This window comes from Bradyrhizobium sp. UFLA03-84 (genome assembly GCF_002289535.1).
In the GTDB taxonomy this organism is placed as follows: domain Bacteria; phylum Pseudomonadota; class Alphaproteobacteria; order Rhizobiales; family Xanthobacteraceae; genus Bradyrhizobium; species Bradyrhizobium viridifuturi.
In genome coordinates this window covers 114,112-171,782 of sequence record NZ_NSJY01000014.1, presented here as the reverse complement: position 1 = coordinate 171,782, position 57,671 = coordinate 114,112, and the positions used below count along the sequence as shown (strand labels likewise).

Below are 57,671 nucleotides of genomic sequence, written 5' to 3'. Positions count from 1 at the left end.
CGGCCGGCCCGGCGTCGGCGTGAACCCGTTGCGCGGCCAGAACAACGTGCAGGGCTCCTGCGACATGGGCTCGTTCCCGCACGAGCTGCCGGGCTACCGGCATATCGCGGGCGATGCGGTGCGCGAACAGTTCGAGGCGATGTGGAACGTCAAGCTCAACAACGAGCCCGGCCTGCGCATCCCCAACATGTTCGATGCCGCGATCGAGGGCTCCTTCATGGGGCTCTACGTGCAGGGGGAGGACATCCTGCAGTCCGACCCGAACACCAAGCACGTGGTGGCGGCGCTGTCGGCGATGGAATGCATCATCGTCCACGACCTGTTCCTGAACGAGACCGCGAACTACGCCCACGTGTTCCTGCCCGGCTCGACCTTCCTCGAGAAAGACGGTACCTTCACCAATGCCGAGCGCCGCATCCAGCGCGTCCGCAAGGTGATGACGCCGCTCAACGGCTATGCCGACTGGGAAGTGACGATCATGCTTGGCAAGGCGATGGGCTTTACGATGAACTACTCTCATCCGTCCGAGATCATGGACGAGATCGCCGCGTTGACGCCGACCTTCGCCGGCGTCTCCTACGCCAAGCTCGACGAGCTCGGCTCGGTGCAGTGGCCGTGCAACGAGAAGGCGCCGGAAGGCACGCCGGTGATGCATATCGGCGGCTTCGTGCGCGGCAGGGGCAAGTTCATCCTCACCGAATATATCGCGACCGACGAACGCACCGGCCCGCGCTATCCGCTGCTGCTCACGACGGGGCGTATCCTCAGCCAGTACAATGTCGGCGCACAGACCCGCCGCACCGAGAACGTGGTGTGGCACGCCGAGGACCGGCTCGAGATCCATCCGCACGACGCCGAGCAGCGCGGCGTGCGCGACGGCGACTGGGTGCGGCTGGCAAGCCGCGCCGGCGAGACCACGCTGCGCGCTGAAATCACCGACCGCGTGGCGCCGGGCGTGGTCTACACCACGTTCCATCATCCGGACACCCAGGCCAACGTCATCACGACCGACTTCTCGGACTGGGCGACCAACTGTCCGGAGTACAAGGTCACCGCCGTGCAGATCTCGCCGTCGAACGGTCCGTCCGACTGGCAGAAGGCCTACGACGAACAGGCACGCAACTCCCGCCGCATCGCGCCTGTCGTGGAAGCCGCGGAGTAGCGATGCGCGAGCCGGTCCACAAGGCGATCCGGAAGGTCTGGCGCGACGGCGTCTTCAGCGACGGCGCGCGCCTGATCCCGGAGGAGACGCCGCTCGCGCTGACCTATAATGGCGGCACCTATGCCGTGATGATGGGCTCGCCCGAGGATCTCGGCGACTTCGCCGTTGGATTCAGCCTGAGCGAAGGCATCGTGCAATCGGCCGAGGAGATCGAGACCCTCGACATCGTCGAGCTCGACGACGGCATCGAGCTGCGGATGTGGCTGAAGCCTGACAAGGCTGAGCGGATCGCCGAGCGGCGCCGCAACATCGCCGGCCCCACCGGCTGCGGCCTGTGTGGCCTCGATTCGATCAGCGAGGCGGTGCGACCGGCCGCGGTGGTGCCGGCGGACCGCGTGTTCTTGCCGCGCGAAATCATGGCCGCGGTGGCAGCGGTGGCGCCGCTGCAGGAGATCAACCACCAGACCCGCGCCGTGCACGCCGCCGCGTTCTGGACCGCGGCGCGCGGCATCGTCGCACTGCGCGAGGATGTCGGCCGCCACAACGCGGTCGACAAGCTCGCCGGCGCGCTGGCCCGCGACAAGGTCGTCGCGAGCGATGGCATCGTGCTGCTGACCAGCCGCGTCTCGGTCGAGATGGTGCAGAAAACCGCCGCGATCGGCGCGCCTCTGATTGCTGCCGTGTCGGCGCCGACAGCGCTCGCGGTGCGGATGGCGGATGCCGCCGGCATCACGCTCGCCGCGATCGCCCGCGCCGATGGATTTGAGATCTTTACCCATCCGGAACGCGTCACAGGCGCGGTGCCCGGCAAGGAGTCCGCCTATGTCGTCGTCGCCTGACAAACTGGTCTATATGGCGAACCAGATCGGAAAGTTCTTCCACAGCCAGGGGAACGAGCGCGCCGTGCAGGGTATCTCCGAGCACATCTGGAAGTTCTGGGACCCGCGGATGCGCAAGCAGATCTTCGCCCACCTCGATGCCGGCGGCGCCGGCCTCGAGCCTGATGTGCTCGACGCGCTGCTCAAGTTGAGGCAGCAGGCTTAGCGAATAGCGCGCGCGGCCTTCCCTCACCGTCACCCCCGCGCAAAGGCTCCGCCTTTGCGCTGGAGGAGGCTGCGACGCGGCCGTCTCGAAGGGTCGACGGCCCGGCTGGTGGCCGTGCATCCTTCGAGGCTCGCCCAGCGGCGCAATTGCGCCGCAAGGCTCGCACCAGCGACAAAGGCAAAGCCTTTGCGCGGGATGACGGGATTCAGGTCGGGGACTATCGCTAACCCACAATCGTGTTGAACACGCGGCGCACTTCGCTCTGGGTCTCGCGCAGGCGCGCCTCCAGCGCGGAGAAATCCGGCGCATCGCCGGCACGCGCCATGACGCGCCGCAGGTCTTCGCCCGCCGTCTCCGGATTGAACTTGCCGCTCACGCACAGCCGCAGGATCTGCGTCAGATCGTGATAAAGCCGTGCTGCCGAGCGCAGGATCTCGGCTTCGGACTGGCCGAGCAGGCCGAGCTTGGCAGCATTGTCGAGCACTTGGAGCGTCGAGACGCTGAGAATCTCCGGCTTCGCTGAAGCATGCGCGAGCTGGAGATATTGCGCGATGAAATCGATGTCGACGAGCCCGCCGGCGGCGAGCTTGAGGTCCCAGACATCGTCCTCGCCCTTCTCCAGCGCGATGGCGCGCCGCATGTCGGCAACGTCGGCCGCGGTCGACGCCGCATCGCGCGGCCGGGTCAGCACGCCGCGGATGATCGCCTCGATCCTCTGGCGGAATTCCGCCGACGACGAGATCACACGCGCGCGCGTCAGCGCCATGTGCTCCCAGGTCCAGGCCTCGCGCTCCTGATAGTCGGCGAACGCATCGATCCGTGAGGCGACCGGGCCGGCGCGGCCGGACGGGCGCAGCCGCATGTCGACCTCGTAGAGCACGCCGTAATTGGTCCGGGTCGTGAAGGCGCTGATCAGGCGCTGGGTGAAACGGGCAAAGTACTGCGCGCCGTGCAGCGAGCGCTCGCCGTCGGAATCCGGCGCCTCGCTGTCGAAATCGTAGAGCGTGATCAGATCGAGGTCGGAGGACGCCGTCATCTCGCGGCTGCCGAGCCGGCCCATCGCGATGATCGCGGTCTCCTGCCCCTTGATCCGGCCATATTGCGCGGCGAACTGGTCGGTGACGAGGCCGTGCACGGTGTGCACGATGCCCTCGGCGACGTCGGCAAAGGCGGTGCTGGCATGCTGCGCCGACACCGTGCCGGACAGGATCCGCGTGCCGATCAGGAACAGGCTCTCCTGGCCGAACAATCTCAGACGATCGAGGAAATCCTCGTAGGACGACGCATCCTGCAGCGTGGTCGCGAGCCGCGCGGACAGCTCCTTCTTGTCCGGCATCGCGCCGAAGAAGCGCGGATCGACCAGGCCGTCCATGATCTGCGGCTGCCGCGCCAGCATGTCGCCGAGCCGCGGCGCCGCGCCGAGGATCAAGGCGACCAGCGCCACGAAATCGCGGTTCTGGCTCAGCAGCGAGATCAGCCGTCCGCCCCGCTGCAGCGCGCCGAGGAAACGGTCGAATGCCGCCACCGCATCGTCCGGCTCCTCGGCATGGGCGAGGCCGTCGATCAGGCCGGGAATGAATTCGAGGAACGCCGCCCGCGTCGCCTCGACGCGCAGCGCGCGATAGTCGCCCGCGATCCATTGCTGCACGGTGCCGGCCACCGCGACGGGCTTCTTGAAGCCGAGTTGGGCGAGATGTTCGATCAGGCGGCCATCTTCGGGCCCGGCGCCATAGTCGACATCCGGCAGCTTCGCGGTGCCGGTCGGATCGTCGCCCTCGAACAGCTTGCTGTAGTGGTTCTGCACGATCTTGAGCTGACCGAGCAAGTCCTTGGCAAAGGCCTCGCGGTTCTCGTAGCCGAAGAAATGCGCGAAACGCTCGACATCCTCCGGCGCTTCCGGCAGCGAATGGGTTTGCTCGTCGGCGATCATCTGAAGCCGGTGCTCGACCCGGCGCAGGAATTCGTAGGCCGTCGTGAGCTCGTCGCGCGCCTCGAAGGTGATCCAGTTGCTGTTGGCGAGCACGTTGAGCGCCTCCAGCGTCGGCCGCACCCGCAGCTCGGGATGGCGGCCGCCGGCGATCAGCTGCTGGGTCTGGGCGAAGAACTCGATCTCGCGGATACCGCCGCGGCCGACCTTGACGTTGTGGCCCTCGACCGAGATCTCGCTCTGGCCGCGGTAGGTCTGCATCTGCCGCTTCATGTCGTGGACGTCGGCGAGCGCGGCAAAATCCAGATGCTTGCGCCAGACGAACGGCGCGAGCTCGCCGATCAGCGCCTCGCCGGCCCTGGGATCGCCGGCGCAGGGCCGCGCCTTGATCATCGCGGCGCGCTCCCAGGTCCGTCCCTCGCGCTCGTAATAGTGCAAGGCCGCGTCGGTCGAGATCGCGACCTGGGTCGAGGCCGGGTCCGGGCGCAGCCTGAGATCGACCCGGAACACATAGCCCTCGCCCGAGCGTTGCTGCAGCATCCGCGCCATCGCCTGGGTAACGCGCACGAAGAACGGCTGCGGCTCGATGTCCTCGGCGAGCGAGGTCGCCGTGCGATCGAAGAACACGATCAGGTCGATGTCGCTGGAATAGTTCAGCTCGCCCGCGCCCATCTTGCCCATCGCAAGCACGATCAGGCCCGAGCCGACTTCCGGATGCTCGGGATCGACGGCGGTCATCCGGCCGCGGGCGACTTCCTGCCGGAACAAATATCGAAGCGCCGACTGCACCGAATTCACCGCGATGTCGGTCAGCGCCGCCGTTACCCGCATCACCGGCCAGACGCCGCCGATGTCGCACAGCGCGATCATCAGCGCGGCCTCCGCCTTCATGCGGCGAAGCAGCACCATCACGTCGGCCTCGCTGCCGGCGGCGAGCACGTCGCGCGAGGTGGTCTCGATCAGGCCAGCCAGATGCGACTCCGGGTCGCATGACAGGATCCGGATCAGCCTCCCGGCATCGGCGCGCGCGAGCTCGAACAGATAGGGCGAGAACTCGGCGATGCCGCGCAGGATGTCCCGTGCGAACGGCTGCTCGAGCAAGGCTGCAAGCGCGGCCGATTGCGCCGGCTCGAGCTCGGCGAACCAGTCAGTCAGGCGCTGATCGGCGGATTCGGGCGCGGCGACACGCGGTCCATCCGCGAACCGCGCGGCCAGACAGTGTCGATCCGCGTTTCCCGGCGCGGCGGCATTCATGCCGCCTTCTGTGGCACATCCTGCGTTTGAGCCGCAAGCCTGTCACTGCCGCCCGCCCGCGCCGGCAGCACCAGGGTGGCCACCAGCCCGGGATGGGCATCGCCGAGCCTGAGCTCGCCGCCATGGAGCGTGGCGACCGCCGAAGCCAGGCTGAGGCCGAGACCGGAACCGGGTAAGGTGCGGCTCGCCTCGAGTCGGACGAAGCGCTCCACCGCGTGCTTGCGATCGCCCTCGGGGATGCCCGGGCCGTGGTCGGTGACGCTGAGCAGGACTTGGTCGCCCTCGCGCCGCGCCTCGATCAGGATCTCCCGTGCATCCGCCTTCATCGGCTCCACGCCGGCGTCGGGCTTGCCATATTTGATGGCGTTCTCGACCAGGTTGGCGACCGCCTGGCTGATCAATTCGCGGTTGCCGTGAACAGGCGAAGGCGCGGTCTTCACCTGCAGCGTCATGCCGTCGTCCTCGGCCAGTGGCTCGTACAATTCGTGGATACCGTTGGCGACGTCGGCCCCGTCGAAATCGTCCATGTTGCCGCGCGCCTGGCCGGACTCGGCGCGTGCGATCATCAGCAGCGCGTTGAAGGTGCGGATCAGCCCGTCGGATTCCTCGATCGTCCGCTCCAGCGCCGCGCGATAGTCGGCCTCGCTGCCCGACCGCGCCAGCGCCTCCTCGGCGCGGTTGCGCAGCCGCGTCAGCGGTGTCTTGAGGTCGTGGGCGATGTTGTCGGAGACCTCCTTCAGCCCCGTCATCAGCGCCTCGATGCGTTCCAGCATGGCGTTGAGATTTTCCGCGAGGCGGTCGAGCTCGTCGCCGCTGCGGCCGACCGGCAGCCGGCCGGACAGATCGCCCGCCATGATGCGCCTCGTGGTGCCGGTCATGGCGTCGATCCGGTGCAGCACGCGGCGGGCGACGAAGATGCCGCCGCCGATGCCGAGCACGACCACGACGAGGATCGACCATTGCGCGGCCTTGGCGACGATGCCGAACAACCGCCGCCGCTCCTCGAGGTCACGCCCGACCAGGAGGCGGAAGCCGTTGTCCATCTCGGCGACCCGCACCAGCGCGCGGTGATCGGTCTTGTCCTGGTCGTCGATCCGGCGATAGGCGGTCTCGCTCCAGCCCTGGACGCTCATCACGCCCGGCGCCAGCGAGCCGACATTGCCGGCCAGCGCCTGCCCGTTCGGCGCGGTCAGAAGATAGAGGTTAGCGCCCGGCCGCAGCGCGCGATTGCCCATGGTGGTCAGCAGGCCGTGCAGGCCGCGGCGGTTATAGATGGATGTGATCTCGCCGATCTCGACGTTGACGGTCGTCGTGATCTGCTCGGTGATCAGCCGCCGCGTATTCCAGGCGAAGTAAGCCAGCAGCGAGGCGGCAAACAGCGCGAACAGGAACAGATAGACCAGCGTCAGCCGAAACGCCGTGGTCCGGATCAGTTTACCGAATGCCGTCACGGATCATATACCCCGCGCCGCGGATGGTATGCAGCAGCGGCCGCTCAAAACCCTTGTCGATCTTGGAGCGCAGCCGCGAGATGTGCACGTCGATGACGTTGGTCTGCGGATCGAAATGATAGTCCCAGACATTCTCGAGCAGCATCGTGCGCGTCACCACCTGGCCCGCATGCTTCATCAGATATTCGAGCAGGCGGAATTCGCGCGGCTGCAGGGTCAGCTCATCCTTGCCGCGGGCGACGCGATGCGACAGCCGATCGAGCTCGAGATCGCCGACCTTGTAGGTGGTCTCCTCGGCCGGCCCGACATTGCGCCGCGACAGCACCTCGACGCGCGCAAGCAACTCGGCGAAGGAATAGGGTTTCGGCAGGTAGTCGTCGCCGCCAGCGCGCAGGCCCTTGATGCGGTCATCGACCTGGCCGAGCGCCGAGAGGATCAAGACCGGCGTCCGGTTGCCCTTGTCGCGCAGGCTGCCGATCAGCGACAGGCCGTCACGCTTCGGCAGCATGCGATCCACAACCAGCACGTCGTAATCGCCGGTTTCGGCCATCGACAGGCCTTCCTCGCCGTCGGAAGCGAGATCGGCGATGTAGCCGACTTCACGGAATGCCTTGACCAGATAGTCGGCTGACTCGCGGTCGTCTTCGATGATCAGGATGCGCATTTGCGGAGCAGTTGCGGTCACGGGAATGGGCCCTCTGTCAGCATGGCGCGGCCGGCCTGCACATGCAAGACGACCGCGCATATTCCGGAACTCTTGTGGGCGCATGATCTGACCGGAAAACCGGTATCCACTTTTCCGAATCATGCGCGGGAAAAAGTGGGCGGTGAAGCTGGGGGACTCCACCGCCCTGAGACCTTCCGACGGAGGGGGGCATATTCCATCGAAAGGCAACATAGGGAGCGAGCAAGGGGCCCGCCCCCCGGAACGCGCCGTCGGCGGGGGCGACTAATGCCGGCGACGCGTTCCAACTCATAGATAGTTATCCCTTGGCCAGCGGCACTGCCACGAAGCGCGACGAACCGCCGCTCTTCACGCGCATGAGAACGCTGTTCTTGTTGTCATTGCGCGCCGCGGTGATCGCATCACGCACCTCACCGGCGGTGCCGACGGACTTACCGGCGACCTCGAGGATCACGTCGCCTTCCTTGAAGCCCCGCTCAGCGGCAGCACTCTTGGGATCGACTTCGGTCACGACCACGCCTTCCTTGCCGGCGCCGGCCACGCTGTTGGCGGGAGCTACGGTGAGGCCGAGCTTCGGCACGTCGGTGCCACGGGACGAGTTGCCCTTGTCGCCGTCGTTGTTGGTGTCAGCCTTGGCTTCGAGGCTGTTCGGCAACTGGCCGAGCGTCAGGTTGACGGTCTTGTCCTGCCCCTTGTGCAGCACGTTCAGCTTCACGGCATTGCCGGGCGCGAGGCCGCCGATGGTGCGGGCGAGTTCGCGCGCATCCTTCACCGGCTCGCCATTGACGGCGGTGATGACGTCGCCGGACTCGATGCCGGCCTTGGCCGCGGGGCCGTTGGCCTGCGGTTCGGCAACCAGCGCGCCTTCGGCCTTCTTCATGCCGAGGCTGTCGGCGATGTCTGATGTCACCGGCTGAATCTGGACACCGATCCAGCCGCGGCTGACCGAACCCTTGTCCTTCAGCTGGGCGACGACGCTCTTGACGGTCTGGGCCGGGATCGAGAACGCGATGCCGACGCTGCCGCCGGACGGCGAGTAGATCGCGGTGTTGACGCCCATCACCTCGCCGGACACGTCGAACGCCGGGCCACCCGAATTGCCCTTGTTCACGGGCGCATCGATCTGGATGAAGTCGTCATACGGACCATTGCCGATGTCACGGCCGGAGGCCGAGACGATGCCCGCGGTCACGGTGCCGCCGAGGCCGAACGGATTGCCGACCGCCAGCACCCAGTCGCCGATGCGCGGCTTGCTGTCGGAGAGCTTGGCAAACTGGAAGTTGGAGCCGCCCTCGACCTTGATCAGCGCGAGGTCGGTGCGCGGATCGGTGCCGATCACCTTGGCGGAATAGGTCTTGCCGTCATCGGTCGTGACTTCGACCTTGTCGGCGCCGTCGACGACGTGATTGTTGGTCACGGCAAAGCCGTCAGCCGAGATGAAGAAGCCGGAGCCCTGGCCCGTCACCACGCCACCGCCACGCGGTCCACCGCGCAGCCCGGGGGGCAAGCCATCCGGACCGCCGAAGCGGCGGAAGAAGCGCTCCATCGGCGAACCCGGCTGGAACGGCGAATCGTCATTGTTGCCGTCATCCTTCGCGACCTTCTCGCGAATGTTGACCTTGACCGAGATCACCGACGGCTTCACGCGCTCGACGATGTCGGCAAATCCGACCGGCTGCTGGACCTTCTTGACCTCGTTATTGACCTGCGCATGCGCAGGCGTGGTGAACAGGTCGGCCGGGTTGTGGGTCGGGCTGAGGCCATAGGTGGCGGCACCGAGGCCGGCCACGACCGAGGCCATCAGCGCGAGTTTGCGGGCAGAGAACAGCGAGCGCCTCGGCGCCTTGTAGGACGGAAGGGACGAGAGGTCGGGACGGTCGGTCATGTGTTGAAATCTCCAAGGCCAGAATCACCGGTGCGGGGGCGGGCACCTGATGGATCTGAACATGGGGTCATCAGCCTTACGGCGCGCTGGCTGCGGAATTAAACTTTTGTAATCGAGCGAGCTCGCGCTGCGGCAGAATAGCGCAGCCGAATTAAGGGCTTAGAAAGGAACTAAAGTGGCCTGTCTGGCGCGGATTCCGTCGCCAGCAGCCGTTCGAGGCGGGCCTGCTCGTCGGACGTCAATCCGGGGCCGGAATCGTCCCCAGATGCAGTCGGATTGCCCTTGCGCCGGCCAAGGCGCCAGAGCGCAAAACCGCCCAGCAGAAGTGCCAGCGGCGGTGTCAGCCACAGCACCAGCGTGTGCTCGTTGAGGCGCGGCTTGAGCAGCACGAATTCGCCGTAGCGGGCGACCAGGAAATCGATCACCTGGCGGTCACTGTCTCCGGCCGAAATGCGTTCGCGCACCAGCAAACGGAGGTCGCGCGCCAGCGGCGCCTCCGAATCGTCGATCGACTGGTTCTGGCAGACCATGCAGCGCAGCTCTTTGGAGAGCTCGCGCGCCCTCGCCTCCTTGGCCGGGTCCGTCATGATCTCGTCGGGCAGCACCGCCCGGGCGGGCATCGCGCCGAGCGTCAGGCTCAGCGCGAGCACGGCAGCTGCAAGCGCGCGCGACCGCATCACTCGGCCGCCTGCAATGCGCGCGCGGCGGCCTTCGCCGGCTTCGGCGCGCCGACCCGCAAGCGGCGGTCGGAAAGCGACAGCAGGCCGCCGAACGCCATCAGCACCGGTCCCCACCAGATCATCAGCACCAGCGGCTTGTGATAAATACGCACCGCGATCGCGCCGTCGGCCGAGACATCACCCAACGATATGTAGAGCTGGCTTGCGCCGCGCGTCAGCAGTGCGGCCTCCGTCGTCGAGGCGCCGCGGGTGGTGAAGTTGCGCTTCGACGGCGTCATCACGCTGACCTTCTCACCGTCGCGCGTCACGGTGAATTGCGCGATCATCTCGCGGAAGTTCGGGCCCTGCCGCGGGTTCAGGCCGTCGAGCCGCAGCTCGTAGCCGGCGACGCGGGCGACGTCGTCCGGCTTCATGGAGCCGATATATTCGCTGTTCCAGGTGGTCTCGCAGACGATCCCGATCAGGGCGATGCCGAGACCAGCATGCGCGAAGGCGGTGCCCCAGGTCGCACGCGGCAGGCCACGCGCCCGGCGCAGCGAGAGCGACAACGGAATCCGGAACAGCGCGATGCGTTCGGCGAGGTCGCACAGCGCACCGACGATGACGAAGGCCGCAAGCCCGATCGCGAGCGGCGCCAGCGTCGCGCCGCCATAGGTCCACGCAAGCACCAGGGCCATCGCCACCAGCGCAGCGATGCCGGCGACCATCAGCCGCTGCGCTGCGCCGAGCAGGTCGCCGCGTTTCCAGGCCAGCAGCGGACCGAACGGCACCGCGAGCAACAGCGGCACGAACAGCGGCGCGAAGGTGAAGTTGAAGAACGGCGCGCCGACCGAGATCTTCTCGCCGGTCAGGACCTCGAGCGCCAGCGGATACAGCGTGCCGATGAACACGGTCGCGCAAGCGGTGGTGAGCAGGAGGTTGTTGAGCACCAGCGCGCCTTCGCGCGAGATCGGCGCGAACAGCCCGCCCTGCTTCAGCGCCGGCGCGCGCCAGGCGTAGAGCGACAGGCTGCCGCCGATGAAGACGAACAGGATCAGCAGGATGAACACGCCGCGGGTCGGATCGGTCGCGAAGGCGTGAACCGATGTCAGCACGCCGGAGCGGACCAGGAAGGTGCCGAGCAGCGACAGCGAGAAGGTCAGGATCGACAGCAGCACGGTCCAGACCTTCAGCGCGTTGCGCTTCTCCATCACCAGCGCCGAATGCAGCAGCGCGGTGCCGGCCAGCCACGGCATCAGCGAAGCGTTCTCGACCGGATCCCAGAACCACCAGCCGCCCCAGCCGAGCTCGTAATAGGCCCAGTAGGAGCCCATCGCGATGCCGAGCGTGAGGAAGATCCACGCCATCAGCGTCCACGGCCGCACCCAGCGCGCCCAGGCGGCGTCGATCCGCCCCTCCAGCAGCGCCGCCACCGCGAACGAGAACGAGATCGAGAAGCCGACATAGCCGAGATAGAGCATCGGCGGATGCACCGCGAGGCCGATGTCCTGCAGCACCGGATTGAGGTCGCGGCCCTCGAGCGGCGGATTGGCGATGCGCAGGAACGGGTTCGAGGTGATCAGGATGAACAAATAGAACGCGCTGGCGACCCAGGCCTGCACCGCCAGCACATGCGCGCGCAGCGACAGCGGCAGGTTGTTGCCGAAGGCCGCGACGAGACCACCGAACAGCGCGAGGATCGACACCCACAGCAGCATCGAGCCTTCATGGTTTCCCCACACGCCGGTGATCTTGTAGAGCAGCGGCTTCAGCGAATGCGAATTCTCGTAGACGTTGGCGACCGAGAAATCCGAGGTGACATGCAAGGTCACCAGCGCCGCGAACGATGCCGCGACGAACAGCAATTGGGCGAGCGCGGTCGAGCGCGCGACGTTCATCAGCGCCGCATCGCGCCAGCGTGCGCCGATGATCGGCACGATCGACTGGATCAGCGCGAGCCCAAGCGCGAGCACCAGGGCATAATGTCCACTTTCAGCGATCACCGCATGGCTCCCTGGGTCGGCGCCGCGGAGGCGCTCGGCATTGCACCCGGCTTGTTGTCCGGCTTGGCGCCGTAATCGTCCTTCCAGTGGCCCTGCTTCTTCAGGGCATCGGCGACGTCCTTCGGCATATAGGTCTCGTCATGCTTGGCGAGCACGGTGTCGGCGCGGAACACGCCCGACGCATCGAGCGCGCCTTCGGCAACGACGCCCTGCCCCTCGCGGAACAGGTCCGGCAGGATGCCCTTGTAGGCGACAGGCAGCGTCGCGCTGCCATCGGCGACGGTGAAAGTCACGGCAAGGTTATCGCCGCGCTGGAGCGAGCCAGGCTGCACCAGACCGCCAAGGCGGAACCGCTTGCCCGGGCCGAGATGCTTTTCGGCGACCATCGACGGCGTCGAGAAGAACACGATGGAATCGCGCAGCGCGTTGAGCACCAGCCCCGCGGCGATCGCGAGCACGACAAGTGCACAGCCGATCAGTGTCAAACGCCGTTGCTTCCTGGTCATGGTCCATCCTTGCGCTCGATGCCGTCCGAAAACCGCCGCGCATTGCTCCGCGTCATGGGTTATCCATCCAGCCCGAGATTCTTCAGTCCTTCATTGAGCTGACGCAACCGGTCGGCATCCTTGGCCACCGCCTGACGGGCATCCGCGAGCGCGCTCATCGCCTTGTCGCGCTCGCCCATCACGAGATAGGCGCGCACCAGCCGCAGCCAACCCTCGACGTCGTCGCCATTGGTCTTCAGCCGCGTCGCCAGCCGGTCGACCATGCCCTTGATCATGGCGCCGCGATCGGCCTCGCTCATGTCCTTGGCCGCCGCGACCGCACCGTCAGGCAGCGCGGGTGCGCTAACGCCACCGGGCGCGATGACACCCGGGGAAACGTCCGGCACGGTGCCGCCGACCCGCACCAGCGCCGCCTGCACCAGCGGCCGCCACGGCGCATCGGATGGCCCCTTCGCCAGCATCTTCTGCCAGAGCGCAGCCGCATCGGCCTTGCGGCCGTCCTGCTCGGCGGCGAGACCGAGGAAATAGTTCGCCTTGGCATCGTCGCCGTTCAGCGCGACCGCGCGCTCGAACTCCGCCTTGGCGTCCGCGGTGACGACGCCGCCGGCGCTTCCCAGCAACGCCTCGCCGAGATCGGCGCGGCGATCGGCGCTGTCGCCGGCATAGGTGATGGCGTTGCGGTAGGCGCGGACCGCGTCATCGTAGCGGCCAAGCCGCGACAGCACCGGCGCCAGTACCGTCCAGCCGCGGCCGTCGGTCGGGTTCTTCTCCAGATGGGCCTCGACCTGCGCGACCAGATTGGCGAGCGGCTGGTTGGCATCGGCCACCTTGCTGCGCTCGGCGAGCGGGAAGTCGCCGAGCCGCGGCGAGCCGAGTGCGAGATAGAAGCCCGAAGCGATCACCGGCAGCCCGACCAGGGCCACGAGTGCCGCCGCGCGCCGCAGCGTGAGGCTGCCCTGCACCGGCGTGTTCTGTCCGCTCTGGTCGGCGGCGGCCAGCAGCCGGCGGCTGATCTCGATCCGCGCGGCATCGGCCTCGGCGGCGCCGATGATGCCTGCGGCCATGTCGCGGTCGATTTCGGCGAGCTGGTCGCGGTAGACCACGACCTCGCTGCCGCCAGAGTCCGCCCGCCCGCGCCGGCTGAGCGGCCATAGCACGGCAAAGATCGCCGCGACCGTCATCAGCGCGAACACAAACCACAGCGTCATCAAGCGGTTCCCGGATGGAACGGCGGCTTCCGGCAAGCCACCTTAGAATCGCTTTACACCACCGGCGGCGAGCCCGGCAATTGACAATTGCTGGATCGACCGAAGGTCGAAATCAGGTGGTTTTCCGGTGCCGTTCCATCGGTCCAGCAACGGCGTTTTCGGGCCGAGGCACGCGCTGGCAAAAATATCGAAAACAACCCCATGCAAAGGTGCCGGCGGGCGGCTCCCGGCGCTCGAATGCCGACTTGACACGTCGGGCAAATCAGCGCCACACTTCCATTATTCCGAAATTTGAGCCGTCTGTCTTTCCGCCCTGGTGGGCTCGTCGGCATGCGCGCGAACGACGTGGTACCATTACCCCGCCCGCGTCGACTTCCGCTCGCCGGTCACCGCATTCTCAGCCGCGCGGTTCATCAGCGAGGCGTAGTCGTGGCCGAACAGCACTTCGCAGAAGCGGATCGCGGCCTTGACCTGCTGCTGGCGGAAGGACCGGACCCGGGCGTCGCCGCCGCGCAGCGACTGCACCAGTCCCTCGGTCGACTGCTCGACATAATGCTGCAGGTCGGAGAAGGTCCGCAGCGTCACCTCGTTGATCGCGAGCTCGCTGGCATAGGTGCGGCATACCGCCACGAAATCGATCAGGGCGGCGGCGTCCTCGACCTCGGACTGATCGATCTTGGCGCCGGCCGTGATGTCCTTGTCGGCGCGCTGGCGCAGGATGCGGCGGACCCGGCCCGGCACGCTGTCGATCTCCGATTGCAGCGCGTTGGAGGTATCGGCACGGACCGATGTGAGCTGACGGCCCCATGTGGAGTCGTTGCGCAGATCGAGCTCGGTGCGCAGGCCGCGGACGCCGTCATGCAGGGTCTTGAGCTGCTCGCTGACATATTCGAAATGCCCGCGCTTGATGTCGGTGCGCAGGCAGGCCGCGACGAATGACAGGTCATGCAGCGCGATGGTGACGGCGATGCCGTACGGCGTCGCCGCGACCCGCAGCTCGTCGTCGGAAGCCGCCATCTTGATGGCGAGCCGGACGATCTGCCACGGCGCGGCGAGCCGCTGCGCGATCAATGACAGCGCGAACGGCAGCAGCTGCGGCGTCTGCAGCGACGGCAGCTTCAGCGCGTCGGTCGCGGAGGCGATCTGGGAATCGGCAAACACGCGGATCTGGCTCGGCAGCCGGCTGCCGAGGGTTTCCAGCGCTTCGCGGGCCTGCAACACCAGGCCCATCGGCAGCAGGTCCTCGACCACGCTCGGCGGGCCGACGCGCGACAAGGCACGCTGGCGGTCTTCCTGGCTTGGCCCCGCGATCTTGATGATGGCCTCCGCAGCCGCCAGCTGGAACTTGCGCGCGGCAACTTCCATCGGACCGCTTTCGGTCGCCGCCGCCAGCGCCGCCTCGAATTCGCGGGCCGCCTCGGGGGCCCCCTCGCGGGCCAGCCACTGCCAGATCGGGAGCAGCGAGGCGCGCCGAAGCTGGCCGGGCCGGGTCGGGAAATTGGTCTCGGCGAGGAACGGCTCGAGCGGCCGGAACAAGAGCCGCGCCGGATCATCGCTGCGCGGCTCGATCCGCTCGTCCTCCTCGGCCCCGCGCACGATCTTGCGCAGCTGTTCCAGCACCAGATTGGCGACGGTGACGTCGTCGCCGCGTTCGACCGCGCGCTCCAGCTCCCGCATCAGCAGCGCCTGCGATTGCGGCGGAAGCTGCGCGAGATAATCCCTCAGCCGCTCGGTCGATTTCTGGCTCATGCGCCCGGTCGTGAAAGCTTGGTGCCCGGCAAACGCCGCAGCCCGTCCGCCCGGGATGATAGAGGTCGGCGCGTTAAGAAGCCGTTATCTGAAAAATACGACGGATCAATAGCTTAGAGTTCCTGACGCGTCGAAGGCCCAATTGAAATGATTGAGGAAAATCGCAAGCTGCCTCATGCGATCCGCCGCCGTCCGATCTCTGCGTCACTCCGGACATGGCTGTCCGGCGGCGCCCCACATAGCCATGTCCTTCACGTGATCCTCAAACGTCCCCGGCGGGGTCGTACGGCCTTGCCCGGGTGCCCATCCGCGCGGGATGAAGCCGTTGAGCGATGCATCGTGCCTCAAATGCTCCAGCAGGCCGACGGCGTCGCGGCCGCCGTTGCGTTTGGGGTCCCTGAGCTGCGCGCAGATCTCTGCGCCGCTCTTGCCGAACCAGATGAATTCGACGGGCGCGAGCTGCCAGTCGATGCCGGCGCGAGGCGGTGACGGCGCCGGCTCGTTGGCTTGCGTCGACGTCATGTGACAGGTCGAGCAGGTGAGCTTCTCGGCACCAATGCGGCTATCGCCGCCGTGGATGTTCATGCCATGGACGCGAGGCCTGGATTCACCTGCCGGCGTCCAGATCGGGATGGCCTTGGCATCGACGTGACAATTCGCGCATCGCGGATGCGTCACGACGGCCTCGATGCGCTTCCAGGCCTCCAGCCCCTCGGCGCGGCTGACACTGCCCGCCGGCAGGACGTCCTTGTTGGCTTCGTCCTTGGCTGCAACGAGTCCAGTCAGGACGGCCGTTGCCGAGGCGGCAAGAGCGAGCATCATCAGATATCTCTTCATGGCCCGCCTCAGACGAAATCGATGAACTTGTTGAACGGCATTTCGCGGATGCGCTGTCCGGTCGCCGCGAAGATCGCGTTCGCGAGCGCGGGTGCAGCCGGCGGGACCGGCGGTTCTCCGACCCCCCTCACCTTCGGATCGTTCTCGAGCCCGCGGACTTCGATCACCGGACACTGGTAGATGCGCATCGCTTCGTGGTGATTGTAATTGGTCTGCTGTACCGCGCCTTTTGCATAAGTGAGTTCGCAATTGATGGCATGGCCGAGCCCCCAGACGACGCCGCCCTGCACCTGGTTCTCGAAATTGACGGGATCGACGACCTTGCCGACATCGACGGCGACCCAGACCTTGTCGATCCTGATGCCCCTGTCCGTCTTCGTCACTTCGACGACTTCCGCAACCGGCGTGCCGAAAGCCTCGACGAAGGCGACGCCGCGGCCACGGCCGTTTCCGAGCGGTCCCTTCCAATCCGACATCTCCGCGACCGTCTCCAGCACCTTCCGGTAGGTCGGCACATTGCACATCGCGATGCGCGCCTTCATGGGATCGAGGCCCGCGGCGTGGATCAGTTCGTCGATGAAGCTCTCGGTGAAGAAGCCCGCGGTTGACGCACCGACCGATCGCCATGTGGTGCTCGGCGACAATCCCTGCGCCTCGTAGCTTGTGCCGCGGAAATTGGGGATGTCGTAGTAGACGTTCCACAGACCCGCGGCCAGTTGCCCGTCGGGATCCTTCGATGGGATGCCCGAGCGCTCGAGCAATCCCTTGAGCGGAGTCGTCGAGGCCAGTTGCAGATCGACGGCCACGATCTTGCCGTTGTCGACGCTGCCCTTGTGCCTGGCGATGGCAATCTGGCGCGGAATGTCCTGGAGGAAATCCTCTTCGCGCGAGAACACGAGCTTGATCGGCGTACCGCGCATCTGGTTTGCGATTTCCGCCAGGACGCGAACGTTCTCATATTCGAGACGGTGCCCGAAGCTTCCGCCCGTCCATTGATTGTGGAAGGTGACCTGTTCCGGCTTCAGGCCGATCGCCGCCGCCGCGATATTCTGCACGAATTGCGGGCTCTGATGGCCGACCCAGATCTCCATGCCCTTGTCGGTTACCAGTCCCATTCCGTTGAGAGGCTCAAGCGGCTGATGCGCCAGATAGGGCGCGCGATATTCGGCTTCGACGCGCGTGCCAACCTTCAACCCGGCCTCGATATCGCCGATCTTGCGCCACTCCTTGCCGAGGAATTCGGGCTTGAACGACGTTTCCAGCACCTTCCAGTGATCGGCCTGCTCGGCCGGATACACTGACGGCGCCCACTCGCAATCGATCGCGGCGACCGCCTTCATCGCATACCAGCTGTTGGTGGCAACCACCGCAACGCCATTCTTGATTTCGAGGATCTTCTTGACCCCCGGCATCGTGCGGGCCTTGCTCGCGTCATATGACTTCAGCGGCTGCCCCTTGCTGGGGTTCAGCTTGACGGAGGCATAGAGCATGCCGTCCATTTTCATATCGATGCCGAACTTCAATTCGCCCATCACCTTCGGGCGAATATCGAGACGCGTCATCGGCTTGCCCAGCAACCGCCATTGTGACGGATCGCGCGGCTTCGCATCGAGCACGGGCGCTATCTTGGCGGCATCTGCCGCGAGTTCGAGATAGGCAATCTTCTTCCCGTCCGGCAGGATCACATGGCCGGATTGCGTGCGGAGGTCGGCGACAGCAACTCCCGCACGCTTGGCCGCGACGGCCTTCAGCGTCTCGCGTGCGACCGCGCCGGCGACCCGCAGCTTCTGGTAGGTGTCCGGAATCGTGCTCGAGCCGCCGGTCATCTGCAGACCGGTCTTTCTGAGATATTCGAGCGAGGCGGCGCGCGCTTCTTCGGCGGCCGGGCTTTGGTCCGCGGCCACGAACGGCGCGAATTCATCCGCAAAACCAGTGTTGAAATAGGCGGGACTGGGGCCGGCGAACCTGATCTCGAACTGCCCGGGATCCAGATCCATCTCTTCGGCGATCAGGATCGGCTGCACCGAGCCGACGCCCTGGCCGATGTCGGCATGCTGCGCAATGAGCGTGATTTTCTCCGGGCTGATTTCGACCCAGGGGTTGAAGGTGACGGAATTCGGCCCGAGGCCGGCGCTCAACGGATTGTCACTTGCCGTCGCGGCCTGCACAGCATCGCCGTACAAGCCGAAGGCGATGCCGCCTGCTACCGCTGCGGAGCCAAAAACGAATGCGCGGCGCGAATAGGTCTGAGGTGCCATCTCACTTCTCCGCCATCTTCTTCGCGGCCGCCGCGTGGATAGCCGCCCGAATGCGCGGATAGGTGCCGCAACGACAGAGATTGCCGGACATCACCTCGTTGATGTCTTCGTCGGTCGGCTGCGCGATCAGATCGAGCAGCGAGATGGCCTGCATGATCTGGCCGGTCTGACAGTAACCGCATTGCGGGACCTGATGTTCGATCCAGGCCTGCAGAACCGGATGCTGGTCCCGCTTTTCCAACCCTTCGAGGGTGACGACCGATTTGCCGGCAATCTCGCCGATATGCGCCTGGCAGGATCGGACCGCCATTCCATCGATCTGCACGGTGCAGGCGCCGCATTGCGCAACTCCGCAGCCATATTTGGGGCTTGTGATTCCGAGTTCGTCGCGCAGCACCCACAGCAAAGGCATCTCGGGGACAACGTCGACTTGGTGCTTGGTCCCATTGACCGTGAGCTCAATCATGGAGTCCTCGCAGGTCTTGGCCTGACTTACGGTCAGGCGATGGCGAAACGGTAACCGACGCTTGTTACACTGCCAAGTACACTGATTAGGCAGGTGTGTGCGGTGACGTTGCGGCCAGCAACGCCATCGGCTCGCCACTGCGCGGGCACCAACGACTAGACCGCCGGCAACACCAGCTCGGCCCGCAGGCCGCCGATCGGCGCATCGCTCAGGATGAGCTTGCCGCCATAGAGGCCGGCGAGATCGGTCACGATCGACAGGCCGAGCCCCGAGCCGGGCTTCGACTCATCGAGCCGCTGGCCGCGGCGGGACACCTGGGCGCGCTCCGCTTCCGACAGGCCGCGTCCATCGTCGTCGACCACGATGCGCAGCCTGGGACCGGCGCCCGATGCTTCCGGCGGGACCACGGAGACCTCGATGAACACCTGCGAAGCCGCCCATTTGCAGGCGTTGTCGACGAGATTGCCGACCATCTCCTCCAGGTCCTGCCGCTCGCCGCGAAACCGCGCCGCCGGGTCGGCCTTCGCCTCGATCGAGAGGTCGCGGTCGCGATGGATCTTCTCCATGGTCCGGCGCAGCGCCTCGATGGCCGGCGCGACGTCGGTGATGGTCGAGACGATGGTGGCACGGGCGGCAATCCGGGCGCGCTCGAGATGGTGCGCGACCTGGTCACGCATCACATCGGCCTGCTCCAGCACCTTGCTGGCAAAGGGATCGGCGGCATGCGCGGCCGCCTCGTTCACGATCACCGACAGCGGCGTCTTGATCGCATGGGCGAGATTGCCGACATGGGTGCGCGAGCGCTCGACGATCTCCCGGTTGGCATCGATCAGCGCATTGGTCTCGCGCGCCAGCGGCGCGATCTCGACCGGGAACCGGCCCTCCAGCCGTTCGGCGCGGCCGGAGCGGATATCGGCGATCGCATCCGAGATGCGCTTGAGCGGCGCCAGGCCGTAACGCACCTGGAAGATCGTGGTCAGCAGCAGCACGATGCCCAGGGCCGCGAAGGTGCCGAACAGATAATAGTCGAAGCTGCGGGTCTCATCGAAGATCTCGGTGGCGTCGCCGGCGACGCTGACCAGGAACTTGCCGTCGGCGCCGAGATCGACCGGCCGCTCCACCACCCGCAGGCTCTGGCCCTCCGGTCCATCGACATAGCCGAGGCGGACGCCGGCGGCGGTCAGCTCGGCGCCGTGCTCCTCGAGCTTGGGCAGCTTCTTGTCCCACAGCGAGCGCGAGGCGCGGGTCTCACCCTTTTCGGTGTCGGTGCGGGTGATCTGCCAGTACCAGCCCGACAGCGGCAGGTCGAACAGCGGCTCGCCGAGCGACTGGAACTGGCGGTCGGCCGGCTCGTCCGGCGTCGCCACCTCGGCGATCAGGGTGCGCAGATAGAGATTGAGCCTTCGGTCGAAGGCGCGCTCGGTCGCGTCGCGATAGACCGACGACAGGATGACGCCCGTGATCGCCAGGATCACCACCACCCAGGCGGTCGCCGAGACGAACAGGCGGGTCGCGAGCGAACTGCCCCCCATCAGGGCACGCGCTCGAACAGCGTGTCAGTGGCAACAGACATCAGGGATTCAGACATCAGCGAATCCAGTCCTCCCGGCGCGGATCATGACAATGCCCGTGTACGCCGATCAAGCACTCTAAGAGCATGATCCGATTGTAAAGGATATGCCCTCATCCTTTTGTTTGATCGCGTTTTCTTCGCGCGAGCGACCGCGGTATCCGCGTCGCTCGAAAACGCTTTAAGTCGGCGCCGACAGCATGTAGCCGAGGCCGCGAACCGTCTGGATGATATCGACTTCCAGCTTCTTGCGGATGCGGCCGACGAACACCTCGATGGTGTTGGAGTCGCGGTCGAAGTCCTGGTCGTAGAGATGCTCGACCAGCTCAGTGCGCGAGACCACCCGCCCGGTGTGATGCATCAGATAGTCGAGCAGGTTGTACTCGTGCGAGGTCAGCTTGATCGGGTTGCCGTTGACGGTGACGCGTTTGGTGCGGGTGTTGAGCGCCACCGGCCCGCAGATCAGCTCGACCTGGGCATGCCCGGTCGCCCGGCGCAGCAGCGCACGGATCCGCGCCAGCACCTCCTCGAGGTGGAAGGGCTTGGCGACATAATCGTCGGCGCCGGCGTCGAAGCCCTGAACCTTGTCGCTCCAGCGGTCGCGCGCGGTGAGGATCAGCACCGGCATCACCCGCTTGTTCCGCCGCCAGGCCTCCAGCACCGAGATACCGTCCATCTTCGGCAGGCCGATATCCAGCACGACGGCGTCATAGGGCTCGCTGTCGCCGAGGAAATGCCCCTCCTCGCCGTCGAACGCGCGATCGACCACATAGCCGGCGTCCGTCAGCGCGGTGGTGAGCTGGCGGTTCAGATCCGGGTCATCCTCAACGACGAGCAGACGCACTTTGGCCTCCGAGAGTGAGCATTGCGATAGTTCGGCATCAAATGAGGCTTCGCGCCGTGAACGGCCTATGAATGGATCCGCGCCGCAAAGCTAATTTTTTCGTCAGGTGCACCATCCCGGGAACCCGCGCAAGCGCCCCCGGTTCCATTGATCAGATGCGGATGGAATCGCGGCGGGTTGCAGTTTATGGTACTTGGATACCAAATACTTGGATGCGCACCGGCTCACCCAATATCGTGTTGCCAACGTGCCGGCGCCGTGCGCCAAGTCACCGACGGCAGCGGGTTAACCTTCGGCGGGCATTTAATTGTCGCTGATATCGGCGATGCGCTAAGCCAGCCCGGCTAGGTGCAGGGATCGGGAATACTTTTTTGCTTGTTTCGAAGATCAGGACGTTTGCTGTGGTCGCCGGCTGGCTAGCGCTGGCCTTCATCGCATTTGTCACACTGTCGCCAATCCAGGACCGTCCGTCATTCCTGCATCCGCAGGCCGAGCGCTTCGCCGCCTATGCCGTGATGGGACTGGCCTTTGTGCTGGGCTACCCGCGGCGCACCGCGCTGATTGTGCTGTTTGTCGTCTTCAGCGCCTTCACGCTGGAAGCGATGCAATTGCTGACGCCGGACCGCCACGGCCGGCTGCTCGACGCGGTCGTGAAGGTCGCGGGAGGTTTTGCCGGCATCGGCGCGGGTCACTTCATCCTGTTGGTGCTGCGCAGCCAGTTCGGCCGGCTGAGGTCGCGGGCGGAGCATTCGCCGAGCTAATCGCGCTTCGGCGCTTCCGCTGACTTCGTGCCCTCCTGCGCCATGCATTGCTGAAAGAAATGCAGCCGGTCGCCGTTCATCGGCACGGCGCCCGGCCGCTTGTACGGATAGACCATATAGGCCGCGCGCAGGCACCGTTTCGCCGTCTCCGCATCGGGCGCGGCGATCGCGGCATTCGACGACATCAACAGCGCCAGCACCGCGCTGAGCCGAATGCGCGCACAGCTCACGGTTTCTCGCATTCCGAGTAGAACACGCCGTTCGCGGCCGCCAGCCGCTGCAGGCAATGCCGCTTGTCGGTCACTGCGCCCTCGACCGTGAAATCGTAGGCCTGGGCCTTCAGGATCAGCGCGTAGCGTCCCGGCGACAGCGGCGCGTCGTCGCGCGGCTGAATCTCGAACATCTGCGGATCCTCGCTGAGCGGCGCGGCGCGGAACGGGATCGAGATGTTGCGGATCACCCAGGTGTCGTCGCCCGGCGAGACCACCGGCTTGCCGGTCGCATCGAACGTGGTCTGCTGGGTCACGCGCGCGATCAGGCGCACGTCGATCGGATCGGAGGCACCGCCAGCGCCGTCGCGCCGGAACACGATGAAGCGCAGATGCCCGTCCGGCAGCGAGGTCTCGCTCGGCCTGGTGATGGCAGCCGAAATCGCAATGCGCGGATCCGGCGCGCGCCCTTGGATCAATTGCAGCTCGTACAGCTTGCCGCCGCTCTCGGCATAGACGCCATAAGCCGTCGGCAACGGCCGGTTCGGCAACGGCGGCGCGGCGGGCATGGCCGGCGGCGCGGGCACGGCGGCAATCACCGCCGGCCTCTGGGGTTGCGCCGGCGACGGTGCGAGCGACCCCGCGATGATCGCGCGCGCCGCGGCCAAAGACACGCCGTGTTGCTGCAGCAGGACGACGGCCGCGATCAATGCGAAGAAACCCAGCATCGCAACATAACGCAGCGGCGCCGACGACGACCATCGCGGATGGCGCGGCAGCCCGGCCGGCGCTGCCTGCTCGAGCGTCGTGACGAAGGCCTCCTCGGCATCAATCCGCGGCGGCCCCTCGATCCGGCGCGCGGCGCCCGCCGCCTCCAGGAACGCGGGCAGCGGCCGCGCCGGCGGCACCGAAAACCTTTCGAGCACATTGTTCGCGGTGTGCGCCTCGACGCCTTCGATCGCCGCTTCCAGCGCCTGCATCAGGCGCGCCTTTTCGCCGGCATCCTCATGCGCGAGCTGCCGCAGCTTCTGCCGCGCCAGCTCGTAGACCGCGCTGCGCAGCTGCTGCGGGTCGGAACGCACGGAGTCGATGGTCCGCGCCAGCACCAGCGCGAACTCCACCTCGGGGTGCGCAGGGCTGATGTCCCTGACCGTCCTCTGGGCCGGCGTCGACGTCATAAATGTTAGTCTGGTTCGTCCTTAATGTTACAACATTCTAGGCGGCTTTTAATGTTAACACAAATGGCGAAACACGCGGATCACGCCGCGGTTTGACCATACCGATCCGAGCAGCAGCAGGTTTCCTTGAGCCGTTTTCTGCACATCCTGGACGACCGGTTCTTCGCGCCGAAGCGGGACCGCCCGTCCTGGCCGGATCTCCTGCTGTTCGCGGGATGGATGGTGCTGGTCGGCTTCCAGGTCGCCCGTCACGTGATGTGGCGCGACGAAGTCCGCGCGCTCACCATCGCGCTGAACGGCGACGACCTTATCGCCATGCTGAAGGGCCTGCATGGCGAGGGCCACCCTGCCCTCTGGTACCTGCTGCTGCGCGGCGCGCATGCGGTGTTCGGCCGGGTCGAAGTGCTGCCCGGCGTCGCCTTCGTGGTCGGGCTCCTCACGGTCGCGCTGCTGATCTTCCGCTCGCCGTTCCCACGGCCGTTGGTGCTGCTGCTGATCACGAGCCATGCGCTGCTGTTCGAATATGTCGTGATGGCGCGGAACTACGGCATCTCGGCGCTGTTCCTGTTCGCGATCGCGGCCTGTTATCCGGCGCACCGTGGTCGCGGCGTCCTGCTCGGCGTGCTGCTGTTCCTGCTCGCCAACACCAATGTCGTCGGCTCGATCATGGTCGGCGCGTTCCTGCTGTTCTGGCTGCTCGACCTGCTCGAGACCCATGGCTGGCGCTGGTCGCCGCAACTCAGCAATTTCGCGATCAACGCGATCGTCGCGACGATCGGCGTCGTGATCTGCGCGGCGACGATGCTGCCGACCTATAATGACGCGGCGGCCCGCGACTGGTCGCAGGGTTCAGCGCTGACGGCTGCGATGCTTTCCCTGGTGAATCCCGGTGCGACATCGCTGGGCGCGCTGTTCGCCAATCTGCTGCCGGGGATCGCAGGCTCGGTGCTGCTGTTCGCCGCAACGCTCGGGCTGCTGCCGCGGCGGGCGGCCTTTCTCGCCGCCATCGCCGCATTGCTGCTGAGCTCGCTGTTCTTTGCCGTCGCCGCCAACGGTGCCTACCGCCACGCCGCGGTCTGGCTCTGCTTCCTGATCACGCTGTACTGGATCAGCTGGAACAATGTCGCTACCGCATCCGACGGACTGCTGCCGGCAATCGGACGCATATCGCTCCTGCTGTTGCTCGCCATCCAGACCGCCGCAGGCATCAACGATTTGCGCAACGCGGCAACCGGCGTCGTCGCGAGCCGCAGCGCCGATCTCGGCCGCCTGCTCGCCTCGCGCGCCGATCTCGCCAATGCTGCGATCCTCAGCGAGCCGGAATGGCTGGTCGAGGCGTTGCCCTACTATGTCAAGAACCCGCTGTATCTCGCACGCGACCACAAGTTCGGCAGCGTCGTGATCTTCACGCGCAAGGGCCGGATGGACAGCGATCTCGGCGAGACGCTGCGCCTCGCACGCGAGCTCCGCGAGACCTCGGGTGCCCCCGTCCTCATCCTGCTGGCCTACCGGCTCGATGAGATCACGCCCGACCGGATCTATGACGAGGGCAAGAACTGGCGGACGTTCCGCGCCTCGGCCGCCGAGATCAGCGACTTCCGCGCAGCGACCACGCTGATCCACCGCTTCGACCCCGCCAAGACCGACGAGAGCTTCGACGTCTATCTGCTCAGATAGGCGGTCGATCGAGGACACCAGGAAAGGACCGCGCGATGGCGCTGATGGACAGCAAGCTCGAAGCCCGCAAGCCGCCGGCCGCTCGTGTCCGGCAGTACCTCGCCATCCTGCGGCTCGATCACAGCACCAAGCACATCTTCATCGTTCCCGGGATCATCCTCGCCTGGCTGCTGCGCGGCGCGAGGAGCGAGCATCTCGCCGCCGACATCCTGCTTGGCCTCGTCGCCGCGATCTGCATCGCGTCGGCCAACTATGTGATCAACGAATGGTTCGATCGCGATTTCGACCGGCATCACCCGACCAAGTCGCAGCGTTCGGCGGTGCAGAGCGCAATGGACGGCAGGATCATCGGGCTGGAGTGGCTGGGGCTGCTGGCGCTTGGCCTGATCTGCGCGGCTGCCAGCAGCCGCCTGATGCTGCTCGCAAGCAGCATCTTCGCCTTGCAGGGCCTCGTCTACAACGTCCCGCCGCTGCGCAGCAAGGACAAGGCCTATTTCGACGTCATCTCGGAGTCCGTCAACAACCCGCTGCGGCTGTTGATCGGCTGGGCGATGATCGACCCGACCTCGCTGCCGCCGGGTTCGGTGATCCTGTGCTACTGGTTCGGCGGCGCGTTCCTGATGGCGGCCAAGCGGCTGTCCGAATATCGCGAGATTGCCGCGTCCCACGGCAAGGACCTGCTGACGCGCTACCGCGCGAGCTTCGCCGACTATACCGAGGTGTCGCTGACCGCCTCGTGCCTCAGCTACTCGCTGTTCTCGGTGTTCTTCCTCTCGGTGTTCCTGGTGAAGTACCGCATCGAGTACATCCTCGCGATGCCGCTGGTGGTGATGCTGTTCACCACCTATTTTTCGATGTCGACATCCCCTGGGTCGTCGGCGCAGAAGCCCGAGAAGCTCTATGGCGAGCGCGGCCTGATGCTGATCGTGCTGGCGCTGGTCGCCGTCTTCCTGGTGGCGAGCTTCGTCGACATGCCGTTCCTCGCCCGGCTGGCCGAGCAGCATTACATCACGCTGGACTGAAGCGGATGAGTTAACGCCGGCGCGGATGCGCCTTCTGGTGCCACGCCCAGGCCGAGCGAATGATATGGCTGAGATCGGACCGGCTGGCCTTGAAGCCGAGGCCGCTTTCGGACTTGGAGGGATCGGCGACCAGGATCGGCGGATCACCGGCCCGCCGCTCGCGCACCACGCTCGGCACCGCTTCGCCGGTCTCGGCGCGGATCGCGTCCAGCACCTCGCGCACCGAATAGCCGGTGCCGGTGCCGAGGTTGAACACGCCGCCGGCGTCGCCCTTCAGCAGCAGTTCGAGCGCGGCGATATGGGCGCTGGCGAGATCGTCGACATGGATATAGTCGCGCACCGCGGTGCCATCGGGCGTCTCGTAGTCCTCGCCGAAGATCGCGAAGTCGGGCACGTGCCCGAGCAGCGCCATCAGCGCGCGTGGAATGAGGTGCGTCTCGGGATCGCGCAGTTCGCCGATGGTGCCGGAGGCATCGGCGCCGCAGGCGTTGAAATAGCGCAGGCAGACCGAGTTGAACTGATAGGCCGCGCGATAATCGGCCAGGATCTGCTCGATCATGAATTTGGAGCGGCCGTAGGGATTGACGGTCGGACCCGCGGCACTCTCCGGAATGGGATCGCGCCCGGCATTGCCGTAGACAGCGCCGGTAGAGGAGAACACCAGCCGGTCGCAGCCGGCTGCCCGCATGCCGCGCAGCAGGCCGAGCGTGCCGACGACGTTGTTGGTGAAGTATTTCTCCGGATCCGCGACGGACTCGCCGACCGCGCTGAACGCAGCGAAGTGCATCACGGCGAGCGCAGTGTGTTCGCGGATGGTGGCCGCGATCCTGTCGTGATCGGCGACGTCGCCGATGACGAGCGGGCCCCATTGCACGAAGCTGCGGTGGCCGGTGGTCAAATTGTCATAGACGACCGGAACAAAGCCGGCCTCGGCAACGGCCTTGGCGCAATGGGAGCCGATGTATCCCGCGCCGCCCGTGATGAGGATCGAACCCCTGCTCGCCATTGAAGATGCCGTCCCTGCGCAGGCCAATCCCGCGCCTCAACACATGCAAAGACAGATGGGTACGACATTCCGTCCGGCGCGGCAAAACCGCGATGCGAATAGCGTTAAGACCGAACGGATTTGCTTCAGCGGTGACGGTTAACGCGAGCCCAGCGGAACGTTGGTCTGTTGCCCGACCGGCGGCGCGTGTCGTGACCGCGTCCCATGAGGGTAGACCGGTGTTGCCGGCGGGACCGGCCGGGTCGCCTGCGGCCGCGAGGTCGGAACGCCGCCCCCCGGTCCATCGATCGAATAGCGCTGCGCGCCCTGCGTGGTCTGCCCGGTGCCCTGTGCGAGCGCGGGAGCCGCGGCGGCGGCGGCCAGTGCCGCTGTTGTGACAAGGCCGGCCAGCTTCATGTCGATGCCTCGAGGGATGTGATCGGGATCAACCGGTCAAGCCGGCAATCGTTCCGGATGCGGGCTGTGACATGCATCAAACGAAAGTGGCGCGGCGAAATGTCTCGCCGCGCCACTGTCAATCGATGGGACCTGCTTGAGGAAATTCAGGCGCCGGCCTGCGCGATCGCGGCCCAGTGATCGGGGTTCGCCGGGGTCTGCATCCTGACCCAGCGATAGCGCGCCTGTGACCAGGTGCGGATCTGCGCATTCAGATTGTCGAGCACGACGTCGCCGCCCTCAACGCGGACCACCAGCACGAGATGATGCTCCCCCCACGACGTCACCACCTCGCTCAGCAGCAAATTGCGCATCGGCCAGCCACGCGCCAGCAGCTCGTGACGCTTGCTGACGGCGTAATCGTTGCAATCGCCGCGCGCCGGATTGATCAGCCATTCCTCGCCGGCGAGGCCGCGTTCGTTGCGCTGCGGCGCGATGCTGCGATTGACCGAGGCGTTGACCTCGATCAGGTCGGTGATGCGTTGCTTGGTGAGGCGCGTGGCGCCGCCGCGGAATACTGTATGCACGCGCGGCTTCGGCTTGCATTCGTCGGCATAGCGCATGCAGAACATAGTGTAGGCCATCGGCGCCAGCGTCGGCTCGCTGAAGCGGATCTTCTCGACCACACCGCGCAGCGGCAGCGGGAATCCGATCATTCCGGCCTGGGTGTCCCGCGCGCTGGTCCCGAGCGCGACGATGGCCACAAGCAAGGCCATCACTCTCTTGACGCTGTACATTCCTCACTCCCCAAAGTGACGGGAAGCATCTACGGGAAATGTCTTGAGCTTCGGCTCAAGCGCGCGGCGGCATTTGCTTCAAATGCCGCGATGCCCGCGAGCAGTCCGTTAACCAAGCAAGGGTCCCGCGCCGGCAAGGTTTCGGCCGCCGAATGATAACGCGCGTGCCGGCCAACGGATCGCAAGCTTGATCGGGTTTTTGAGGCCCTTTCCGGCGATTTCTGCGGGACGCCGCCGTCAGCTAGCGCGGCCGCGGCGGCACCGGGCGGCCGGTTCCCATGCGAGCATGGTTGGCCTGATGTGAAGCAGCCGGCGAATTTTGTTAAGCTAGACCGTCACGCGCTGCCGGGGCGCGATGCCGCACCAGCTCATCACGAGATCGGCGAGCATCTTGATCTCGATGTCCGCGGGCGTGCCGCCGGCGAAATCAGCGACCGATTGTCCGAGCGCGACGGCGCGCACATAGGCCGAGCGGCTTCCGATCATCGGGCCGATCTCCTCGTCGAGCGTATCCAGCTCCTCGATCAGTTGCTGGCCTTCGAGCGTGCGCTGGTCGACGCGGTTCGGCACGATCATGGCGCGGAGCGCCGTCCGCCGCGCCGCACGCACCTCGCGCACGATATCGAGCGTCCGCGCGGTGGCCTCGATGTCGAGGCCGGACGGCGTACACGGCATCAGTACGATGTTGGCAACCGCGAGCACCGCGCCCAGCACCCGGTCGTTGGGCGCGGAGTCCACCACGATGATCTGATGCGGAATCTGGCGCATCAGCTTGGCCCATTCGGCGACCGGGCGGGTTTCCGGATCAAGCTGATAGACCGGGAAGGTCAGATTGCCGGGCTCGGCCCAGTGACAGGCGGACGCCTGGGAGTCGGCGTCGACCAGTCCGACCACGCCCGTGCGCCGGTCCAGTTCTGCGGCAAGCAGAACCGCAAGCGTCGTCTTTCCGACCCCGCCCTTGCGCTGGGCAACCGAGATGACAAGCGGCATCGCAAGCTCCTGGCGTTATCCCCCGTGCGTGCGCGGGAGGACACCTTCATCAACGAGCGTCAGCATCCGGGGCAGACAGACCCGCTTCGCGTCGTAATTGTCCCTCACGAAGCTCCGTGCCTTCATCCGCATCTTCTTGAAGGCCTTGGGTCGTGACAGCACCGAGATTACCTGATGCGACAACGCATCAACATCAAAAAACGGCGTCAGCAGGCCGTTGCCATCCGAGATGATGTCGCGCAGCGGCGCCGTGTCGGACGCGACCACCGCACATCCCGCGCTCATCGCCTCCAGCAGCGACCATGACAGCACGAAGGGATAGGTCAGGTAGACGTGCACCGAGGAGATCTGCAGCAGCTCGAGATACGGTTCCCGCGGAATTCGGCCGAGGAAATGCACGCGGCGAAGATCGATATCCGACCTGACTTCGCCGAGGAACATCGACTTCCAGCTCGAACCCTCCGGCGGGTTCGCGCCGTAGGACGTCCCGCTGCCGCCGACGATCACCACCTGCGCATTGGGCCGCGCGGCAAGAATCCGCGGCAGCGAGCGCATGAAGACATGGAATCCGCGCACCGGCTCCAGGTTGCGCGAGACGTAGGTGATCACTTCATCGTCGGCCGAGAGTGTCGTGCCGTTCGGAAGCTGAAACCGCGCGACGGGGTTGGGCTTCACCTCGTCGGTGTCGACGCCCTCGTGGATGACCTCGATCTTGCTCTGAAACTCGCGGGGAAAGGTCGACCTCTGCCATGGCGTCGGCGAGACGCCCGTATCGCACTCGGTGAGCGCCAGCAGCGTGGTGGCATTCTTCAGATGAAGCGCGACATTGCCGTCGAGGCCGGTCATGGGAAATTCGGGATCGAAGCCGACGTCCCTGCCCTCGGCGCCGTAGTAGAACTCGCAATAGAGGATGATGCGCGCCTTCGGAAACATCGTGCGCAGCGGCAGCGTCTCACCCCAGCCGGGATGCGCGAAGATCAGGTCGGGCACGAAGCCCTGCCCCGACAGCGACGACAGCGCATACAGAACCTCCTCGGCACGGCGCGCCTCGACGTCGAAGCGGCGCGCAAAGGGATGCACCATCGCGGAGTCCGACTTGGTGGTCGAATATTTGAGCAGCCGAATATCCCGCGTCGTGCTCGCGGTCGATGAGCCGACCGCGACGACCTTGTTTCCGGGCCGCTCCGCAAGCGCACGCGCAATGTGGCGATACTGGGCTGGAAAGTTGTTGTGGACGAACAGGACGTTCATTGGCGGGCGGGCGCGCCCCCCGGCCGCGCGGTCTTCGATTGGGGTCAGGGTCGATACCGTGACCGGCAGGGTGTCTTCGATATGCACGTGCGAAACTATCTCACCGGATTAACATTAAGCCCCCTTCTATCACACAGATTTTTGGGGCACACTGTGTGAGAGACATATCGACCCATCCGTTAGGCTCGCAGGCGACGATGAACGAACAGATTCAGCAGAAAACCATTGACCTGGCACGAGGTCTTTTCCTGGTTCGCTATAATGGCGCCGAAGACAAGACATCACCTCCGGTGGTGCGCGTCTATGCGGATCGCGCCAGTGTTAACAATTGTAATATCATTAGCGGGCCGGACGCGGCCAATGGAACCCTGTTCGCGCCCGAGAGCGCGCTGGTCGTGTCGGTCGCCCGGCCAAGCCGCCTGATCGTCGAGGTCACGGCAGGACGCGCCGGCGGGTCGACCGCCGCCAATATCAAGATCGAGCCGCTGACCCAGGGACAGCCGGCCGCCCAGCCCGCCGGCCAGCCATTCGAGACGTACGAGCCCGAGGCCGGCCCTGACGAGCCGAGCGATCTCAAGGTGCTGGCGCATGTCGCGGGCCTGGGCGACGTCACGGTCGGCCCGAACACCTGGATTGCCGGACCGGCCGCGCCGGCCCGGATCGAGGGCATTTCCCTCGATTGGCCGAACAAGCCCTACGATCTCAACCTGCAATATGCGGTCAAGTTCGCGAGGCCGCAGCGCGGCGACAACCAGTTCGTTCCACTTGGAACCTTTGCCGGAACCCGTGGACGCGCGCTGGCGATCACGGGGTTCTCGCTGGAAGCCACCGGCCCCGCCGCGGACCGCTACGCCATCGCGGCCGAGACCATTTTCCTCGGCGCTCCGGCGCTGCGCGTGACCGGGAACCGGATCGTGGTGTCCGGCCCTTCGGGCCGGGAACCGCTGGTCGGCCTCAAGCTCAGCGTCGAAGAGCACCGCGTGCAGGCGGCGCCCCTCGCGCCCCGGCAGCCGATGCGCACCGAGCCCGTCGCCCCGATGCCGCGCCAGGAAGCGCCGCGCCTCGATGGACGGGTGCGCGTGTTCCGGAGCCGGCAGAGCGCCGTCAAGACGGCGGGCTGACCATGCCTGCAGACAAGGGCGACATTTGACCGCCGACGCGCGCAACATCGCCTTTACGTCCAAAATGCTGCACCACGTCGATCTCGAGCGCGCCGCTGTCCGGGCGCTCGAGGCGCGTGATTTCCGGCGCGCATTCGCGCTCGCCGACCGCCGCTGCCGGATCCTGCCGCATCCGGGCGCCCGCGCCCATCTGCTGCGCGCGGAGGCGCTGTTTCGTCTCGATCTGAGGGATGCGGCCGTCGCGGGCGTCGCCCGGGCGCTCGAGCTCGAACCTGATGATCTTGCCGCCGCGCGGCGAATGATGGCCTGGGGCGACGGTCTTCCGCAGCTCGAAGCCGCACGAAGCATCGCGCGGCGCGACGACGATCCGGATTCGGTCAGGAGCGCGCTGCTGCTGCTCGAGCAGCGCGGCCAGCACAGCTGCGCCCGTGTCGACTTCCTCGATGAGGAGGTGAAGGGATGGGTGACGTGGCGGGGCACCGACGACCCAAAGCTTTCCCTGACCCAAGCCGATCAATCCAGCACGGTCCAGCTTCCCGCCGATCCCCGTCACAGATTTGCGCTCAACGGGCGACGCGCTGCGAGCTTCCGTCTGATGCGGCCGCCGTCCGCGACCTCGCAACGCCTCGAGATCGCACAGGCGGACCACATCATCGCCAGCATTCAGCTGCCGGCCAACCGCGCGCCGGATCGCCGCAACGCGCCACAGCGGCCGCCCCGCGCGCGCAACGGCGAAACGCCCCCGCTCACGATCATCATCCCGGTTTACCGGGATCTCGCCGCAACACGTGCCTGCATCGAGAGCGCGTTGACGGCCGTCGCCTGCACGCCCGGCTCGACCATCGTCGTCGTCGACGACGCCTCGCCCGAACCCGCCATCAAGCATCTGCTCGGCGAACTGGCTGCGGAGTTGCGCATCCGGCTGCTGACCAACGCGCACAATCTCGGCTTTGTCGGCGCGGTCAACCGGGCCCTTAGCGAGACCGGTGCCGGCGACGTCGTGCTGCTGAACTCGGACACGATCGTGCCGAAATATGCGCTGCAACGCCTGAGAAGCGCCGTGCGATCGACGCCGCGCGTGGGCACCGCGACCCCGCTCTCGAACAACGGCGAATACACCAGCTTTCCGGTCCCGAACCGCTCCAATCCCCTGCCCTCGCCCGGCGAACTGGAATTGCTCGACGAACTGGCCGGCACAGCCAATTCCGGGATGGCCGTCGACATCCCCAACGGCATCGGGTTCTGCCTCTACATCACCCGCGAATGCCTCGACGCCGTGCAAGAACTCTCCGACGATTTCTATCGCGGCTATCTCGAAGACGTCGACTTCTGCCTGCGCGCCGCGGAGGCAGGCTTCCGCAACGTGTGCATCCCGTCGGTCTTTGTCGGCCACGAGGGTTCGCGCTCGTTTCTCGGCGAGAAGCGCTCCCTGGTGCTGCGCAATCTTCGCGTCCTGGAGCACCGATACCGGCGCTATGCGACGGAGTGCGCGGCGTTCCTGCTCGCCGATCCGCTGCGCGATTGCCGCGCGGCGCTTGAGCTCAAACTGCTCTCCGGCGAACGGCCCGCCGCCGAGCCGCACGTCATCGTCTGCGGCTCCCCGATTGGCCGGGAGATCGCCGTCGGGCGGTGCGAGCAATTGGCGGCGGAAGACCAGCGCGGTCTGGTCGTTCACTTCCGCGCCGAGGGAGGGCGCCAACTGGCGTCGATCTTCGACCCGGATGGCGGAGCTCCGCAGTCGATCGCACTCGACGTTGCGACGCCCGAGGGCCGCGAAGCCCTTCTGACATGCCTCACCAATCTCCGGATCGGCGCGCTCGAGATTGCGGAGGCCGACCGCATCCCCGGCGCATGTCTGGCGCAACTCACGCAACATTTCGCTTACGACCTCCTGGTCACCGACACCAGACTTGCAATGCGCGCCGCGGCCGGATCGGGCGTGCATCCGGACTGGACAGGTCTTGTCGAACGGGCCCGACGCGTGACGGTGATCGGCGAAGATGGCGCCGCGTTCTCCGAAGCGGTTCTCAGCCTGCAAGTGACCAAGCTGAGCGCCCCGCTGGTACCGCGAGCGCCGCCGCGCGCCGTGAGCGGCCCGGCCCGTCTCGGCCTGCTCGCCCTGCACGCCAGCGCGGCGGAGTTTCGTTTCGCGAGAGCGCTGAGCGATCAACTGGCCGAAGCCGACGACGATGACGTCGCGATCATCGTGCTGGGCACCACCCTCGACGATCTCAAGCTGATGCAGCGCCCAAATGTCGAGGTCACCGGTGAAATCGGCGTCGCGGACGTCGCGACGTTGATCGAAGCGCACGGCATCACGAAACTGGTTCTCGACATCGGCGAACCGGCATTCGGGCATCCGCTGGTGGACGCGCTGCTGGCAACCGGATTGCCGGCCGCAACGACCGAATGGACCCCGGCATCAGCGGCGCGCGGCCGAACAGCCGACCTGAAGCTGCAACCGGGCCTCGATGCCGACGAAGCGGTTGCAGCCATAAGCGACTGGGCAGTCGAAGACGTGCTGCTACATCCCGATCGGAGGCACGGTCGGTTGAGGCGGGAGGTTGGCGCGCGGCTTCCATGACCGCGGCGGCCATGCGAGCGACGAAAACGGCGTCGAATCCAGCCCCAGCAGCGGGCTGTAATAGGGATCGTCCAGCAGCACCTCGCCCCACTTCGCACGCAGCATCGCCAGTTCGTGCCCAAAGCGCGCCTTGCGATCCGGCGCGGAATCGCGGCCCCGGCTGGCCGATTCCAGATGCACGAGCTTTGCGTCCGGCGTGAACACGATCCGCTTCCCGAGCTGGCGCAGCTTCAGGCACAGATCGATATCGTTGAAGCTGATCGGAAAGCGGATCTCGTCCATGCCGCCGACGGCCAGGAAATCGCGCTTGCGCATCAAGAGGCACGCGGCCGTCAACGCCGAACATTCGTGCCCGACCTGGAGCAGATCGCCGTAGCCGGGATCACCATCCATCCGATCGTTGAAGGCGTGCGCAGCCGAAAAATTGGCGCCGAGCACCACCCCGCCATGCTGCACGACGCTGCTCGGCCAGAGCAGCTTGGCGCCGACAGCTCCGACGTCGGGAGCGGCGAGCCGCCACAGCATCTCCGCCAGCCAGCCGTCATCGAGCGCCTCGATGTCGTTGTTGAGGAAGCAGATGTTCTCCGTATCGACGCAATCGACGGCGGCGTTGTTGATGGCCGCGAAGTTGAACGGTCCATCGACCGAAATCACGTCGATCTCGTCGTCGGACAGGCCCTCCAGATAATCCAACGCGTCAGGCTCGCTGGAGTTGTTGTCGACGACGAGGATGCGGGCGTTGGTCTCATGTGCGGCCGGCAGGACGGTTTCGATGCATCGCTTGAGAAGCTCGGCGCGATTCCTGGTCGGGATGATGATGGTGGTGCGCTCATTCCAGTCGACGGCACGCTTGACCCGCACGGCGGGAAGCAGACCCGCCGGCCGCGGCTCGACATGCGCCTCGACGCCGGCCCTCGCGAAATACGCCTCGCTCGCGGCGGCAAGCTCGGCGGTCGCGACCGACGCATCAATTCCCGGCAGCGCCGCAACCGATCCCGGCAGATGATAGGTTCGCTCCCGCTCCGCGCAGGACAGGAAGATGTCGTAGAGCGACGCCGCCGATCGCAGCGCCTCCACGGCGCGTTCGCGGCGTACCGCAAAGCAATACGCCCCATAGCCCTGCTCGAGCGCACGTTCGAGATCGAATGCCGAAAACGCCAGCGGCCAGACGGCTCCGGCACCCGCGGCGACTTCGACGTCGCCATAGACGAGATCGCAGCCGGGTTCGGAAGCAAGCACTTCGGCGAAGCGCTGCAAGGCATCTTCAGCGAGGATCGTCCCGCTCAGGCAGAACACGAAGAATGCGCTGTTGGCTGCATCGCCGTCGATAAACTCGAGCGCAGCCGTCGGATCGAACCGGCTGAACCCGCGCGTCGGCAGGCACACCGCCGACCAGGCCGCACGCCGCTGCGCTTCGAGGCTCTCGATGCTTTCGTCCACCCTGGCCTCGCCGATCAGGACGACCGCGGCCTCGGATTGAACGTCAGACTCCATCGCCGGCGCGAAGCGTTCCTTCCAGCTGCGATAGGTGTGAAACGGTACCGAAGCCGGCAGCATCTGATCGAACAATTGTCCGCGCAACCGCTCGCTGTCCCAGCGTCCGAGCTCCGCGATGGTCTGCTCCAATCCGCGCTCGAACGCGACGAATGCGATCGGCTCCGAGACCACGCTCCGTCCGGTCACCGTCCGTGCCGACAGCCCGCGCACGCGGCCGTCGGCAAAATGCTCGGGCAGATGAAAATCGATCCGGCGGCCGACGCCGAACTCGCCGCCCCGCGCGACGTTGGTCCACCCGGTCGGCTTCACGGTCATCACCGGGCGCTCCGCGATCAGGATTTCGATGTCTTCGTCGAGGTCCTGCGCAAGCCAGCCCTCGAAGCGCAGGCCACCGGCCCATTTGATCTCGCCGATCCGGTGCCACTGCGCGTCCGGTGCTGCGACATCGCAGCGAATCGGAGCACCGACGACACCTCCGATATTGGCCAGCCGCGCCTCGATGATTGCGGCGCTCGCGCCGACCTCATCCTGCACGTTGAAGGTAAATCCAAATCGTCCATCGCCGATTCCGGCGTCGGCGAGCTCTGTTACAAACTCGTCACACAATGATGACATGTATGGCTCGCCGTCGACGAGCAGCTCGACGGTGTAGCGCCGGCCGAGATCGGCGCGGTCGTAAACAAATCCAGAAAACGTCGTGCGATCGTATCTGGAGAATTGCGTTTGCAACGACGCGTAGTCAGCTCCTGAGGGCCCCTGCTTGCCAATCGTCTTCGTGCTCATGTCCACCCCTCAAACGGCGGCTCGATTGTCGGTCGATTTCAAGTTGAGAATGTGTCCATGGCGCGTCCAAGGTGACTAGCGCGCACTCAACTGCACTGAGGCAATCACCGTTTGCACAAAAAGCCGCCGAGCTCCAACACAAACTATGCGTTATAAAACTTGGCGTTAGCGGCGCCAATTGTGCTAGTGCTAACTCCTCCTCTCCACACTGATCGACGAGCGGATTCATGAAGATTGCAATGGTTGGAACGGGATATGTAGGTCTCGTATCCGGAGCGTGTTTTGCCGACTTCGGCCATCAGGTCGTTTGCGTCGACAAGGACGCCGGCAAGATCGAAGCCCTGAAGCGCGGCAAGATCCCGATCTACGAAACTGACCTCGATAAGCTCGTCGAGACCAACGCCGCCGCCGGACGGCTGACCTTCACGACGGAGCTCGCCGGAGCCGTGGGTGACGCCGATGCCGTGTTCATCGCGGTTGGAACGCCGTCGCGGCGCGGCGACGGCCATGCAGATCTGAGCTACGTCTATGCAGCCGCCAAGGAGATCGGCGCCGCGCTCAAGAAGTTCACCGTGGTGGTGACGAAGTCGACCGTGCCGGTGGGCACCGGCGACGAGGTCGAACGCCTGATCCGCGAGACCAGTCCGAACGCCGATTTCGCGGTTGCGTCGAACCCCGAATTCCTGCGCGAAGGCGCCGCGATCCAGGATTTCCGCCATCCCGACCGGATCGTCGTCGGCACCGAGGACGACCGCGCCAAGAAGGTGATGGGCGAAGTCTATCGTCCGCTGTACCTGAACCAGGCGCCGATCCTCTATACCGCGCGGCGCACGGCGGAACTGATCAAATACGCCGCAAATGCCTTCCTTGCCACCAAGATCACCTTCATCAACGAGATCGCCGATCTCTCCGAAAAGGTCGGGGCCAACGTGCAGGAGGTCGCGCGCGGCATCGGGCTCGACAACCGGATCGGCACCAAGTTCCTGCATGCCGGCGCGGGTTATGGCGGCTCCTGCTTCCCGAAGGACACCCGCGCCTTGTTCAAGACGGCGCTCGATCACGACGTGCAGCTGAAAATCGTCGAAGCGACGCTGACCGCCAACGACAACCGCAAGCGCGCGATGGCGCGCAAGGTCGCCAACGTGCTCGGCGGCGAGCTGCGCGGCAAGACGATCGGCGTGCTTGGCCTGACCTTCAAGCCCGATACCGACGACATGCGCGAAGCGCCCTCGATCCCGCTGATCAACGGCCTGATCGACTTCGGGGCCAAGGTTCGGGCCTACGACCCCATCGGCATGGAGCAGGCGCGCAAGGAATTGCCGGAGATCGAGTACAGCGCGGACGCCTATGAATGTGCGCGCCAGGCGGATGCGCTGGTCATCGTGACCGAGTGGCGCCAGTTCCGCGCGCTCGATCTCAAGCGCATCAAGCAGGAGATGAAGCACCCGGTCGTCGTCGACCTGCGCAACATCTACCGTCCGGACGAGATGGCCGCGCACGGCTTCACCTACGAGAGCATCGGCCGGCCGCGCTGAGCGGCGATCGCCACAGCTCGATCCCGGAGCCCCGTTCCGATTCAATCGGAACGGGGCTCATTTTTATCTGATGCGGTCTCCTCGCGAACCGCTATCCAGTTCGCCCGAGGATGCGCTAGGCGTGGGCGGGTGCGCCGAGCTGGACATAGGCGTCGAGCTCGCGCGCAAGCGCCTCCTGCCAGGTCGGCATCGCGACCCCGAACTGCGCCTTCAGCCTCGTCAGATCCAGCCGTGAATTGCCGGGGCGCACCGCCTTGGTCGGGAAATCGGCCGTTGCGATCGGAACGATGCTGTCGACGGCGAGCGTGACGCCCCGCGACCGCAGCCCGCCGACGATGGCAGTGGCAAAACCATGCCAGCTGGTTTCGCCGGCACAAACGAGATTGACGACGCCGCCCCTGCGCATCAGCTGATCGTGCAGCGTGGTGATGTTCGGCAACACGATGCCGGCGACGGCACTGGCGATCGCTTGCGCCGTTGTCGGCGCGCCGATCTGATCGGCCACGATCCGCAGCTCCTTACGCTCGCCGGCAAGCCGCGCGATGGTGCGCAGGAAATTGGTGCCCTTTGCGGCATAGACCCATGAGGTGCGCGCGATGAGATGCGCCCCGCCCGCCGCCTGGATCGCGACATCGCCGGCAAGCTTGCTCGCGCCGTAGGCCGACAACGGTTCGGTCAGACTGTCCTCGCGCCACGACCGGTCGCCCGAACCATTGAAGACGTAGTCGGTCGAGAAATGCACCAGGGGCACACGATTTGCTGCAGCCCATTTCGCGAGCGCTTCGGGCCCCCTGGCGTTGATCAGGAAGGCCAGCTCGCGCTCGTCCTCGGCACGGTCGACCGCCGTGTACGCAGCCGGATTGATGATGAGATCGGGCTTCAGCCTTTCAAGCTCGGCCGTCACCATCTCCGGCTTCGACAGATCGAACTCCGCGGTCGGCGGCGCGATGATGGTGCCGTGACTTTCCAGCAGCGGCTTGAGTGCACTGCCAACCTGGCCGCGCGTTCCCGTCAACAAGATCCGCATCAGATTTGTCCATAGCTGGGAAGATTGCTGGCGTCGGCGAGCAACGGCGCATCCGCGTCCTTGGCCGACAGCTGTGGCTTGTCGACGCCCCATTTGATCCCGATCGCGGGATCGTTCCAGCGGATCGAGAGCTCGTCCTTGGGGCTGTAGAAGTCGTCGCATTTGTAGAAGAAGTCGGCAGTTTCCGAGAGCACCACGAAGCCGTGGGCAAACCCGCGCGGCACCCATAATTGCCGGCGGTTGTCCTCGCTCAATTCGACCGCGACATGCTTGCCGAAGTTCGGGCTGCCGACACGCACGTCGACGGCAACGTCCAGCACGTTGCCGCGCAACACGGTCACGAGCTTGCCCTGGGTGAGCGGGTTCTGCAGATGCAGCCCGCGCAGCACGCCATAGGCCGAGCGGGACATGTTGTCCTGCACGAAGGGGCGCGTGATGCCGTGCTCGACATAACGCGGCGCCTGGTAGGTCTCGAGGAAGAAGCCGCGCTGGTCGCCGAACAGCTTCGGCTCGACGATCAGGACTTCAGGAAGCTCGGTCTTGATGACGTTCATTTAACATTTGTTCCAGTTTGCTGTGCCAGAAATGTTAATTTCCCCCTCATAACAAACTTGTGCGGCGCACGCTATATGTTATGTTTTGATAGTCAAATTGTGAGGGACCATGAAAGGCATTATCCTTGCCGGTGGCACCGGCTCGCGCCTCTACCCCGTGACCACCGTCGTCTCCAAGCAGCTGCTGCCTGTCTTCGACAAGCCGATGATCTACTATCCGCTGTCGACGCTGATGCTCGGCGGAATCCGCGATATTCTGATCATCTCGACGCCGCAGGACAAGCCGCTGTTCCAGCGGCTGCTCGGCGACGGCAGCGAGATGGGTGTCCGGTTCGCCTATGCCACGCAGGAGACTCCGCGGGGTCTTGCCGACGCCTTCATCGTCGGCCGCGAGTTCATCGGTGATGACTCCGTCGCCCTTGTGTTAGGTGATAACATTTTCTACGGCCACGGCCTGCCGAGCATGCTGTCGGCCGCCTCGGTCCGCAAGAAGGGCGCCACGGTGTTCGGCTACGTCGTGAACGCGCCGGAGCAGTATGGCGTGATCGAGCTCGACGGCACCGGCCGGGCGCTGTCGATCGAGGAGAAGCCGAAGCGGCCGAAGTCCAACGTCGCCGTCACCGGCCTCTATTTCTACGACAACGACGTGGTCGACATCGCCGCCGGCATCAAGCCGTCGCCGCGCGGCGAGATCGAGATCACCGACGTCAACAAGGCCTATCTCGAGCGCGGCGACCTCTATGTCGAGGTGCTCGGCCGCGGCTTCGCCTGGCTCGACACCGGCACCCACTCCTCGCTGGTCGAGGCCAGCCATTTCGTCCAGATCCTGGAACAGCGCCAGGGCCTGCGCATCGCCTGCCCCGAGGAGATCGCGCTGCGCCAGGGCTACATCTCGCTCGAAGCCTTCGCGCGGGTGGCGCAGAAGACCGCAAAGAGCAGCTACGGCGAGTATCTGCTGTCGGTGTACCGTTCGTTCCAGGGTCAGCCCCGCACAGCCGAGGTATTCAAACATGCGGTTTAAGGGATCGACGATCTTCGTCACCGGCGGCGCCGGCTTCATCGGCTCCGCCGTGGTCCGTCACCTGCTGCGCGACACCCACGCCCGCGTCGTCAACATCGACAAGCTGACCTATGCGGCGAACCTCGCCTCCCTGCCCGGCTCGAGCGAGAGCCTGAACTACACCTTCGAGAAGGCCTGCATCTGCGAGGGACAGGTGCTGCGCCGGCTGTTCGAGAAATACCAGCCCGATGCGGTGATGAATCTTGCCGCGGAAAGCCACGTCGACCGCTCGATCGACGGCCCCGGCGAATTCATCCAGACCAACATCGTCGGCACTTTCACCATCCTGCAGGAGACGCTGCGGCACTGGCGAACGCTGTCGCCCGAGAAGCGCGACGCGTTCCGCTTCCTTCATATCTCGACCGACGAGGTGTTCGGCTCGCTCGGCGACGAGGGGCTGTTCACCGAGACCACGGCTTATGCGCCGAACTCGCCCTATTCGGCCAGCAAGGCGTCGTCGGATCATCTGGTGCGCGCCTGGCGCGAGACCTACGAGTTGCCGACCCTGGTGACCAACTGCTCCAACAATTACGGCCCCTATCATTTCCCGGAGAAACTGATCCCGCACATGATCATCAAGGGGCTCGCCGGCGAGCCGCTGCCGGTCTATGGCGACGGCCAGAACATCCGCGACTGGCTGTTCGTCGAGGATCACGCCAAGGCGCTGACCCTGGTGCTGGAGCGCGGCGAGGTCGGCGAAACCTACAATGTCGGCGGCCGCAACGAGCGCACCAATCTGCACGTCGTGGAAAGCATCTGCGACCTGCTCGACGAGGTCGTGCCCGGTGCGGCGGGCCCGCGGCGCCAGCTGATCAACTTCGTCGCCGACCGTCCCGGCCACGACCGCCGCTACGCGATCGACGCGACCAAGCTCGAAACCGAGCTCGGCTGGCGCGCCGAGGAGAATTTCGAAACCGGCATCTCCAAGACGGTGCGCTGGTATGTCGACGAGCAACCCTGGTGGCGCGCGATCCTGGAGCGCGGCTACAAGGTCGAGCGCGTCGGCCTGAACCAGTAGCCGCCGTCTCCAAGCCACCGGCGTGGACAGCCCGCAGGAAGCCGAGAAGCGCGATGATGATTCAACCGGATCTCATCGCGACTTGACCAGCCGCGACCGCCTGCCGCCGGTGGATTGGCAGCCATCCAACAGACAACAAATCGAGAAACCACGGGGTCCCGCCATGAAAATCGCAATGGACGGTCAGGAACTGACACTGTTCAAAAGCTTCGTGGATCTCTCGCAGCGATATCTGGAATTCGGCTCGGGAGGTAGCACCTGGCTCGCCTGTCAAACCAGGAAGGAGTGGGTCATCTCGATCGATTCCTCCCTGGAATGGCTCAACAATGTCGGCGACGCCACGCGCGATGCGAGCACCAGGCCGCTGCTGCTGCACGTCGACATCGGCAAGCTGCGCGAGTGGGGTTATCCGGTGGAGAAGGAGAAGGAAAGCTCCTGGCCCGAATATCACGAGCGTGTCTGGGAGCGTCCGGAAAGCAAGACGGCCGACCTCTATTTCATCGACGGCCGGTTTCGCGTGGCAAGCTTCGTGCAGTGCGTGCTGCACGGTGCTCCGGGGGCCTTCATCGCGATCCACGACTTCGAGAACCGCCCCCACTACCATTCGGTGCGGACGGTCGCGCGGGAAATCGCGCGCGCCAACAACATGTCGATCTTCCAGAGGCCGGCCAGGATCGACGTCGATGCCGCACAGGCCTTGCTTGCGAAATACCGGCTGGAGCCGCTGTAACCGGCCGGCGCCGCCAGAGGCCTCTGCCGTCGATCGCCGCTGCGATCAGCAATCACGCAAGCTGCGTGATTGCTCGATCGGGCGCGCCGCCTGGCCCGCCCTGCCTCGGTGAGGAAATCGCTGCCCGCCGGGCTCAGCCCTGGATCAGCTTCTTCAGCTCCGGAAGAAACCGCTGGATCGTTGCGTCTTCGACATCGTTGCGATCCCGCAACGTGAAGAACTCCATCGCGCGGATCTTCTCAGGATCGCCGTCGGCGAGCGGCCGGCCGCGCTCACGCTTCTTCAGCAATTGCTCGCGGGACTTCGTATAGAAGTGATTGATGACGAGCTTGCTTCGCTTGGGCGCCGTGCAACGCCCGCCGATCGGGAATACCGGCGTGCCGTCTTCCTGGACGTAGCAGCCCAGCACAAGCGATTGATGAGGATGCAGATAGGACACGATGGTGTCCGGCCGCACGATCGACTTCATGATGAAGTGATCCGGGAAGTCGTCCGGAGCGCGGCGCGTGAAGGACTCGATGCACAGGCCGGCCGGCCGCGCCTCGTGACCGTTCGAGCCGAAGTTCAACCAATGCACCGCCACCGCCGGCGCCGGGCCGAGTTCGGCCAGCACGTCCTTGATGTTGCCGGCCTGCGTCGGAAACAGATACTCGTCGGCATCGATGAAGGCGCACCATTCCGCACAATTGCGATAGGTGTCGATCGCATGCGAGAAGGCGCGCATTTGGCCGAATTCACCCTCCACGAAATGATAGGTGATCATTTCGGGCCACGGAAAGGACTCGATCACGGCGCGCGTATTGTCGGTGCTGCCGTTGTCGTAGAGGTAGAAGTGATCAAAGCCGACCAGTCTGTGGAAGTGCAGCCATTCCAACAGATCGTCGCCTTCATTCTTGATGGCGCACACCGCGGCCAGGCCGTGCTTCTTCCGATCGATCCCGACATAGAGCTTCTTCGCCTCCATCACGCGCAGGAGGCCGGCGAACTCTCGCCGGAGGTTCTCACTTTTCGGCGCCGCCGCGAGCGCGGACAAATAGACGTCCTGCGCTTCATGGGCAGCGCCCATGTTGAGATCCGCAATCGCAAGACGATGCAACACCCGCGAGTCGGACGGCATCTGCTTGACGAGGTCGAGCAGGATTGCACGCGCCCCGGCGAAATCACAGGCCTGCACAAGCGCTGCGGCCTTTGCAAACTGGAATTCCTTGTAGCGGCCGTACTGCTGCTCCAACTGCTCGACCGACTGGATGAGTTCGTCGGGCTTCGGATTTGCGATCCGCCCGGAAAAGAAATCTCGAAGCCTTGTCTCGATCTCACTTGCTGGAAGCGTATCGAGATTCACGCCTGAGCTGAAACTAGACAATGCAGGAATTTCCATGTCCAACCTGAGCCGCTCCCCACGAGATCAACAAGCAATTACCATTGGTTCGCACCACGAATTCCCTATTAGCGCACTTATCCTACAAGAATAAGGCTATAACACGCAGTGCTCACATTTAACTGTTGTAAGGTTATTTCGAGGAAAATCAATACAATAGAGCAGACGGGCTCGCCGTCATTTGCACGAAACCGTCGCACAGGACGGGAACGACCTTTGCTGCTTTCGCGCGCGACGTGTTCCGGCGCAAGGGAGCCGCGCCGGAAACCTCGATCAAGCCCCGGTTCCGATATTCTCAAAACGGAGCAGGCAAGCCCTGCCCGCCGGGATCAGCGCCAACGGATCGGCCTGGTGCGATCGTTCGATTCCACCGTCCGGTGTTCGACATGATAGGGCGCGTAGATCTGCTTCACCCAATAATTGAAGTTCGGGTGCAGCTTCACGAAGTCATAGAATGAATCGCCGAAATTCGACGGGCTGAGACAGGTCTTGTTTTGCGGTCGCCTCGAGATGGCATTCAGGCAATACGACACCATGCACGCCTTCGTTTCGCTCTCCGCCACCTTGCTCAGGCTCCGGAAGCTGTTGGTGGAGTGCAGCCGGTAAAGATAGCGGTCGGCCTCCAGATAGGTCGGCTCGACCTTGGTGACGGCGCGCAGCGCGAAGTCCCAGTCATGGCAGTATTTGAGGTCGGCGAGCCAGCCCACCTGCCGCAGCAATTCGCGGCTGAACACGAAGTTTCCGGTCGACGCCGCGATCTGCGAATCCAGAAATGTCCACGACAGCGGCGCGCCGGCAATCTGCGCCCGGTCGATCGCGTAGCGCAGGCGCGTCGGAAACTGGTAGTTGCCGATCGACTTTCCATATTCGTCGATCGGTTCGACGGCAGAGAAGCCGAAGAACAACCGTTCATGGCCATGCTTGTCGGCGAACAGTCGAACCCGGTCCTTTGAGAACGCATCGTCCGAGTTCAAGAGGAAGATCATGTCGCCCGTCGTCAGCGACAACGCCCTGTTCCAGGTATAGTGCGCGCCGAGATTTTGCGGATTCTTGAGCAGCTTGCACGACACGAAGCGCTTTCCGAACGAACGCTTCTTGATGACCTTCTGCGCGACGTCAAAGCTCTTGTCCGGCGAATGATCGTCGACAATGACGAGCTCGATATCGGCAAACGTCTGCTGATAGACGGTCTCGAGGCATTCCTCGAGATACTGTTCGTGCTTGTAGCACGCGATGACGACACTTGCGAGCATCGGCGGCGACCTCAACGTCTCACGATGATCGAATGGCGCGACCGCACCAGGGCGCTGGCGCCGTCGCCGACCTCCAGCACCGCGAGCTGATACTCGCCATCCGGCAAATCCCGGATCGAGAACGACAGCTGGAAGCCGAAATAGCAATCCTTGCTCTCGGCCTTCATGTATTCCTTCACGTCCACGCGCTCGTGCCAGTCGACGATCAGGCAGTAGCCGCCGTTGATCGCGCCTTGCGCGGCAAGCCCCGACAGCACCAGGAATCCCGTTCTCTGTCTGCTTGCCTCGAAGGCGTTGCCCGCGCAAATCCAGCCCCGCACCAGAATCTCAAAGCGCGGATCAACGATCACCCGCTCGCCGGTCTGGGAATTGATGTTCTCGATGACCAGCAACGAACCGGCCGGATTGTCGGACGCGCCTTCCGCCTCGACCGGCGTGCCGCTTCTCAGGCGCTGCACCCCCGAATGAGTGAGGCCCGACCGATGCAGGCTTGCGAGCACCTCGACATGCGTCGAGGCTTCCTTCACCGCCCACTCGAGCTCCTGCCTGCTCAGGCAATCCAGCAGATCCGGGCTGTTTCTGATCTGCGCCGAAATCGGCTCGGCGGACGCAACCCTGCGCACAACCTCGAGGAATGCGCGTCCATGACGGGAATCCGGCTCGAGATGAGCGCCCTCCGCCCACTCGTTCCAGGAATTGATGAACACCAGCGACTCGGAGAAGCTGTTGCCCTTGGCCCGCAGGGTGGCGTCGCGAAGCCAGACCTCGAACGCCTCCGGGCTGGACCGCGTGAAGACGTGACCGCGCGGTCCCTTGCGCGGCGTATTGTCCCAACGCGGCATGACCGCAGGAAAGAACGGGAAGTCGTAGGTCTTGCCGATCGACGATCGCATGGCATCGACGTAGTCGTACACCTTGCCGGCGAAGGTCGCCGGAGCATCGACTTCGGTCGGCGGCACTTCCCGCGTCGAAACCGTGTGCGGCGGAAACTCGATGGCCGCATCGCAATTGACGTCGCGCGGATCGAACTCGCCGAAAGTCATCGCATTGCAAATGAGAAGCTCGCCAATGCCGAGCTCCCGGGCTCTCTCGCGCCAGATCTCGAACAGGCGCTGCTTGTCCGGCAACAATGACGGCCGGTAGATGACAATGACCTTTCGACCATCGACCGTGATATAGCGCTCGTCGAGCAGCAGGTCGGCCATGTCGTCGATGAAGCGGACATCGTCGTCCAGCGAGTGATTCTGCCCCAGCAGCAGCTCGGCATCCGAGCCGTCCCACCGGCGCGACCAATTCTCGTTGGCCCAGCAAATGCAGAACGGCAGGTTGGGCTCGCCGTCCTCGAGCAGCAGCTGAAGCGGCTTTTCCAGCAGCCTGCGCCCCTGGAACCAATACACGTAGTAGCAGAATCCATCGATGCCGTACTTGCGCGCGAGGTCGCCCTGCTGCCGGCGCGTCTCCGGCAGCCGGACGTCGTAGAATCCGAGATCGGCCGGCAGCCACGGCGATTCATGCGACGGAAACTGCGCGCGCATGCGCGCGACATTGGTCCACTCGGTGAACCCTGGTCCCCACCACCGGTCATTTTCTTCAAATGAATGGAATTGCGGCAGATAGAAACAAATGTAGCGCACCTCCTTGGTGGAGGCGTCCGCCGGTCCCGCAACGCTTAGGTTGTCGGTGCTCGGAAACAGCAGATCGTCGTAGTCTTCGACCGAGAAGCCGAGCGCAACGACCACTTCGCTCGGCGTGAAGTTCTCGAACAGCGGGATCTCGTAATACTCGCCATCGCTCAGGCTGATGCGGAGATAGATCTGCGCCTGCTTGGGCTCAACCAGCGTGTTTCGCAGGGCCCGCGCCAGGCGACGGCGGACGCCCGGCGTCGACAGATCGATCCGGAACCCGGGACGCCCGATCACGCTGCGCGGACCGATGCGGGCCGGCATGGATCGGCCCGTGCGTCCCTCTTCGACACAGTGGGACGCGATGAAGAGCGCGATCGAAACGGTTGCCGCGGGCGACTGGGCATCGACGATCCAGCCGGAGATCCCTCGCCCCGAATATTCAAGGATCGCGCCGCGCAGCCGCGATCCCGACTGGAGATCGCTGATATCAGGATCCAGGAACAGGCTCTGCGGATGGTCGTCCTGCTGAACCGGGCTGGCAACGGGCAACATATCCTTCGTATCCCTGACGCTCCGATCGACCATCTTGTTCATTGCCACTCAATCTCCTGCCAACGCTTGACGCCGGCTCCAGTTTCTTTCCCGGTCACGCGGACGCTCGATCCCGAGATCACGCTGCCTGACACGCCTGTGATCATGACCTCTTGGTTCTTATCGTTCATCTTCACAACCAGAGGTGCAATGAGCATTTATTCCGCGAACCCACATTAACGCAATCTCTCTGTCGTCGATATGAAAGCCATTGTTAGTTCTGCCTCAATTGTCACGCGGAGGTGCACGCTTCTGTACCTTCGCGCCCAAGAACAAGGCCGCGCGTCTCTGCCGTAGGCTGCGTGCGACGAGATGTCCGCATCCAACAGTCTCAGCCAACGCTCTCGCCCATCGCCTGCAGACGACGTAGCGCACCTTCGTTGTTCTGCTGCGCGGCCTTTCGATACCAACGCACCGCTTGATCGCGATCCTGCGCGACGCCGTTACCGGCTCGCAACGCGTCACCGATGGCGAGCTGGGCTTCGACCATGCCGTGCTCCGCGGCTGCCGCGAACCATTCGGCCGCCTTCGCCGGATCAGCCTCGCGGCCCTGTCCGCGCCCGAGCATCACCGCAAGGTTGTATTGCGCCGTGGTGTGGCCCTGGCGCGCCGCGGCCTCGTACCACGTGACGCCCCGGGCAAGGTCCTGTTCGACGCCCTGCCCGGTGCAATACATGACGGCAAGCTTGAACTGTGCTGCGGCGTTGCCGCCATCGGCGGCCTTGACGATCCAGCCGGCGGCGGCCTGCGGATCCTTGAGGCCGCTTTTCGGATCGGAATACAGCAGCGCCAACGTGTGCTGCGCCTCGACATGGCCCGCGCTTGCCGCGCGCTTGAACCATTGCGCCGCAGCCGGAAGATCGACGGCCCCGCCGGACCTTCCCATGTGAAGCCCGCCGAGTTGAAATGCCGCCGCGGAATGACCGCCCTCGGCGGCATCGGTCAGCAGCGTACGTGCTTGCGCAAGGCGCGCTTCGGACGGCTCTTCCTGGATCAGAAACACGGCATAGGCGATCTTTGCATCGGCATCGCCGCCATTGGCCGCCTTGCTGAGCCATTCCGCTGCGCGCGCCTGATCGCGCGGCACGCCGTTGCCCGCCGAGTAGAGCCGGCCGAGCTGCACGCCCGCGGCGCTGATGCCTCCCTCGGACGCACGCTCGAACCACTTGATCGCGGTCGCGACATCGCGCGTCACGCCGTTGCCGTTGAGATAGAACACCGCGATGTTGTGGGCCGCGGTCGCGTGACCGCTCTCGGCCGCACGCTCGAACCATTTCGCCGCCTGGCGGATGCTGGGCGGAACGCCGGTGCCGGTGGCATAGAAGCGCCCGGTGAAGAACTGCGCCTGCACGTCGCCGCGCTCAGCCGCCTTCTCGTACCAATATGCCGCCTCGCGCAGATCCGGCTCGGCCGACGTGCCGAGCGCATAGAACTCAGCCAGCCCCTGGATCGCCGGCAGGTAATCCTTGCGTGCGGCCTTGCGCAACGCGGTCTCGGCCTTGTCGAGATCCTTGGCGACCCCTTTGCCGCTCAGCCGCAACAGCGCGATGTTGTACAGCGCAATGGCATCGTCATGCGCAGCCGCGCTCTGGAATAGCCGTGCGGCTTCCTCGACATTTGCGGGAAGCCCGGTGCCCTTGAGGCACATGAACGCGAGCGCAACCTGCGCGCGCACATGGCCCTGCTCCGCCGCCTTGTGATACCAGATCGCGGCCTGCGCAAAATCGACGGGAACGCCGCGCCCCTGATAGTGCACGTCGCCGAGCGCGAATTCACCGGCTGCCGCCTTCTGCTCGGCCGCTGCCTCGTACCAGCGCAGGGCAGCAGCGTGATCCTTGGTGCAGCCGTGCCCGTTGGCGTACATGTCGCCGAGGATCGCCTGCGCGTCCGCCTTGCCGGCCTCCGCCGCCACCGACATCCAGAGGAAGGCGGCGTCAAGGTCCCTGGCCACGCCGATTCCGTACGGGAACACGAGATCGTGGAGATTTGTCGCCTTGTCGCCGAGCCGCGCCGCGGTCGACTGCCGCCACATCTCGGGCTTGTTCGGTCCAACGGACGCCTTGACCCCGTGGAAGTAGATCAGGCCGAGCTGGAATTGCGCTTCGGTATGTCCATTCAGGGCGGCGCGTTCATACCACGCGACCGCATCCGGAATGTTGCCGATAACGCCCTCGTTCCTCGCATAGAGCAACCCGATCCGGTAATCCGCCTCCGGATTGCCGGCCCGCGACGCCAGCCTCCAGAAGCGCAATGCCTCCAGATACTGCCGGTTCTCATACGCCTCCAGTCCCCGTTCGAACTGCGTAGCCTCCGAACGGGACGACCCGGGCTTGAGCAGGTCGAGAAGGGATCGCGTCAACACCGTCATGGCTCGCGCATTGCTTCTTTTGCGCTGCGCAGCATGCCGCCGAGCAGATACATCGCGACCGAACGGGTGCCGACATTGACATCGCCTTGCAGCGTCATGCCGGGGATGAGGCGGAAATTCTTCGGAACATCCTTGAAGTTGGTCTCGTCGACCGAGCATCGTGCCTTGTAGTAGGCATCGACGGGCTTTCCGTCATCATCGGTGGTGAAGGCGCCTTCGCTGATCCAGCGAATCTTGCCTTGCGCCGTACCGTGCTCGGCCGCGTTGAACGCATCGATCTTCATCGTGCATGGATCGTTCGGCCGGACGAAGCCGACGTCGCGCGACAGGATCTGGATCTCGGCTTCGAGCCGCGTCTTGAGCGGCATCAGCGTGATGAAGGGATCGCCCGGCTTCAGTACCGATCCGACCGAGAGCTTGGCGAGGGTCAGCACGACCGAGGGTTCGGCTGCGGTCCAGCGGACCAGGTCCTGATGCTTGATCGCCTTGTCATACTGTGAGCGGGCCGTATCCAGATTGTTGCGCGTGGTGACCAGATCCTGGCTCAACTGCGCATACCATTGCTCGGTGAAAGCCTTGCGATCCGCCTTCAGCGAGTCCAGCTGGTGCTGCGCCTCCAGCAAGGTGTTGTGCGTATTGTCGATCTGGCGCAACAGCTCCAGGCGGTTGTCCTGCGACAAATACAGGTTCAGCTTGGATCCACTGCCGCTTTCGGCCAGCGTCGAGCGCATGTCCTCGATCTTGCCGGCGATCTCGGCACGCTGGCTGTAGCGCTCGTCGTCCTTCTTCGACTTCTGGATCGTCGCCTCGGTCTGGCTGATCTTGGAGTCGTAGCTGTTGACCTGTGCGTTGTACTGGGCAACGCGCTGGTCGTAGAGCGCCTTCTGTAAGGCATTGTACCTGGTGACATCCTGATCCGAGGATTGCCCGAACGACAACACCTTTCCGGCCAGTTCGGCCTCGTCCCGCGCGACCTGCGCTTCGAGGCTTGCAATCTGCAGCTTGTACTGCGTCACATCGGCCGCGGTGAAGGTCGAGTCAAGCGTCGCAAGCAGTTGCCCGGTCTCGACCTGCTGACCTTCCCGCACATCGATCGTCTTGATGATCGAGGCATCCAGCGCCTGCAGCACGTTGATCTGATCGACCGGGACGATCCTGCCGCCCACGCTCGTGATCACCCGATCGACGCGGGTGAAGCACATGATCGCCACGACGGCTACCATGAACGCCGACAGGACGAACAGCGTCGCGCGGGCCAGCAGCGGCTCGGGCGCCTCGCGGATGGCATCGGTTTCGGACTGGAACTGGCGAACGGTCGCGAGTGAAGCTTGATTAGGAGACAAGGGTCGGACTCCTGAAGTTCTTCTCGGTGCGGCCCGTCGGCACAAGATGCGTATTCTGCTGGAACCAGAGCGAGCTATAGATGTCGTTGCGTTCCAGAAGCTCTTCGTGACGTCCGATATCGTTGACCACGCCGCGGTTGAGCACGAGGATCGCATCGGCCTTCGTCAGCGACGACAGACGGTGCGAGATGATGATCAGCGTGCGGCCGTGCGCGATCCGCGAAATGTTCGCGTTGACGATCGTCTCGCTCTCCGCATCGAGCGCGCTGGTCGCCTCGTCCAGGATCAGGATCGGCGGATTGACGATCAGTGCCCGCGCGATCGCGAGGCGCTGACGCTGGCCGCCGGAAAGATTGGTCGATCCCTCGTAGATATAGGTCTCGTAGCCGCGCGGCAGCTTGTCGATGAACTCCTCGGCGCCGGCCAGTCGCGCGGCCCTGACGACATCGTCGAAGGTCGCATCGGGCTTGGCGGCCGCAATATTCTCGCGGATCGTGCCGCTGAACAGGAAGTTCTCCTGCAGCACCACACCCACATTGCGCCGGAGATGGTCGACATCGTATTCGCGAACATCGACACCGTCGACCTTGATCAGACCACCGTAGTCGGAGTGCAGGCGCTGCAACAGCCGCGTGATCGTGGTCTTGCCGGAGCCGCTCTTGCCCATCACGCCGAGCGTCGTGCCGAGCGGAATCTCGAAAGAGATGCTGTTCAGCGCCGGCGACACCGCGCCCTTGTACTTGAACGTGACGCCGGAGAATTCGATATGCCCCTTCAAGGGGACCCGAACACCATGGCCGGAACGTCCCTCCTCGGGCGGCTGATTGACCAGCCTGCCGACGATCGTGACCGCGGTGCGCGCTTCGTCATACTGGTTGATGAGCTGGGCCATCTGCATCAGCGGGCCGGCAACGCGTTGCGACAGCATCAGAAACGCGAACAGCGCTCCAACGTAGACTGGATCGCCGCTGGACACGGCGAGGTAGACACCGAACGCATAGGGAGCACTCACTGCCAGCCGTTCCAACGGCTTCACCACCGTCTGAATGGCGGTTCCGGTCATGCCTTCCGCAAGGCGAGCCTTGGCGACGCGCGCCACCAGCACATCCCACATGTGGCGCTGCCGCGTGTCCAGCGCCAGCGACTTGATGGTCCGCATGCCGTTCAGACTCTGGATCAGAAACGCTCCCTGCACGCCTTCAGCCGCCAGAGTAGCCGAGGATTTCTTCCGGTAGGCGGGCAGCATCAGGATCAGCCAGGTTACGATCATTCCGGCAAAGGCAAGAACCATCAGCGTCATGATCGGGCTGAAGAAGAACATGACGGGCAGGAAGAAGAACAACGTCGTCGAATCGAGGATGGTCCCGAACAGCTGTCCGGTCAGAAAGCCGCGAATTCGGAACACTTCGCGAATATCCCGCGAAATCAGGCCGACCGGATTCTGCTCGAAGTAATCGATCGGCAGATTGAGCACCTTCTCGAACACATAGGTCGACAGCTTGACGTCGATGCGTGCCGTCAGGCGCTGCACCAGATACTGCCTCAGGAAAGAGAACGCGGCCTCGAACATGATGACCACGAACATCGCAATGCACAGCACGTAGAACGTGTTGTAGGCCTTGTAGAAGATGACCTTGTCCGAGAGCAGCCGCCAGAACATGATCGGCGCGAGGCCCATGAAGCCGAGGATCAGCGCCGCGATCGCGACGTCGCGCAGGATGCGCCGTTCGCGGAACAGCAAGGCAGTGACGAAACCGAAGCTGAACGGCTGAGTCTCGTCCGAGATCTCGTAGTCGCGCTTGGCAATGACGACGTCGCCCGACCAGATGTCCTCGAAGCGCGGCTGATCGATCACGAGCAGCGCATCCTCGCTCGCGTTCGGGTCCTGCAGCACCACCCGGGTGCTGTCTTCATCGCCCTCGAGGCGCAGCAGCACCATGTGGCTGCCGTCGCGCAGGCGGACGATCGCGGGCAGCGCCCGCTTCAAATGGCTGAGCCCCTTCCAGTCCAGCGTGACCGCCTTCGCCGTCATCCCCGAGGAATTCGCGCATTTCAGCAGCTCGGGGAGCGTAACTTCCTGCTCGCCCAGCAGATTGTCCTGGATCAGCTGGGTCGGGGTCAGGTGCAAACCATGCTGTCTTGCGACGATGACGAGACACGCGAGGCCCGAGGGTGGGAGTCCCTCCACCGAAGGTGCGCCGACGAGCGAGAGGTGTTTGGTCATGAATGCCTCGAAGTTTCGACTGCGCAGGATCCGGTCGCTAGCGATATATAACTTATCACTGTTAGTTCGCTAACGCAGCATTTTCGGCACCCGGTTCCGAAAAGATATATGTGCCGGAACAGGCAAGGAGCCGATTCCGGCTGTTGCTGCGGTTGGTTTAGCCACGGAACCTTATAACATTATTTAACATCGACCGTCACGTGGCGGCCGCCGCCGTCTCCCGGAAATCGAAGCCGCAGGCCTCGAGCTGCGAATGAATCCGCCTGTCCTCGGCCTCCGGCATCAGCGCCAGCGCGCAGACCTCGAAATTCGCGCTGCGAACGGAGACGGTCGGAAACCCGGCGCTGAGCAGCAGGTTTCCCATCCGGTCGCACGAAAAGCCGGTCTTGTGCGCCATGTGGTGGCGCCCCTGCTCGATCGCGCCGGAGTGCCCGTAGATCATGTCCAGCGGCCGGATCGGACCGGCCGGCGAGACATAGGCGACCGCGCCGAGACCCTGGGTCAGCATGTGCTGGGCCACTGCTTCCAGGTCGGGGGACATGATCAGCGCGAAGCCGTCCGGCTTCAGAACTTCGCGGAACTGGACGAATGTGGGATGTATCTCGTGGGCATACAGATGTTCCATCAGATGCGAACACCAGATCGCGTCGAACGAGGCCGGCCGGCACAATTTGGCGAGATCGGTAATCGAGCCGACGATGTCCGGTTTCACGCTTCCGTCGACGTCGAGCCGAACCTCCTCCCAATCATGCGATGTCAGCAGCGGCTGGATCCGCTTGGCAACCGTCGTTCCAGCGCCGGCATTCAGCATTTTCTTCTTGGCCAATTCGAGAGCTCCGCGGTTCGCGCATCATGCGGCAGGTTTCTGCTGCGATCGTTCGTCTTGTCCAAAGGTTGCCTGGGCCGCAGCAAGCCATCACAACGCGTTGTATCAAGCGAGTTACACGCCTTTACAAAAGCTACGTGGTCCGAATGTGACGAACTAACCTCTAACATCTGTCGGGTTGAAGTGGAACTTGTGATGAGGCGGTTCGACGCGGATCCGGCGGCAAGGTTCCGATCATCACATTCGCGCGCGAGCGGCTCCCAGGGGCTGAGGGGAGACATCTGCGCTTGGGGCCGTCGCGGGGGCTCTACAGCCTGATCGATTGACCGTCGTTGAAGATCAGGTACTCGATGTTGGTGACGTGGGTCACCTGGCCGTTGCTGAAGCTGACCTCCAGAAAACCATTGTTGCCGGCGCTGATGCCGGTCAGATCGGCCGATGCGTGATCCAGGAAGGTCAGCGCGTCCTTGTCGCCGCCACGGCCGTCGATCGTGTCACTGCTGTGCGGATTCGACAGGTAGAAGTAGTCCTGACCGGCGCCCCCAACCATCGAGGCTGTGCCGATGGCGGAGCCGATGAACGACGACCCGTCATTGCCGTCGCTCATCAGCCACTGGTGGCCCGAACCGGCGACCAGCGTATCGTTGCCGGCGCCGCCATACAGCGAGTCGTTGCGGGCGCTGCCATAGAGCACGTCGTTGCCGTCATCACCAAAAAGCACGGTCGCGCGCAATGCATCGCTGCCCGCGTAGAGCACGTCGTTGCCGCTGCCGCCGTGCTCGAAATTGGTCCCCGTGCCGCCAATCAGCGTGTCGTTGCCGGCGCCGCCTTGCAGCGTGTCGCTGTAGTGGCCGGGGCCGCCAGAGTGCGGCGAGCCATAGAGCACGTCGTTGCCATCACCGCCATCAAGCAAGGTCCCGTGGAGCGAATTGCTGCCCGAGTAGAGCACGTCGTCGCCGGCGCCGCCGTACAGTGAGTCGCTACCAGCGCCACCAACCAGCAAGTCGTTGCCGGCGCCGCCAACCAGCAAGTCGTTACCAGCGCCGGCATAGAGCGAATCGTTGCCGTCATCGCCAGAGAGGAACGAGCCGTGCCCCGCAACGCTGCCCGAGTAGAGCACGTCGTTGTCGCTGCCGCCGTACTCGGAAACGGTCTCGTCGGCGCCGACCAGCAGGTCGTTGCCGGCATCGCCATGCAGCGTTTCGGAACCACCGATGACACCACCAACCAGCGTGTCGTCGCCCGCACCGCCTTCGAGCACGACCTCCAACAAGTCACGTGCGTTTGAATAGAGAATGTCGTTCCCGCTGCCACCGTACTCCGCAACAGTGCCGGCACTGCCAACCAGCAGGTCGTTGCCGTCGCCGCCATCCATCGTGTTGTCAAGGGCACTCGCAGCGCCATGCAGCGTGTCGTTGCCGTCGCCGCCCGACAGCATCATCATCGAGCCTGGGCGCACCCACTCACCCGCGTAGAGCACGTCGTCGCCGGCGCCGCCGTCGAGCTCGCCGCCGAAGCCGCCGACGCCGAGCAAGTATTGGCCACCGACGAGGGTGTCATTCCCCGGGCCGCCGTCGAGAACCTCGTAGCTAAGACCCGGGCCGGCGCTCAACCAGTCGTCACCGTCGCCGCCATACAGGCTATCGTCGCCCCAACCACCAATCAGCGTGTCGCTTCCGGTACCGCCGTAGAGCGTGCTGGGTTTGCCTTCCTCCACGCTGCCCGACACCAGCACGTCGTCGCCGCTACCGCCATGCAGTTCCGACGCGCCACCACCGAACACCGTGTCGTTGCCGGCGCCGGCAAAAACCGTCGTATCGCCGATAAAATCCGTACCCCTACTGCTGACGAAGGAGACATAGTCGTTGCCGGCGCCGGTCGCGACCAGCACCGGGCCGCTGCCGATCACCGACAGCATCACGTCGCTGTCGGTGGCTTCGATGATCGCCTTCAGGTTGGCGTCGACGTAAACCGTGTTGTTGGGATTGATTTCGATCAGAACATTGGCGTCCGGATCCGGGTTGCTGATGGCAGCTCCCTCCTGGACCGGGATCGTCGCACCGTCATCCGGGCTGGTGTAACCGATCCCCGCGGCGATCAGATCGTCGAGAATCTGCTGCCGGGTCGCTTGATCGATGGTGGAGCTGATCGCCGCTTCGAGGTCGGTCTGGTTCAGATTGGAAGTCGCCATCGACGTAGTCCCTGGTTGGAATACGAGGATTCAAGCCATTCGTTAGCTCTCACGATGACTCACGTGAGAGCAGTCCGTCGCACTACTTTAGGTTATCAGACGACATGTCAGAGCGCCACATGCCGCCAAAAAAAGAGCGCCGCCTCAACCTGGGTTGAGGCGGCGCCTTCGCTCAGTGAAGAGCTAGTCGTGCAGACCTGGGATCTTACAGCTTGGTCGAGTGACCATCGTTGAAGATCAGGTATTCGATGTTGCTGATCTGGGTCACCTGGCCGTTGCTGAAGTTGACGTCCAGAGAACCGTCCTTGCCGGCGGTGATGCCGGTCACGTCGGTCGAAGAGTGATCCAGGAAGGTCAGGGAGTCCTTGTTGCCAGCACCACCGTCGATGGTGTCGCTGCTGTTGAGGTTGGACAGGTAGAAGTAATCCTGACCGGAGCCGCCGACCATCGAGGCCGTGCCGGTGGCGGAGCCAACGAACGAGTCCTTGCCGTCGCCGCCGATCAGTGTCTGGTTGCCCGAGCCAGCGACCAGCGTATCGTTGCCGGAGCCGCCATACAGCGTGTCGTTGCCGGCACCGCCGTAGAGCGAGTCGTTGCCGTCACCGCCATAGAGCGAGGTCGCATGCGACGCATCGCTGCCCGAGTAGAGCACGTCCTTGCCGGCGCCGCCGTACTCGGCAACAGTGCCGGTACCGCCGACCAGCAGGTCGTTGCCGGCGCCGCCATACAGCGTGTCCGCACCCGCACCGCCATACAGCGAGTCGTTGCCTGCACCGCCGTCGAGCCTCGAGCCGTGCGAGGCATCCGAGTTCGAGTAGAGCGCGTCGTTGCCGGTACCGCCAGTGAGCAGGTTGTTGCCCGTACCGCCAACCAGCACGTCGTTGCCGCGACCGCCCTCCAGATCAGACGAGGTACCGCCGTAAAGCGTGTCGTTGCCGGAGCCGCCGAGCAGCGTGTCGGAGCCGGTGCCGACCAGCAGATCGTTGCCGGAGCCGCCATCCAGCGTGCTGTGGCCGGAGGCATTGTCGATCAGCACGTCGTTGCCGGAGCCCCCGCTGAGCGAGTCGTGACCCGCGCCACCGAAGATCGTGTCATTGCCGGCGCCGGCGAGAACCGTCGTATCACCGGTGTTGTTGATGAAGATCTGATCGTTGCCGTTGCCGGTCGCGACGAGCACCGGGGTGCTGCC

46 protein-coding genes (2 of these 46 only partly in view) are annotated in these 57,671 nt (G+C 64.8%); 12 read left to right on the top strand and 34 right to left on the bottom strand.

Annotation, left to right across the window (positions count from 1 at the left end; translation table 11 throughout):
- The 3 genes in view from fdhF to CK489_RS22485 are tightly spaced (at most 2 nt apart) and all read left to right on the top strand, a layout consistent with a single transcriptional unit that may run on beyond the window.
- Positions 1-1,162, top strand: the 3' portion of a protein-coding gene (fdhF, locus tag CK489_RS22495) for a formate dehydrogenase subunit alpha (protein WP_095733845.1). The gene continues 1,715 nt to the left of window position 1, outside the view; the window shows 1,162 of its 2,877 coding nt (coding positions 1,716-2,877); the start codon falls outside the window, past its left edge; its stop codon occupies positions 1,160-1,162.
- A 2-nt stretch (positions 1,163-1,164) separates the two neighbouring features.
- Entirely contained in the window at positions 1,165-2,001 is an 837-nt protein-coding gene (fdhD, locus tag CK489_RS22490) for a formate dehydrogenase accessory sulfurtransferase FdhD (protein WP_095733844.1), read from the top strand.
- The gene (locus tag CK489_RS22485) at positions 1,985-2,206 is read left to right on the top strand and encodes a formate dehydrogenase subunit delta (protein ID WP_095733843.1); all 222 of its coding nucleotides are present in this window, start codon (positions 1,985-1,987) and stop codon (positions 2,204-2,206) included. Before fdhD ends, CK489_RS22485 begins: the two co-directional genes overlap by 17 nt.
- A 223-nt stretch (positions 2,207-2,429) precedes the next feature.
- Here the strand turns inward: CK489_RS22485 and CK489_RS22480 are convergent, their stop codons facing one another.
- The 14 genes from CK489_RS22480 to CK489_RS22415 all read right to left on the bottom strand — a co-directional run bounded on the left by CK489_RS22480 (position 2,430) and on the right by CK489_RS22415 (position 21,508).
- Complete coding sequence (locus tag CK489_RS22480) at positions 2,430-5,387, bottom strand: bifunctional [glutamine synthetase] adenylyltransferase/[glutamine synthetase]-adenylyl-L-tyrosine phosphorylase (RefSeq protein ID WP_095733842.1); 2,958 nt, start codon at positions 5,385-5,387, stop codon at positions 2,430-2,432.
- On the bottom strand, positions 5,384-6,838 hold the full coding sequence (locus tag CK489_RS22475) for a sensor histidine kinase (protein ID WP_050630299.1): 1,455 nt from the start codon (positions 6,836-6,838) through the stop codon (positions 5,384-5,386). Before CK489_RS22475 ends, CK489_RS22480 begins: the two co-directional genes overlap by 4 nt.
- Positions 6,822-7,502: a response regulator transcription factor gene (locus CK489_RS22470; RefSeq protein ID WP_029878846.1), complete on the bottom strand. Its 681-nt coding sequence runs from the start codon at positions 7,500-7,502 to the stop codon at positions 6,822-6,824. The genes CK489_RS22475 and CK489_RS22470 overlap by 17 nt, the downstream gene beginning before the upstream one ends.
- Before the next feature lie 319 nt (positions 7,503-7,821).
- Positions 7,822-9,408 (bottom strand): Do family serine endopeptidase, encoded by a 1,587-nt coding sequence (locus tag CK489_RS22465; protein WP_095733841.1) that lies wholly within the window; start codon positions 9,406-9,408, stop codon positions 7,822-7,824.
- A 170-nt stretch (positions 9,409-9,578) separates the two neighbouring features.
- Positions 9,579-10,085, bottom strand: coding sequence for a cytochrome c-type biogenesis protein (locus CK489_RS22460; protein ID WP_095733840.1), 507 nt, complete (start codon positions 10,083-10,085; stop codon positions 9,579-9,581).
- Positions 10,085-12,070, bottom strand: coding sequence for a heme lyase CcmF/NrfE family subunit (locus tag CK489_RS22455; RefSeq protein WP_095733839.1), 1,986 nt, complete (start codon positions 12,068-12,070; stop codon positions 10,085-10,087). Before CK489_RS22455 ends, CK489_RS22460 begins: the two co-directional genes overlap by 1 nt.
- A complete protein-coding gene (gene ccmE, locus CK489_RS22450) occupies positions 12,067-12,576 on the bottom strand; it encodes a cytochrome c maturation protein CcmE (RefSeq protein WP_095733838.1) in 510 nt (169 codons plus the stop codon). The genes CK489_RS22455 and ccmE overlap by 4 nt, the downstream gene beginning before the upstream one ends.
- 59 nt (positions 12,577-12,635) lie before the next feature.
- A complete protein-coding gene (gene ccmI / locus CK489_RS22445; RefSeq protein WP_095733837.1) occupies positions 12,636-13,784 on the bottom strand; it encodes a c-type cytochrome biogenesis protein CcmI in 1,149 nt (382 codons plus the stop codon).
- Between the two features lie 354 nt (positions 13,785-14,138).
- Positions 14,139-15,533 (bottom strand): hypothetical protein, encoded by a 1,395-nt coding sequence (locus tag CK489_RS22440; protein WP_095733836.1) that lies wholly within the window; start codon positions 15,531-15,533, stop codon positions 14,139-14,141.
- Positions 15,534-15,737: 204 nt separating this feature from the next.
- Entirely contained in the window at positions 15,738-16,370 is a 633-nt protein-coding gene (locus CK489_RS22435) for a hypothetical protein (protein ID WP_050630294.1), read from the bottom strand.
- Positions 16,371-16,378: 8 nt separating this feature from the next.
- Entirely contained in the window at positions 16,379-18,628 is a 2,250-nt protein-coding gene (locus CK489_RS22430; RefSeq protein WP_095733835.1) for a xanthine dehydrogenase family protein molybdopterin-binding subunit, read from the bottom strand.
- A 1-nt stretch (position 18,629) separates the two neighbouring features.
- Entirely contained in the window at positions 18,630-19,094 is a 465-nt protein-coding gene (locus CK489_RS22425; protein WP_167350174.1) for a (2Fe-2S)-binding protein, read from the bottom strand.
- 155 nt (positions 19,095-19,249) lie between these two features.
- Positions 19,250-20,626 carry a sensor histidine kinase gene (locus tag CK489_RS22420; protein WP_050630292.1) on the bottom strand — a complete coding sequence of 459 codons (1,377 nt, stop codon included), beginning with the start codon at positions 20,624-20,626 and terminating at the stop codon, positions 19,250-19,252.
- Between the two features lie 219 nt (positions 20,627-20,845).
- Entirely contained in the window at positions 20,846-21,508 is a 663-nt protein-coding gene (locus CK489_RS22415; RefSeq protein ID WP_095733834.1) for a response regulator transcription factor, read from the bottom strand.
- A 371-nt stretch (positions 21,509-21,879) separates the two neighbouring features.
- Between CK489_RS22415 and CK489_RS22410 the strand changes: the two genes are divergently transcribed.
- Positions 21,880-22,269, top strand: coding sequence for a hypothetical protein (locus CK489_RS22410; RefSeq protein ID WP_050630291.1), 390 nt, complete (start codon positions 21,880-21,882; stop codon positions 22,267-22,269).
- Here the strand turns inward: CK489_RS22410 and CK489_RS22405 are convergent.
- Complete coding sequence (locus tag CK489_RS22405) at positions 22,266-22,499, bottom strand: hypothetical protein (protein WP_245350474.1); 234 nt, start codon at positions 22,497-22,499, stop codon at positions 22,266-22,268. The two genes, CK489_RS22410 and CK489_RS22405, sit on opposite strands and share 4 nt — an antisense overlap.
- Positions 22,496-23,656 carry a hypothetical protein gene (locus tag CK489_RS22400; protein WP_245350473.1) on the bottom strand — a complete coding sequence of 387 codons (1,161 nt, stop codon included), beginning with the start codon at positions 23,654-23,656 and terminating at the stop codon, positions 22,496-22,498. The genes CK489_RS22405 and CK489_RS22400 overlap by 4 nt, the downstream gene beginning before the upstream one ends.
- A gap of 126 nt (positions 23,657-23,782) precedes the next feature.
- Here CK489_RS22400 and CK489_RS22395 point away from each other — a divergent pair, with 126 nt between their 5' ends.
- On the top strand, positions 23,783-25,333 hold the full coding sequence (locus tag CK489_RS22395; protein WP_095733831.1) for a hypothetical protein: 1,551 nt from the start codon (positions 23,783-23,785) through the stop codon (positions 25,331-25,333).
- 35 nt (positions 25,334-25,368) lie between these two features.
- Complete coding sequence (locus CK489_RS22390) at positions 25,369-26,355, top strand: UbiA family prenyltransferase (RefSeq protein ID WP_245350472.1); 987 nt, start codon at positions 25,369-25,371, stop codon at positions 26,353-26,355.
- 10 nt (positions 26,356-26,365) lie between these two features.
- Here CK489_RS22390 and galE read toward each other — a convergent pair whose 3' ends face one another.
- From galE to CK489_RS22365, 5 genes are all read right to left on the bottom strand, one after another.
- Positions 26,366-27,361: a UDP-glucose 4-epimerase GalE gene (galE, locus tag CK489_RS22385; protein WP_095733830.1), complete on the bottom strand. Its 996-nt coding sequence runs from the start codon at positions 27,359-27,361 to the stop codon at positions 26,366-26,368.
- A gap of 138 nt (positions 27,362-27,499) precedes the next feature.
- The gene (locus CK489_RS22380; protein ID WP_095733829.1) at positions 27,500-27,757 is read right to left on the bottom strand and encodes a hypothetical protein; all 258 of its coding nucleotides are present in this window, start codon (positions 27,755-27,757) and stop codon (positions 27,500-27,502) included.
- Positions 27,758-27,903: 146 nt separating this feature from the next.
- Positions 27,904-28,533, bottom strand: coding sequence for a transglutaminase-like cysteine peptidase (locus CK489_RS22375; RefSeq protein ID WP_245350471.1), 630 nt, complete (start codon positions 28,531-28,533; stop codon positions 27,904-27,906).
- A 327-nt stretch (positions 28,534-28,860) separates the two neighbouring features.
- Positions 28,861-29,523, bottom strand: coding sequence for a nucleotide-binding protein (locus CK489_RS22370; protein ID WP_095733827.1), 663 nt, complete (start codon positions 29,521-29,523; stop codon positions 28,861-28,863).
- 15 nt (positions 29,524-29,538) lie between these two features.
- On the bottom strand, positions 29,539-30,774 hold the full coding sequence (locus CK489_RS22365; protein ID WP_095733826.1) for a glycosyltransferase family 4 protein: 1,236 nt from the start codon (positions 30,772-30,774) through the stop codon (positions 29,539-29,541).
- Positions 30,775-30,971: 197 nt separating this feature from the next.
- Here CK489_RS22365 and CK489_RS22360 point away from each other — a divergent pair, with 197 nt between their 5' ends.
- Positions 30,972-31,895 carry a hypothetical protein gene (locus CK489_RS22360; protein ID WP_245350470.1) on the top strand — a complete coding sequence of 308 codons (924 nt, stop codon included), beginning with the start codon at positions 30,972-30,974 and terminating at the stop codon, positions 31,893-31,895.
- On the opposite strand, the gene CK489_RS41440 is transcribed toward CK489_RS22360, so the two are convergent.
- Complete coding sequence (locus CK489_RS41440) at positions 31,879-32,448, bottom strand: hypothetical protein (protein WP_158226482.1); 570 nt, start codon at positions 32,446-32,448, stop codon at positions 31,879-31,881. The two genes, CK489_RS22360 and CK489_RS41440, sit on opposite strands and share 17 nt — an antisense overlap.
- Before the next feature lie 42 nt (positions 32,449-32,490).
- On the opposite strand from CK489_RS41440, the gene CK489_RS22355 reads away from it, so the two are divergent.
- Complete coding sequence (locus CK489_RS22355; protein WP_158226481.1) at positions 32,491-34,479, top strand: glycosyltransferase family 2 protein; 1,989 nt, start codon at positions 32,491-32,493, stop codon at positions 34,477-34,479.
- Here CK489_RS22355 and CK489_RS22350 read toward each other — a convergent pair.
- The gene (locus CK489_RS22350) at positions 34,420-36,759 is read right to left on the bottom strand and encodes a glycosyltransferase family 2 protein (protein WP_095733824.1); all 2,340 of its coding nucleotides are present in this window, start codon (positions 36,757-36,759) and stop codon (positions 34,420-34,422) included. The two genes, CK489_RS22355 and CK489_RS22350, sit on opposite strands and share 60 nt — an antisense overlap.
- 227 nt (positions 36,760-36,986) lie before the next feature.
- Here CK489_RS22350 and CK489_RS22345 point away from each other — a divergent pair, with 227 nt between their 5' ends.
- Positions 36,987-38,294: a UDP-glucose dehydrogenase family protein gene (locus CK489_RS22345; RefSeq protein WP_050630282.1), complete on the top strand. Its 1,308-nt coding sequence runs from the start codon at positions 36,987-36,989 to the stop codon at positions 38,292-38,294.
- Positions 38,295-38,409: 115 nt separating this feature from the next.
- On the opposite strand, the gene rfbD is transcribed toward CK489_RS22345, so the two are convergent.
- Both rfbD and rfbC read right to left on the bottom strand, forming a co-directional pair.
- Entirely contained in the window at positions 38,410-39,321 is a 912-nt protein-coding gene (gene rfbD / locus CK489_RS22340; RefSeq protein WP_095733823.1) for a dTDP-4-dehydrorhamnose reductase, read from the bottom strand.
- Positions 39,321-39,875, bottom strand: a complete 555-nt coding sequence (gene rfbC / locus CK489_RS22335; RefSeq protein WP_095733822.1) for a dTDP-4-dehydrorhamnose 3,5-epimerase — start codon at positions 39,873-39,875, stop codon at positions 39,321-39,323. Before rfbC ends, rfbD begins: the two co-directional genes overlap by 1 nt.
- Positions 39,876-39,984: 109 nt before the next feature.
- Here rfbC and rfbA point away from each other — a divergent pair, with 109 nt between their 5' ends.
- Genes rfbA through CK489_RS22320 form a run of 3 tightly spaced genes read left to right on the top strand, consistent with a single transcriptional unit; the run spans position 39,985 to position 42,683 of the window.
- A complete protein-coding gene (rfbA, locus tag CK489_RS22330; RefSeq protein WP_050630279.1) occupies positions 39,985-40,896 on the top strand; it encodes a glucose-1-phosphate thymidylyltransferase RfbA in 912 nt (303 codons plus the stop codon).
- Positions 40,886-41,953: a dTDP-glucose 4,6-dehydratase gene (gene rfbB / locus CK489_RS22325; protein WP_095733821.1), complete on the top strand. Its 1,068-nt coding sequence runs from the start codon at positions 40,886-40,888 to the stop codon at positions 41,951-41,953. Before rfbA ends, rfbB begins: the two co-directional genes overlap by 11 nt.
- A 22-nt stretch (positions 41,954-41,975) precedes the next feature.
- Positions 41,976-42,683 (top strand): hypothetical protein, encoded by a 708-nt coding sequence (locus tag CK489_RS22320; protein ID WP_245350469.1) that lies wholly within the window; start codon positions 41,976-41,978, stop codon positions 42,681-42,683.
- A 133-nt stretch (positions 42,684-42,816) separates the two neighbouring features.
- Here CK489_RS22320 and CK489_RS22315 read toward each other — a convergent pair whose 3' ends face one another.
- The 9 genes from CK489_RS22315 to CK489_RS22275 form a co-directional block, all read right to left on the bottom strand.
- A complete protein-coding gene (locus tag CK489_RS22315) occupies positions 42,817-44,061 on the bottom strand; it encodes a glycosyltransferase family 92 protein (protein WP_095733819.1) in 1,245 nt (414 codons plus the stop codon).
- 329 nt (positions 44,062-44,390) lie between these two features.
- Entirely contained in the window at positions 44,391-45,314 is a 924-nt protein-coding gene (locus CK489_RS22310; protein WP_095733818.1) for a glycosyltransferase family 2 protein, read from the bottom strand.
- Positions 45,315-45,325: 11 nt separating this feature from the next.
- A complete protein-coding gene (locus CK489_RS22305; RefSeq protein WP_050630273.1) occupies positions 45,326-47,533 on the bottom strand; it encodes a glycosyltransferase WbsX family protein in 2,208 nt (735 codons plus the stop codon).
- A gap of 328 nt (positions 47,534-47,861) precedes the next feature.
- Positions 47,862-49,898 (bottom strand): tetratricopeptide repeat protein, encoded by a 2,037-nt coding sequence (locus CK489_RS22300; RefSeq protein ID WP_095733817.1) that lies wholly within the window; start codon positions 49,896-49,898, stop codon positions 47,862-47,864.
- Complete coding sequence (locus tag CK489_RS22295; RefSeq protein WP_095733816.1) at positions 49,895-51,241, bottom strand: HlyD family type I secretion periplasmic adaptor subunit; 1,347 nt, start codon at positions 51,239-51,241, stop codon at positions 49,895-49,897. Before CK489_RS22295 ends, CK489_RS22300 begins: the two co-directional genes overlap by 4 nt.
- Positions 51,231-53,465, bottom strand: a complete 2,235-nt coding sequence (locus CK489_RS22290; RefSeq protein ID WP_095733815.1) for a peptidase domain-containing ABC transporter — start codon at positions 53,463-53,465, stop codon at positions 51,231-51,233. The genes CK489_RS22295 and CK489_RS22290 overlap by 11 nt, the downstream gene beginning before the upstream one ends.
- Before the next feature lie 196 nt (positions 53,466-53,661).
- Entirely contained in the window at positions 53,662-54,276 is a 615-nt protein-coding gene (locus CK489_RS22285) for a class I SAM-dependent methyltransferase (protein ID WP_095733814.1), read from the bottom strand.
- A gap of 322 nt (positions 54,277-54,598) precedes the next feature.
- Positions 54,599-56,482 (bottom strand): calcium-binding protein, encoded by a 1,884-nt coding sequence (locus tag CK489_RS22280; RefSeq protein ID WP_095733813.1) that lies wholly within the window; start codon positions 56,480-56,482, stop codon positions 54,599-54,601.
- 205 nt (positions 56,483-56,687) lie between these two features.
- Positions 56,688-57,671: the 3' portion of a calcium-binding protein gene (locus CK489_RS22275; RefSeq protein WP_095733812.1), read on the bottom strand. It continues 288 nt past the right edge of the window; 984 of the gene's 1,272 nt are visible here — the last part of the coding sequence; the start codon falls outside the window, past its right edge; the stop codon is at positions 56,688-56,690.

Excerpts from the sequence above, each read along its gene's own strand:
- fdhD (WP_095733844.1), top strand. The coding sequence starts at position 1,165 with ATGCGCGAGCCGGTCCACAAGGCGATCCGGAAGGTCTGGCGCGACGGC.
- CK489_RS22485 (WP_095733843.1), top strand. The coding sequence starts at position 1,985 with ATGTCGTCGTCGCCTGACAAACTGGTCTATATGGCGAACCAGATCGGA.
- CK489_RS22480 (WP_095733842.1), bottom strand. The coding sequence starts at position 5,387 with ATGAATGCCGCCGCGCCGGGAAACGCGGATCGACACTGTCTGGCCGCG.
- CK489_RS22470 (WP_029878846.1), bottom strand. The coding sequence starts at position 7,502 with ATGCGCATCCTGATCATCGAAGACGACCGCGAGTCAGCCGACTATCTG.
- CK489_RS22465 (WP_095733841.1), bottom strand. The coding sequence starts at position 9,408 with ATGACCGACCGTCCCGACCTCTCGTCCCTTCCGTCCTACAAGGCGCCG.
- CK489_RS22460 (WP_095733840.1), bottom strand. The coding sequence starts at position 10,085 with ATGCGGTCGCGCGCGCTTGCAGCTGCCGTGCTCGCGCTGAGCCTGACG.
- ccmE (WP_095733838.1), bottom strand. The coding sequence starts at position 12,576 with ATGACCAGGAAGCAACGGCGTTTGACACTGATCGGCTGTGCACTTGTC.
- ccmI (WP_095733837.1), bottom strand. The coding sequence starts at position 13,784 with ATGACGCTGTGGTTTGTGTTCGCGCTGATGACGGTCGCGGCGATCTTT.
- CK489_RS22440 (WP_095733836.1), bottom strand. The coding sequence starts at position 15,533 with ATGAGCCAGAAATCGACCGAGCGGCTGAGGGATTATCTCGCGCAGCTT.
- CK489_RS22435 (WP_050630294.1), bottom strand. The coding sequence starts at position 16,370 with ATGAAGAGATATCTGATGATGCTCGCTCTTGCCGCCTCGGCAACGGCC.
- CK489_RS22430 (WP_095733835.1), bottom strand. The coding sequence starts at position 18,628 with ATGGCACCTCAGACCTATTCGCGCCGCGCATTCGTTTTTGGCTCCGCA.
- CK489_RS22425 (WP_167350174.1), bottom strand. The coding sequence starts at position 19,094 with ATGATTGAGCTCACGGTCAATGGGACCAAGCACCAAGTCGACGTTGTC.
- CK489_RS22420 (WP_050630292.1), bottom strand. The coding sequence starts at position 20,626 with ATGGGGGGCAGTTCGCTCGCGACCCGCCTGTTCGTCTCGGCGACCGCC.
- CK489_RS22400 (WP_245350473.1), bottom strand. The coding sequence starts at position 23,656 with ATGACGTCGACGCCGGCCCAGAGGACGGTCAGGGACATCAGCCCTGCG.
- CK489_RS22390 (WP_245350472.1), top strand. The coding sequence starts at position 25,369 with ATGGCGCTGATGGACAGCAAGCTCGAAGCCCGCAAGCCGCCGGCCGCT.
- galE (WP_095733830.1), bottom strand. The coding sequence starts at position 27,361 with ATGGCGAGCAGGGGTTCGATCCTCATCACGGGCGGCGCGGGATACATC.
- CK489_RS22380 (WP_095733829.1), bottom strand. The coding sequence starts at position 27,757 with ATGAAGCTGGCCGGCCTTGTCACAACAGCGGCACTGGCCGCCGCCGCC.
- CK489_RS22375 (WP_245350471.1), bottom strand. The coding sequence starts at position 28,533 with ATGTACAGCGTCAAGAGAGTGATGGCCTTGCTTGTGGCCATCGTCGCG.
- CK489_RS22370 (WP_095733827.1), bottom strand. The coding sequence starts at position 29,523 with ATGCCGCTTGTCATCTCGGTTGCCCAGCGCAAGGGCGGGGTCGGAAAG.
- CK489_RS22365 (WP_095733826.1), bottom strand. The coding sequence starts at position 30,774 with ATGAACGTCCTGTTCGTCCACAACAACTTTCCAGCCCAGTATCGCCAC.
- CK489_RS22360 (WP_245350470.1), top strand. The coding sequence starts at position 30,972 with ATGAACGAACAGATTCAGCAGAAAACCATTGACCTGGCACGAGGTCTT.
- CK489_RS22355 (WP_158226481.1), top strand. The coding sequence starts at position 32,491 with ATGCGGCCGCCGTCCGCGACCTCGCAACGCCTCGAGATCGCACAGGCG.
- CK489_RS22350 (WP_095733824.1), bottom strand. The coding sequence starts at position 36,759 with ATGAGCACGAAGACGATTGGCAAGCAGGGGCCCTCAGGAGCTGACTAC.
- CK489_RS22345 (WP_050630282.1), top strand. The coding sequence starts at position 36,987 with ATGAAGATTGCAATGGTTGGAACGGGATATGTAGGTCTCGTATCCGGA.
- rfbD (WP_095733823.1), bottom strand. The coding sequence starts at position 39,321 with ATGCGGATCTTGTTGACGGGAACGCGCGGCCAGGTTGGCAGTGCACTC.
- rfbC (WP_095733822.1), bottom strand. The coding sequence starts at position 39,875 with ATGAACGTCATCAAGACCGAGCTTCCTGAAGTCCTGATCGTCGAGCCG.
- rfbA (WP_050630279.1), top strand. The coding sequence starts at position 39,985 with ATGAAAGGCATTATCCTTGCCGGTGGCACCGGCTCGCGCCTCTACCCC.
- rfbB (WP_095733821.1), top strand. The coding sequence starts at position 40,886 with ATGCGGTTTAAGGGATCGACGATCTTCGTCACCGGCGGCGCCGGCTTC.
- CK489_RS22315 (WP_095733819.1), bottom strand. The coding sequence starts at position 44,061 with ATGGAAATTCCTGCATTGTCTAGTTTCAGCTCAGGCGTGAATCTCGAT.
- CK489_RS22310 (WP_095733818.1), bottom strand. The coding sequence starts at position 45,314 with ATGCTCGCAAGTGTCGTCATCGCGTGCTACAAGCACGAACAGTATCTC.
- CK489_RS22305 (WP_050630273.1), bottom strand. The coding sequence starts at position 47,533 with ATGAACAAGATGGTCGATCGGAGCGTCAGGGATACGAAGGATATGTTG.
- CK489_RS22300 (WP_095733817.1), bottom strand. The coding sequence starts at position 49,898 with ATGACGGTGTTGACGCGATCCCTTCTCGACCTGCTCAAGCCCGGGTCG.
- CK489_RS22290 (WP_095733815.1), bottom strand. The coding sequence starts at position 53,465 with ATGACCAAACACCTCTCGCTCGTCGGCGCACCTTCGGTGGAGGGACTC.
- CK489_RS22285 (WP_095733814.1), bottom strand. The coding sequence starts at position 54,276 with ATGCTGAATGCCGGCGCTGGAACGACGGTTGCCAAGCGGATCCAGCCG.
- CK489_RS22280 (WP_095733813.1), bottom strand. The coding sequence starts at position 56,482 with ATGGCGACTTCCAATCTGAACCAGACCGACCTCGAAGCGGCGATCAGC.